Annotated in this window: 55 protein-coding genes (1 of these 55 cut by a window edge); 24 read left to right on the forward strand and 31 right to left on the reverse strand. The window is 72.6% G+C overall.

Features of this window, described 5'->3' with window-relative positions; genetic code table 11:
* Positions 1–66 precede the first annotated feature (66 nt).
* The 15 genes from ACFUUZ_RS09630 to ACFUUZ_RS09700 all read right to left on the reverse strand — a co-directional run bounded on the left by ACFUUZ_RS09630 (position 67) and on the right by ACFUUZ_RS09700 (position 15201).
* Entirely contained in the window at positions 67–1242 is a 1176-nt protein-coding gene (locus ACFUUZ_RS09630; protein WP_378694325.1) for an acyl-CoA dehydrogenase family protein, read from the reverse strand.
* Positions 1226–2224 (reverse strand): acyl-CoA dehydrogenase family protein, encoded by a 999-nt coding sequence (locus tag ACFUUZ_RS09635; protein ID WP_378694327.1) that lies wholly within the window; start codon positions 2222–2224, stop codon positions 1226–1228. The genes ACFUUZ_RS09630 and ACFUUZ_RS09635 overlap by 17 nt, the downstream gene beginning before the upstream one ends.
* 97 nt (positions 2225–2321) lie before the next feature.
* Positions 2322–2789, reverse strand: coding sequence for a MarR family transcriptional regulator (locus ACFUUZ_RS09640; protein ID WP_378694329.1), 468 nt, complete (start codon positions 2787–2789; stop codon positions 2322–2324).
* A 64-nt stretch (positions 2790–2853) separates the two neighbouring features.
* Positions 2854–3762, reverse strand: coding sequence for an LLM class flavin-dependent oxidoreductase (locus ACFUUZ_RS09645; protein WP_378694331.1), 909 nt, complete (start codon positions 3760–3762; stop codon positions 2854–2856).
* A gap of 4 nt (positions 3763–3766) precedes the next feature.
* Complete coding sequence (locus ACFUUZ_RS09650) at positions 3767–4600, reverse strand: mycofactocin-coupled SDR family oxidoreductase (RefSeq protein ID WP_378694333.1); 834 nt, start codon at positions 4598–4600, stop codon at positions 3767–3769.
* Between the two features lie 24 nt (positions 4601–4624).
* Positions 4625–5905, reverse strand: a complete 1281-nt coding sequence (locus tag ACFUUZ_RS09655) for a cytochrome P450 (RefSeq protein ID WP_378694335.1) — start codon at positions 5903–5905, stop codon at positions 4625–4627.
* Positions 5906–5994: 89 nt separating this feature from the next.
* Positions 5995–6651, reverse strand: a complete 657-nt coding sequence (locus tag ACFUUZ_RS09660; RefSeq protein WP_378694337.1) for a hypothetical protein — start codon at positions 6649–6651, stop codon at positions 5995–5997.
* 11 nt (positions 6652–6662) lie between these two features.
* Complete coding sequence (locus ACFUUZ_RS09665; RefSeq protein WP_378694339.1) at positions 6663–7937, reverse strand: MlaD family protein; 1275 nt, start codon at positions 7935–7937, stop codon at positions 6663–6665.
* Complete coding sequence (locus ACFUUZ_RS09670; protein ID WP_378694341.1) at positions 7934–9040, reverse strand: MlaD family protein; 1107 nt, start codon at positions 9038–9040, stop codon at positions 7934–7936. Before ACFUUZ_RS09670 ends, ACFUUZ_RS09665 begins: the two co-directional genes overlap by 4 nt.
* On the reverse strand, positions 9037–10140 hold the full coding sequence (locus ACFUUZ_RS09675; RefSeq protein WP_378694343.1) for an MCE family protein: 1104 nt from the start codon (positions 10138–10140) through the stop codon (positions 9037–9039). The genes ACFUUZ_RS09670 and ACFUUZ_RS09675 overlap by 4 nt, the downstream gene beginning before the upstream one ends.
* Complete coding sequence (locus tag ACFUUZ_RS09680) at positions 10137–11165, reverse strand: MCE family protein (protein ID WP_378694345.1); 1029 nt, start codon at positions 11163–11165, stop codon at positions 10137–10139. Before ACFUUZ_RS09680 ends, ACFUUZ_RS09675 begins: the two co-directional genes overlap by 4 nt.
* Positions 11162–12208 (reverse strand): MlaD family protein, encoded by a 1047-nt coding sequence (locus ACFUUZ_RS09685; protein ID WP_378694347.1) that lies wholly within the window; start codon positions 12206–12208, stop codon positions 11162–11164. The genes ACFUUZ_RS09680 and ACFUUZ_RS09685 overlap by 4 nt, the downstream gene beginning before the upstream one ends.
* The gene (locus ACFUUZ_RS09690; protein WP_378694349.1) at positions 12205–13470 is read right to left on the reverse strand and encodes an MlaD family protein; all 1266 of its coding nucleotides are present in this window, start codon (positions 13468–13470) and stop codon (positions 12205–12207) included. Before ACFUUZ_RS09690 ends, ACFUUZ_RS09685 begins: the two co-directional genes overlap by 4 nt.
* Before the next feature lie 4 nt (positions 13471–13474).
* Positions 13475–14329, reverse strand: a complete 855-nt coding sequence (locus ACFUUZ_RS09695; protein WP_378694351.1) for an ABC transporter permease — start codon at positions 14327–14329, stop codon at positions 13475–13477.
* Positions 14329–15201: an MlaE family ABC transporter permease gene (locus ACFUUZ_RS09700; RefSeq protein WP_378694353.1), complete on the reverse strand. Its 873-nt coding sequence runs from the start codon at positions 15199–15201 to the stop codon at positions 14329–14331. The genes ACFUUZ_RS09695 and ACFUUZ_RS09700 overlap by 1 nt, the downstream gene beginning before the upstream one ends.
* A 344-nt stretch (positions 15202–15545) precedes the next feature.
* Here ACFUUZ_RS09700 and ACFUUZ_RS09705 point away from each other — a divergent pair, with 344 nt between their 5' ends.
* The gene (locus tag ACFUUZ_RS09705) at positions 15546–16151 is read left to right on the forward strand and encodes a TetR/AcrR family transcriptional regulator (protein ID WP_378694355.1); all 606 of its coding nucleotides are present in this window, start codon (positions 15546–15548) and stop codon (positions 16149–16151) included.
* Between the two features lie 6 nt (positions 16152–16157).
* On the opposite strand, the gene ACFUUZ_RS09710 is transcribed toward ACFUUZ_RS09705, so the two are convergent.
* Complete coding sequence (locus ACFUUZ_RS09710) at positions 16158–16742, reverse strand: hypothetical protein (RefSeq protein ID WP_378694357.1); 585 nt, start codon at positions 16740–16742, stop codon at positions 16158–16160.
* A 195-nt stretch (positions 16743–16937) separates the two neighbouring features.
* Here ACFUUZ_RS09710 and ACFUUZ_RS09715 point away from each other — a divergent pair, with 195 nt between their 5' ends.
* The 4 genes from ACFUUZ_RS09715 (at position 16938) to ACFUUZ_RS09730 (ending at position 21745) form a co-directional block, all read left to right on the forward strand.
* Positions 16938–18491 (forward strand): AMP-binding protein, encoded by a 1554-nt coding sequence (locus ACFUUZ_RS09715; RefSeq protein ID WP_378694360.1) that lies wholly within the window; start codon positions 16938–16940, stop codon positions 18489–18491.
* Positions 18492–18529: 38 nt separating this feature from the next.
* Positions 18530–19726, forward strand: a complete 1197-nt coding sequence (locus ACFUUZ_RS09720) for an amidohydrolase family protein (protein WP_378694362.1) — start codon at positions 18530–18532, stop codon at positions 19724–19726.
* A gap of 8 nt (positions 19727–19734) precedes the next feature.
* Positions 19735–21156: a FadD3 family acyl-CoA ligase gene (locus tag ACFUUZ_RS09725; RefSeq protein ID WP_378694364.1), complete on the forward strand. Its 1422-nt coding sequence runs from the start codon at positions 19735–19737 to the stop codon at positions 21154–21156.
* 136 nt (positions 21157–21292) lie between these two features.
* Positions 21293–21745, forward strand: coding sequence for a MaoC family dehydratase (locus tag ACFUUZ_RS09730; protein WP_378694366.1), 453 nt, complete (start codon positions 21293–21295; stop codon positions 21743–21745).
* A gap of 95 nt (positions 21746–21840) precedes the next feature.
* Here the strand turns inward: ACFUUZ_RS09730 and ACFUUZ_RS09735 are convergent, their stop codons facing one another.
* Positions 21841–22998, reverse strand: a complete 1158-nt coding sequence (locus tag ACFUUZ_RS09735; protein WP_378694368.1) for an adenylate/guanylate cyclase domain-containing protein — start codon at positions 22996–22998, stop codon at positions 21841–21843.
* A gap of 17 nt (positions 22999–23015) precedes the next feature.
* Entirely contained in the window at positions 23016–23840 is an 825-nt protein-coding gene (locus tag ACFUUZ_RS09740) for a radical SAM protein (protein ID WP_378694371.1), read from the reverse strand.
* A 194-nt stretch (positions 23841–24034) separates the two neighbouring features.
* Here ACFUUZ_RS09740 and ACFUUZ_RS09745 point away from each other — a divergent pair, with 194 nt between their 5' ends.
* Positions 24035–25291, forward strand: a complete 1257-nt coding sequence (locus ACFUUZ_RS09745; protein WP_378694373.1) for an amidohydrolase family protein — start codon at positions 24035–24037, stop codon at positions 25289–25291.
* Positions 25292–25296: 5 nt separating this feature from the next.
* On the forward strand, positions 25297–25599 hold the full coding sequence (locus tag ACFUUZ_RS09750) for a hypothetical protein (protein WP_378694375.1): 303 nt from the start codon (positions 25297–25299) through the stop codon (positions 25597–25599).
* A gap of 81 nt (positions 25600–25680) precedes the next feature.
* Here the strand turns inward: ACFUUZ_RS09750 and ACFUUZ_RS09755 are convergent, their stop codons facing one another.
* The 5 genes from ACFUUZ_RS09755 to ACFUUZ_RS09775 form a co-directional block, all read right to left on the reverse strand.
* Positions 25681–27318, reverse strand: a complete 1638-nt coding sequence (locus ACFUUZ_RS09755; protein WP_378694377.1) for a hypothetical protein — start codon at positions 27316–27318, stop codon at positions 25681–25683.
* Positions 27319–27397: 79 nt separating this feature from the next.
* Complete coding sequence (locus ACFUUZ_RS09760) at positions 27398–28558, reverse strand: thiolase family protein (protein WP_378694378.1); 1161 nt, start codon at positions 28556–28558, stop codon at positions 27398–27400.
* Positions 28555–29730, reverse strand: coding sequence for an OB-fold domain-containing protein (locus ACFUUZ_RS09765; protein WP_378694380.1), 1176 nt, complete (start codon positions 29728–29730; stop codon positions 28555–28557). The genes ACFUUZ_RS09760 and ACFUUZ_RS09765 overlap by 4 nt, the downstream gene beginning before the upstream one ends.
* Before the next feature lie 19 nt (positions 29731–29749).
* Positions 29750–30958 carry a CaiB/BaiF CoA transferase family protein gene (locus ACFUUZ_RS09770; RefSeq protein WP_378694382.1) on the reverse strand — a complete coding sequence of 403 codons (1209 nt, stop codon included), beginning with the start codon at positions 30956–30958 and terminating at the stop codon, positions 29750–29752.
* Positions 30955–32421: an aldehyde dehydrogenase family protein gene (locus ACFUUZ_RS09775; RefSeq protein WP_378694384.1), complete on the reverse strand. Its 1467-nt coding sequence runs from the start codon at positions 32419–32421 to the stop codon at positions 30955–30957. The genes ACFUUZ_RS09770 and ACFUUZ_RS09775 overlap by 4 nt, the downstream gene beginning before the upstream one ends.
* A gap of 186 nt (positions 32422–32607) precedes the next feature.
* Here ACFUUZ_RS09775 and ACFUUZ_RS09780 point away from each other — a divergent pair, with 186 nt between their 5' ends.
* The 10 genes from ACFUUZ_RS09780 to ACFUUZ_RS09825 all read left to right on the forward strand — a co-directional run bounded on the left by ACFUUZ_RS09780 (position 32608) and on the right by ACFUUZ_RS09825 (position 41461).
* The gene (locus ACFUUZ_RS09780; protein WP_378694386.1) at positions 32608–33315 is read left to right on the forward strand and encodes an SDR family NAD(P)-dependent oxidoreductase; all 708 of its coding nucleotides are present in this window, start codon (positions 32608–32610) and stop codon (positions 33313–33315) included.
* 24 nt (positions 33316–33339) lie between these two features.
* Entirely contained in the window at positions 33340–34200 is an 861-nt protein-coding gene (locus ACFUUZ_RS09785; protein ID WP_378694390.1) for a mycofactocin-coupled SDR family oxidoreductase, read from the forward strand.
* Between the two features lie 11 nt (positions 34201–34211).
* Complete coding sequence (locus tag ACFUUZ_RS09790) at positions 34212–34406, forward strand: ferredoxin (RefSeq protein ID WP_378612085.1); 195 nt, start codon at positions 34212–34214, stop codon at positions 34404–34406.
* A 10-nt stretch (positions 34407–34416) separates the two neighbouring features.
* Positions 34417–35769 (forward strand): cytochrome P450, encoded by a 1353-nt coding sequence (locus ACFUUZ_RS09795; protein WP_378694392.1) that lies wholly within the window; start codon positions 34417–34419, stop codon positions 35767–35769.
* 255 nt (positions 35770–36024) lie between these two features.
* Positions 36025–37659: an OB-fold domain-containing protein gene (locus tag ACFUUZ_RS09800; RefSeq protein ID WP_378694394.1), complete on the forward strand. Its 1635-nt coding sequence runs from the start codon at positions 36025–36027 to the stop codon at positions 37657–37659.
* A complete protein-coding gene (locus ACFUUZ_RS09805; protein ID WP_378694396.1) occupies positions 37656–38588 on the forward strand; it encodes an alpha/beta fold hydrolase in 933 nt (310 codons plus the stop codon). The genes ACFUUZ_RS09800 and ACFUUZ_RS09805 overlap by 4 nt, the downstream gene beginning before the upstream one ends.
* A 5-nt stretch (positions 38589–38593) precedes the next feature.
* Positions 38594–39103 carry a DoxX family protein gene (locus ACFUUZ_RS09810; RefSeq protein WP_378694398.1) on the forward strand — a complete coding sequence of 170 codons (510 nt, stop codon included), beginning with the start codon at positions 38594–38596 and terminating at the stop codon, positions 39101–39103.
* Complete coding sequence (locus tag ACFUUZ_RS09815; RefSeq protein ID WP_378694400.1) at positions 39103–39921, forward strand: NAD(P)-dependent oxidoreductase; 819 nt, start codon at positions 39103–39105, stop codon at positions 39919–39921. Before ACFUUZ_RS09810 ends, ACFUUZ_RS09815 begins: the two co-directional genes overlap by 1 nt.
* A gap of 63 nt (positions 39922–39984) precedes the next feature.
* Positions 39985–40758, forward strand: coding sequence for an NAD(P)-dependent oxidoreductase (locus ACFUUZ_RS09820; protein WP_378694402.1), 774 nt, complete (start codon positions 39985–39987; stop codon positions 40756–40758).
* A gap of 94 nt (positions 40759–40852) precedes the next feature.
* Complete coding sequence (locus ACFUUZ_RS09825; RefSeq protein WP_378694404.1) at positions 40853–41461, forward strand: hypothetical protein; 609 nt, start codon at positions 40853–40855, stop codon at positions 41459–41461.
* A 108-nt stretch (positions 41462–41569) separates the two neighbouring features.
* Here the strand turns inward: ACFUUZ_RS09825 and ACFUUZ_RS09830 are convergent, their stop codons facing one another.
* On the reverse strand, positions 41570–41758 hold the full coding sequence (locus tag ACFUUZ_RS09830; RefSeq protein WP_378694405.1) for a ferredoxin: 189 nt from the start codon (positions 41756–41758) through the stop codon (positions 41570–41572).
* Positions 41755–43047 (reverse strand): cytochrome P450, encoded by a 1293-nt coding sequence (locus ACFUUZ_RS09835; RefSeq protein WP_378694407.1) that lies wholly within the window; start codon positions 43045–43047, stop codon positions 41755–41757. The genes ACFUUZ_RS09830 and ACFUUZ_RS09835 overlap by 4 nt, the downstream gene beginning before the upstream one ends.
* A gap of 143 nt (positions 43048–43190) precedes the next feature.
* Here ACFUUZ_RS09835 and ACFUUZ_RS09840 point away from each other — a divergent pair, with 143 nt between their 5' ends.
* Genes ACFUUZ_RS09840 through ACFUUZ_RS09855 form a run of 4 tightly spaced genes read left to right on the forward strand, consistent with a single transcriptional unit; the run spans position 43191 to position 47412 of the window.
* Entirely contained in the window at positions 43191–44420 is a 1230-nt protein-coding gene (locus ACFUUZ_RS09840; RefSeq protein WP_378694410.1) for an acyl-CoA dehydrogenase family protein, read from the forward strand.
* Between the two features lie 17 nt (positions 44421–44437).
* A complete protein-coding gene (locus ACFUUZ_RS09845) occupies positions 44438–45670 on the forward strand; it encodes an acyl-CoA dehydrogenase family protein (RefSeq protein WP_378694412.1) in 1233 nt (410 codons plus the stop codon).
* A 3-nt stretch (positions 45671–45673) separates the two neighbouring features.
* Positions 45674–46570, forward strand: coding sequence for an LLM class F420-dependent oxidoreductase (locus ACFUUZ_RS09850; protein WP_378694414.1), 897 nt, complete (start codon positions 45674–45676; stop codon positions 46568–46570).
* Positions 46567–47412, forward strand: a complete 846-nt coding sequence (locus tag ACFUUZ_RS09855) for an SDR family NAD(P)-dependent oxidoreductase (RefSeq protein WP_378694416.1) — start codon at positions 46567–46569, stop codon at positions 47410–47412. The genes ACFUUZ_RS09850 and ACFUUZ_RS09855 overlap by 4 nt, the downstream gene beginning before the upstream one ends.
* Here the strand turns inward: ACFUUZ_RS09855 and ACFUUZ_RS09860 are convergent.
* A complete protein-coding gene (locus ACFUUZ_RS09860; RefSeq protein WP_378694418.1) occupies positions 47391–48302 on the reverse strand; it encodes an esterase/lipase family protein in 912 nt (303 codons plus the stop codon). The two genes, ACFUUZ_RS09855 and ACFUUZ_RS09860, sit on opposite strands and share 22 nt — an antisense overlap.
* 102 nt (positions 48303–48404) lie before the next feature.
* On the opposite strand from ACFUUZ_RS09860, the gene ACFUUZ_RS09865 reads away from it, so the two are divergent.
* Complete coding sequence (locus ACFUUZ_RS09865; protein ID WP_378694420.1) at positions 48405–48953, forward strand: TetR/AcrR family transcriptional regulator; 549 nt, start codon at positions 48405–48407, stop codon at positions 48951–48953.
* A gap of 89 nt (positions 48954–49042) precedes the next feature.
* Here the strand turns inward: ACFUUZ_RS09865 and ACFUUZ_RS09870 are convergent, their stop codons facing one another.
* From ACFUUZ_RS09870 to ACFUUZ_RS09890, 5 genes are all read right to left on the reverse strand, one after another.
* Entirely contained in the window at positions 49043–49669 is a 627-nt protein-coding gene (locus tag ACFUUZ_RS09870; protein WP_378694422.1) for a TetR/AcrR family transcriptional regulator, read from the reverse strand.
* A gap of 64 nt (positions 49670–49733) precedes the next feature.
* On the reverse strand, positions 49734–50042 hold the full coding sequence (locus tag ACFUUZ_RS09875; RefSeq protein ID WP_378694425.1) for a 2Fe-2S iron-sulfur cluster-binding protein: 309 nt from the start codon (positions 50040–50042) through the stop codon (positions 49734–49736).
* A 92-nt stretch (positions 50043–50134) separates the two neighbouring features.
* Positions 50135–50902 carry an enoyl-CoA hydratase/isomerase family protein gene (locus ACFUUZ_RS09880; protein ID WP_378694427.1) on the reverse strand — a complete coding sequence of 256 codons (768 nt, stop codon included), beginning with the start codon at positions 50900–50902 and terminating at the stop codon, positions 50135–50137.
* On the reverse strand, positions 50902–52173 hold the full coding sequence (locus tag ACFUUZ_RS09885; RefSeq protein WP_378694429.1) for an acetyl-CoA hydrolase/transferase family protein: 1272 nt from the start codon (positions 52171–52173) through the stop codon (positions 50902–50904). The genes ACFUUZ_RS09880 and ACFUUZ_RS09885 overlap by 1 nt, the downstream gene beginning before the upstream one ends.
* Positions 52170–53348: a CaiB/BaiF CoA transferase family protein gene (locus tag ACFUUZ_RS09890; protein WP_378694431.1), complete on the reverse strand. Its 1179-nt coding sequence runs from the start codon at positions 53346–53348 to the stop codon at positions 52170–52172. Before ACFUUZ_RS09890 ends, ACFUUZ_RS09885 begins: the two co-directional genes overlap by 4 nt.
* 59 nt (positions 53349–53407) lie before the next feature.
* Here ACFUUZ_RS09890 and ACFUUZ_RS09895 point away from each other — a divergent pair, with 59 nt between their 5' ends.
* Together ACFUUZ_RS09895 and ACFUUZ_RS09900 are read left to right on the forward strand one after the other, a co-directional pair.
* A complete protein-coding gene (locus tag ACFUUZ_RS09895; RefSeq protein WP_378694433.1) occupies positions 53408–54925 on the forward strand; it encodes a class I adenylate-forming enzyme family protein in 1518 nt (505 codons plus the stop codon).
* Positions 54926–55080: 155 nt separating this feature from the next.
* Positions 55081–55672 carry the 5' portion of an SDR family NAD(P)-dependent oxidoreductase gene (locus ACFUUZ_RS09900; RefSeq protein ID WP_378694435.1) on the forward strand. 125 nt of this gene lie beyond the right edge of the window, so only the first 592 of its 717 coding nucleotides appear in the window; it begins with the start codon at positions 55081–55083; the stop codon falls past the right edge of the window.

Consider the following 55672-nt stretch of genomic DNA (forward strand, 5'->3'; position numbering starts at 1 on the left):
GCAACGCAGTACGCACCGGCCGATATCAGCTACTCACCAGCCGCACATGCCATGTTGCGCTGGTGCTCAGGCGCGCGGCAGGCCGAGCACCCGCTGCGCGATGATGTTGCGCTGGATCTCCGAGGTGCCGCCCGCGATGGTGCCCGCGAAGCTGCGCAGGTAGCGCTCGAACCAGCCGCACCAGAAGTTCTCCAGGTTCAGCGGGCTCGGCGGCGAGCTGATCGCCGGCGAGGCGAGGCCGCCGCTGCCGACCGCGGTCAGCGCGTGCTCGGTGGCGGTCTGCACCGCCTCCGAGCCGAGCACCTTGAGCACCGAGAGCGCGGGCACGTCCTGCTCGCCGCGGGCCTCCCTGGCGAGCGCGGCCGAGCCGAGCAGCCGCAGCGCGTAGCTGTCCATGACCAGCCCGGCGTAGGCGTCGCGGTCGAAGACGGTGTGCGGGCGGAAGTCGGCGAGCAGGTCCTGCATGCGGTCCGCGTAGCCGAGCCAGAGCAGGGTGCGCTCGTGGCCGAGCGAGCCGTTGGCGACGGTCCAGCCGCCGTTCTCCGGGCCGACCAGGTTGCCGACCGGCACCCGGACGCCCTCGAAGTAGACCTCGTTGAAGTCCAGGTCGTCCGGCTCGCAGGCGGAGGGGAACGGGCGGCGGGTGACGCCGGGGGTGTCGGTGGGGATCAGCAGCACGCTGATGCCCTTGTGCTTGGGCGCCGTCGGGTCGGTGCGGACGAAGGTGAGCAGCACGTCGGCGTCGTGCGCGCCGGAGGTCCAGACCTTCTGCCCGTCCACGACGTACACGTCGCCGTCGCGCACCGCGCGGGTGCGCAGCCCGGCCAGGTCCGAGCCCGCGCCGGGCTCGCTCATGCCGAGCGCGGCGGTAATCTCCGCGCGCAGGATGGGGACCGCCCACTCGCGCTTCTGCTCCTCGGTGCCGAAGGAGAGCAGCGAGGCGGCGATGATCCCGACGCCCTGCGGGTTGAACGAGTGGTAGATCCGCCGCTTGGAGAGCTCCTCGAGGTGCACGTACTGCTGGAGAACCGTGGCATTGCGCCCGCCGAACTCCGGGGGGTTGGCGGGCAGCAGCCAGCCGCTGTCGAAGAGCAGCCGCTGCCAGCGCCGCGCCCACTCCGGCACGTCCGCACTGGATTTCGAGCGCTCGACGGCCTCGTCCGCGCTCGGCTGGTTCTTGCTCAGGAACTCCACGAACTCGGCGCGGAACGCCTCGACCTCGGGATCAAACGAGAGTTGCACGGTACTCCTCGGTGACGAGCGCCCGGTGCTCGGCCGCGCCGCCGAGCAGCAGCTCGCCCGCCTTGGCCCGCTTGAGCGCGAATTGCAGGTCGTTCTCCCAGGTGAAGCCCATGGCGCCGAAGAGCTGGACGCCGTGCCGGAACACCACCGACTGGCACTCCCCCGCCGCCGCCTTGGCCATCGAGGCGGCCAGCCTGCGCCGCGGGTCGTCCTCGGCCAGGCAGAGCGCGGCGAAGAAGCCGAGCGCGCGGGCCCGCTCGATGGCGATGTGCATGTCGGCGGCCTTGTGCTGCACCGCCTGGAACGCACCGATCACGGTGTCGAACTGCTTGCGGCTGCGCACGTGCTCCAGCACCAGGTCCAGAATCCGGCGGCAGGCGCCGACGGTGGTGAGCGCCAGCCCGGTGAGCGCGTACTGCCTGGCCCGCTCCACGTCGACGGTGCTGCGGTCGGCGTCGGTGAGCCGGACCCCGTCGAAGGTGACCTCGGCCAGGTGCAGCACCGGGTCGAAGACCGAGGTGCGCCGCGCCGTCACCGCGCCGGCGGGGACCACGAAGACGCCCACGTCGGTGACCACGGCGAACCGCTCGGCCCGGTCGCCGTCGAGCACGTGGTGCGCGGTGCCGGTGAGCCGCCAGCCGGTGCCGTCCGGTGCGGCGGTGACCCCCTCGTAGACCGCGGCGCCGGGGCGATCCACCTTGCCGATGCCGGGCACCAGCGGCGCGAACTGCGACATGGTGGCGAGGAACGGGGTGGGGTCGGTGGCCCGGCCCAGCTCCTCGAAGAGGATGCCGAGCTCGACGGTCTCGCCCGGCTCGGTCAGCTCGGTCCAGCCGAGGCCGACGTAGGTCTGCCAGAGCGGGGCCGGGTCCGCACCCCGGTCGACGATGTCCCGGATGAGCGCGGGCGGGCACTCCTTCGCCGCGACGTCACGCACCGTCTCGCGCAACAGCCGCTGGTCGGAGTCGAACTCGAACAGCATCTCGGCCTGCCTCCTCGCCGTACCTCTCGATGAGAACTATATTCTCATATTCAAGAGTTACCATTTCACCGTGCGGAACGCCAGGCAGGTGCGGGATTCAGCCGCGGTCGGCGGCGGCGCGCTCGGTGCCGCGCTCCAGGGCGGCGTTCAGCGTCTCGACGAAGGCGAGCAGGGTGGCGAGGGTTTCCTCGTCGTCCGGGATGCTCTGGCCGATGGCGCCGAAGAGCGGGGCGACGGCGACGTCGGCGCGCACCGCGACCAGCTCGACGCGGACCCGGCGGCGGTCCTCGGAGTCGCGGCTGCGCCGCACGTACCCGGCCTTCTCCAGCCGGTCGACCACGGTCGTCACGGCGCCGCCCCTGGTGATGCCGAGCCGGTCCGCGAGCTGGCCGGGGGTGAGCGGCCCGGCCATGCTGAGCATGTTCAGCGCGCTCAGGTCGGTCACGGTGATGCCGAGCCTGGCGGCGACGGCGGAGTGGAACACCACCGTCCTGGTGGCCTGGGCGCGCAGCGCGTCGCGCAGCGCGCGGGCCGTGTCCGATCGGGTGTCCTTCGCCGCAGGCATGTCCGTGTCCTTCCGCCGATCTCTCCCGGAAAGAGAGACTCTCGATCCGAGAGTAGCGCGGAGTTCACCGGGGCGGGCCCGCCCCGATCCGGCGGCGGGCGCGCTCGAACTCGCCCGGACCGGGGCCGAAGCCCTCGAGCCACCAGGTGGCGCCCGCTTCTTCCACCGCCGCGGTGGTGTCGGCCGCGCGGCGCGGTTCCGCGCCGTCGGTGCTGCCGGTGACCACGAGGTCGAACGCGCGCTCGGGCGGCGGATCGCCCACCGCGGCGGGCGCGCCCACCGCCACCCCGGCCGCGGCGGGCGACAGGGTTCCCGCGGCGCGGAGGTCGGCGAGGTGCGCCTCGATGTCGCGGACCACCTCGGGGGTTGGGGTGAAGGAGCCGTCGGGGCCGATGATCATGGGGGCGAAGCCGTCCCAGCGGGCGGCGCGGCGCAGGGGCGGCAGGCTCGGCCAGTTGCCGCCGATCCAGATCGGCGGGCGGCGGGCCGGGGCGGGGAGGAAGGCGCCGACCTCGGCGTGCAAGTGCTTTCCACGGAACGAGACCGGCTCGCCCGACCACAGCCGGGCCAGCAGGTCGAGCCCCTCGTCGAGCCGCGCGGCGACCGCGCTCGGCTCGACAGGCTCACCCCAGCTGCCGTACTCGGCGTCCAGGGTGAAGCCGAGCCCGGCGCCGAACACCAGCCGCCCGTTCGCCAGCCGGTCGACGCTCGCGGTCTGTCTCGCCAATGTGCCCGGCCTGCGCCGGGCGACCGGGGTCACCAGCGGCCCGAGCCGAATGCGCGTGGTGGCCGCGGCCAGCAGGGTGAGCAGCACCCACGGATCGGCCACCTCGACCTCGCCGAACGGGAAGACGACGTGGTCCCAGACGAAGACCCCGTCCCACCCGCCCTCCTCGGCTTCGCGGCCGAGTTCGGCCACCCGCCGCGGCTCGGCGAACTCACCGAGGCACGGCAGGCACACTCCGAATTGCACCGCGCTACTTCAGCATCGAGCCCGCGTCCACCGGCAGCGGGACGCCGGTGATGAACCGGGCCTCGTCCGAGACCAGGTAGAGGATCGCGTTGCTGACGTCGATCGCGTCCACCCACGGGGTGGGCAGGGTGTGGAACATCTGGCAGATCGGCTTGAGGTCGTCCGGGCCCGGGTTCTCCAGGTCGGGGCGGAAGAGCTTGTAGGTGCCCTCGTTGAGCAGCATGTCGGTGCTGACGTGCGTCGGGTGCACCGAGTTGCAGCGGATGTTCTGGTAACCGAGCTCCACCGCGAAGGTGCGCATGAGCCCGACGATGCCGTGCTTGGCGGCGACGTAGTGCCCCACGTTCGGGTAGGCCTTGAGCCCGCCGACCGAGCTGGTCAGCACGATCGAGCCGCTGCCGTTCGCCTGCAGGTGCGGGATGGCGGCCTTGACGCTCTTCCAGACGCCGGTCAGGTTGACCCCGATCATGTCGTCCCAGAGGTCCTCCCGCATCTCTACCAGCGCGCCGCCCTCGTTGGCGAGCCCGGCGTTGGCGATGACGATGTCCAGCTTGCCGAGCTGCTCGACGGCGCCGTCCAGCCCCGCCTTGACCGCGTCGTAGTCGCGGACGTCGGCCTCGATGGTGACCACCCGCCCGCCCGCCGCCTTGACCAGGTCGGCGGTCTCCGCCAGGTCCTCGGCGGTGGGCATCGGGAAGGGCACGTTGTCGAGCTGCTTGCAGACGTCGAGCGCGATGATGTCGGCGCCCTCCTGGGCCAGCCGCACCGCGTGGCTGCGGCCCTGGCCGCGCGCCGCGCCGGTGATGAAGGCGACCTTGCCGTCGACCCGTCCGGTCATCGTGGACCTCTCTTCCGTTGTCGTTCAGGAGTGGGGGGTGAAGGTGATGTGCAGGTTGCTCAGGCCCCGCAGGATGAAGGTGGGCTCGTAGTCGTAGCGGCGCTCGCCCGCCGGGCCGTGCCGCTCCTCGTCGATCCGGATGTCGAGCATCCGGTCCAGGATCCGCTCGATCGAGACCCGGCCCTCGACCCGCGCGAGCGGCCCGCCGGGGCACGAGTGCACGCCGCGGCCGAAGGCCATGTGCTCGCGGAAGTTCTTGCGGTCCAACCGGAATTCGTGCGGGTTCTCGAAGCGGCGCGGGTCGCGGTTGGCGGCGCCGGGGCAGAACATGACCGTCGAGCCGACCGGGATGTCGACGTCGCCGATCGTGGTGGCGCGCTTGGCCAGCCGGAAGCCGGACTTGACCGGCGAGTCCATGCGCAGCGTCTCCTCGATGAAGTTCGGGATCAGGCTGCGGTCGTCGCGCAGCGCCTGCTGCACCTCGGGGTGGTCGCCGAGCACCCGCATGGCGGCGCTCAGCAGCTTGGCGGTGGTCTCCTGGCCCGCGGCGAAGAGGAAGGTGGCCGAGCGGACCACGTCGATCACCTCGGGGGTGGAGCCGTCCGGGTACTTGGCCTGGGCCAGCGAGGTGAGGACGTCGTCGCGCGGGTTCTCCCTGCGGTCGGTGATGTACTGGACGAACTTGTCGTCCAGCCACTCCAGCGGGTTCGAGGCGACGATCTCGCTCTTCAGCGAGCCCACCTGGGAGCCGGGGCGCTCGGCGCCGAGCACCACCCGGAACTGCTGGTGGTCCTCCTCCGGCACGCCGAGCATGTCGGCGACGACCAGCAGCGAGAACGGCTTGGCGTACTCGGCGAGGAACTCCGACTTCCCCTCGGCCAGGAACTCGTCCAGCTGCTGGTCGGCCAGGCGCCACATGAACGCCTCGTTCTCCTTGAGCCGGGCCGGGGTGAGCAGCCGGTTCAGCACGGAACGGGCGTAGGTGTGCTGCGGCGGGTCCATGGTGACCATGTGCTCGAACATCGGGAGCTGCGAGCGGTGCTGCTCGATCTGCTCGGTGATGTCGTCGCCCTCGGGCTGGAACGGCAGCGGCGGGAACGGGCCGCCGACGGCGATGGCCGAGGAGAACAGCTGCTCGGTGTCGCGCAGTACCTCGGTGGCCTCCTCGTAGCCGGTGACGGCGTAGACGCCGAAGGTCGGCTCCTGCTTGACCGGGCACTGGGCGCGCAGGTGGTCGAAGTAGGGGTGCGGGTCCGGCACCAGGCTCGGGTCGGTGAAGTAGTCGACGGTGTCGAAGTCGGTCATGGGTAGCTCCTCGGAAACAATGATATCTCAGGTGGAGAATTTCGTTCTCGTCTGGGTGCGAGAGATCTCCCGGATCGGACGGGGGTGTTTCAGGGCAGGTAGACGCGGCTGGCGAGCCAGCGGCCGTCGACCAGCTGCATGGTCATCTCGACTCGGCTGCGGTCGACCCTCGGGTCCGCCGATGCGGCGTTGGTGACGGTCTGGTCGATGAAGAGGAGGACCTCGACCTCGGTCTCCGTCGCCGACTTGACGGCGGCGTCGAGGACCGTTCCCTTTCCGGTTGCCTTGTTCTCCAGGAGGAGTTCGCGGAGTTGGCCGCTGGAGCGGGTGTACATGTCGCGGAACTCGCCGGTGGAGCCGTCGAGGACCGCGGTGAAGCCCGCGTCCAGGTTGTTGGAGTCGACGCTGGTCAGGGTGACGCCGTAGGTCTTCGCCGCTTCCAGGGCGGCGTCGGCGGCCGCGTCGATGTCCCGCTCGTTGCGCAGTTGGACGCCGAGGACGATCGCGGCCGTGATCGCGGCGATCGCGATCAGTGCCGTGACCGGCAGGGCGGCTTTGCGCGCGACGCGCAGGTAGCGCCTGCGGCGACTCTCGCCGCCACCTGCGGTGGCATTCTCGACCGGGGTGCCGGTCGGGGGATCGGCGGGCTTCGCCGCGGCGCCCGCCGGTTCCGCTGCGGCGGGCGTGCTTTCGCCGCCTGCGGCGGCGTCCGGCCGGGCGTCAACGGCGGTGTCGGTGTCACTCATGGTGGTTCCTCTCAGCGTTGCGGGGCCGGGGGCGGGGGTGGCAGCGGGGGGCCCGCGAAGGTGAGCGGGAGCGAGAGCGGGCCGATGGGGGTGGGGGTGGCCTGGCGGTCGGCGGCCTCGCCGGGGGGCGGGGCGCCGGGGATCTCGGTGCCGGGCGGGCGCGGCGCGTTGCGGGCGCCGCGGATCAGCACCGAGGGGTCGTTGTCCTGGCAGTAGGTGTAGAGGTAGGGCTCGGGGAAGTCGGGGAGCGAGGGCGGGCGGCGCGGCAGGTCGTAGTCGCAGGCGTAGCGGGGGTAGAGGTTGACCAGCCCCCAGACGCCGCCGTCGTGGAAGGCCACCGCGATGGCGTCGAGCGTGGAGCCAGCCCGCTCGGTGGGGAAGAAGAACTCCTGGAAGGCGGGGACCCGCGGCCCGGTGGTCTCGGCGACCACGCCGAGGTTGCCGAGCAGCTCGGCGGCGCTCGGCGAGTTCCGCGCCAGCATCGCGTCGAGCGCGCGCAGCGTGCCGGGAGCGGCGTTCAGCAGCTCGACGTACCCGCCGGACTTGGCCTCCGCCCCGGCCAGCGCCGCGTTCGCGTCCGCGGCGAAGTCGCCGAGCCCGGGCGCGAGGTCGCGGACCGTGCCGAGCACCTGCCTGCTGTCCCGGATGAGCGAGACCGTCTGCGGCAGCACCGAATCCAGCGTCGAGGCGAGGAAGATCCCGCTGTCGAGCAGGTCGGCGAGCTTCTCCGGCCCCTCCGGCCCGACCCCGAGCTCGTCCACCACCGCCGCCAGCTGCGCCGGATCCACCTGCGCCAGCGTGGAATCGAGCTGCGAGAGCGTCTTCCAGAGCGGGGTCGGGGTGCTGGTGCGCTGCACCGCGATCTCCGCGCCGTCGGCGAGGTAGGGCCCGCCGTCCCGGTCGGGCCGGAAGTCCAGGTACTGCTCCCCCGCCAGCGACAGGCTCGCCACCCGCACCTCGCCGTCGGCGGGGACCGCGGTGTGCGCGTCGATGACCGCGGTGGCGACCAGCCCGGCCCCGGTCAGCTCGACTGCCTCGACCGTGCCGATCGGCACCCCGCGCAGCGTGACGTTCTGCCCGGCGAGCAAGCCGCCGGAATCGGCCAGGTGCACCCTGACCCGCATGGTCTCCGCCGCCGGGTTCACCCCGAGCGAGCCGAAGACCAGGTACCCGACCCCGACGACCAGGGTCAGCGCCAGCGCCAGCGCGGAGACCGCGCTGCGCCGGGCCCGCACCGCGGCGACGGCCCCGACCAGCAGCCGAGCGGGCCGCTCCAGCGCGCTCACCGCGCGCCCCCGGTGATCCGGCCCTGCAGCTTCAGCAGGGTGTAGGTGAGCGTGCCGATGAAGTTCTGCCAGTCCCGCTGGTCCGGCAGCCTGCTCTCCGGATCGCCGGGGTGGTTGGGGTCGGGCAGCGCGCCGATGGCCAGGTCCTGCCAGTCCGCGTCGGTGCTGGCCGATGTGCTCACGGTGACCGCCATGACCGGTCCGAGCAGCGCGTTCATCGCGGCGACGCTGGCGTTCGGGTTCTGCGCCGCCGAATTGAGCTGGGCGGCGATGGTGTTGATGTCGGCGACCATGCCGGTGGTCCGCTCGCCGTCGACACCGGGGAAGCGGCCGATCTGCGCGGTGATCCGCTCCACCTCGTTGACCAGGGTGAGCGCCTGGCCCGCGTTGGCGCGCAGGGTGTCCAGCGCCGGGCCCGCCGCGGCGATGACGTCGTCGACGGTGCCCTGCTGCTCGTCGATCCGGCGGGCCAGCTGGTCCACCTCGGCGAGCGTGGAGCGGATGTCGTCGGAGCGGGCGGAGAGCGCCTGCACCACCCGGGTGGAGCGGTCGATGAGCTCGGCCATCCGGTCGCCGCGCTCGCCGACGGCGTTGCCGAGCCCGTTCACGATGGTGGTGAGGTTGCGGATGGCACCGCCGTTCACCAGCAGCGAGGCGGTGGTGAGCAGCTCCTCGATGGTGGTCGCGGCGGAGGTGTGGTCGAGCGCGATGCTGTCGCCGTCGGCCAGCGCCGGGGTGGCGGTGGTGGCCTCGGCGGGCGGGGTGAGCGAGACGAAGACGTCGCCGAGCGGGGTGGCGGTGCGCAGCTCCGCCCTGGTGCCGAGCGGCAGCCGGACGTCCCGCTGGATCGTCAGGGTGACCACGGCGGTGTAGTCGCGCACCGCCATGTCGGCCACCTCCCCGACATCCGCGCCGGAGAGCCGCACCTTGGCCTTGGCGGGCAGGTTCAGCGCGTTCGCGAAGCTCGCGCGCACGGTGTAGTTGTCGCCGCCGGAGCCCGGCGCGGGCAGCGGCAGGTCGCCGAGCCCGACCGCGCAGCCGGTGGTCGTGGCCAGCGCCGCGACGGCGAGCGCGGTGGCGCGGGTGAGCCGCCCGGCGCTCACCGCGGCATCCTGGACATGGCGTCGAGCATGTCGGTGATCCCGAAGTCGGGGCCGAAGTCCTGCAGGGTGCCGGTGGCGCAGCCCAGTTGGCGCAGCCCGAGGATGTTGCAGACCTCCTTGACCAGCTGCCCGTCGAAGAACACCTTGTCCAGCAGCGCGTGCACCCGCACGCCGCGGTACTGGAAGTCGACGGCGTTGTAGGCGTTGTTCAGCAGCAGCGGGGTGACGTCGATGAACTCGCCGAGCTCGGTGCGGTAGTCGGCCAGCGCCCTGGTGACCGTGGCGCCGTTGGTGAGGGTGGACTCCAGCACGCCCGCGTTCTCGGTGAGCAGCGCGTCGGTCTGGCGCATGATCTCGGTGATCTGCGCGCCGGTGCTGCCGGTGCCGATGTTCAGGTCGGCGACCACGTCGCCGAGTTGCCCGGTGGCGGTGCCGAACTGGCGGATGGTGTCCTCGTTGGCGGCCGCGGCGCGGAGCAGCTGGGCGAGCTGGTCGACCAGCTTCGTCAGGGTGTCGCGGGTCTGGTCGCCGCCGTCCGCGCCGAGCCGCAGCGCGGTGGCGAGCTGGTCCAGGGTCTGCCGCAGCTCGGGGCCGCTGTCGGTGGCGATGGCGGCGGAGGCCCCGAGCAGCCGGGCCACCGGGCCGTCGCCGGGCTGCTCGCCCTGCAGCTCGCCCGCCATCCGCTCGGCGGCGCCGAGCAGCCGGTCGAACTCCACCGGGGTGCGGGTGCGCTCCGGGCCGAGCCGGGCGCCGTCGGTGAGGGTCGGCCCCTCCCGGTAGGCGGGGGTGAACTCGACGTGCCGGTCGGTGAGGACCGAGGTGGAGAGCGTGACGGCGCGCGCGTCGGCCGGGATGTCGACGTCGGCGTCGAGCTCCATCCGCACCTCGACGTGCGTGCCGCGCGGCTCGACCGCGGTCACCTCCCCCACCGGCATGCCGAGCACCGCGACGGCGTTGCCCGGGTAGAGCCCGGCGCCGTTGTCGAACTGCGCGGTCACCGCGATGGTGTCGTCCGGGACGACGGCGCTGCCCGTGCAGCCTGCGAGCGCGCCGATCGCCAGCACGGCGCCCGCCCGGACCAGAACTCGCTTCGCTCTCACTGGCAGTCCTCGTGGTAGGGGGCGAGCCCGGCGCCCTCGGCGCGCCCGCCGAGCGCGCACATCCAGGAGTCGATGAGCGGCCCGGCAGGCGCGGTGAAGTCGACCTCGTTGGCGGTGCCGGAGGCATTGGCGAAGTTGCGGATCGGGACCGGCAGGATCTCCAGGGTGCTGCGCAGCAGCGCGTCGTTGCGGGCCAGGCTGCCGAGCAGGTCGTCGAGCCCGGCGATCAGGGTGTCGACGGCGGGGCGGTCCCGGACCACCAGGGTGCGGACCTGGTCGGCCAGCCTGCGGGTGGCGTCCATGAGCCGCAGCACGGCGTCCCGGCGGGCCACGATCTCGGTGAGCAGGTCGCGGCCCTGGGTCATGATGGCGGCCAGGTTCGCCTGCTGGTCGGTGACGACGCCGGTCAACTGCCGGCTCGCGGCGAGCAGCGCGCTGAGTTCGGTGCGCCGGTCGCCGATGATGGCGGCCAGCGCGCGGACGTTCGCGAGCATGGCGGGCAGCACCGTCGGCACGCCCTGGAGCTGGGCGGCGAGGCTGTTCAGCGAGGTGCCGATCTGGCCCGCGTCGATCCGGTCGAAGGTCACCGTGGCGTTGTCCAGCGCGGTCTGCAGGTCGTAGGGGACCTCGGTGCGCGCCAGTGGGATCCGCCGGTCGGGCAGCGTGCCCTCGCCCGCCGGGCGCAGCTCCACGTAGCGGGCGCCGAGCAGCGTGGTGAGCTTGATGGCGGCGCCGGTGTCGGTGCCGAGCGGCACCTCGGAGTCGACCGCGAGCGTCACCAGCACCCGGTCCCCGGCCAGCCGGGTGGCGTCGACGGTGCCGACCGGGACCCCGGCGAGCGTCACCTGGTCGCCGGTGCTGATCCCGGCCGCCTGCGCGAACTCCGCCTCGTAGCGGGTGGTTCCGATGCCGATCCGGCTCCAGCCGACGGCCGCGGCCAGCACCGCGAGCAGCACCGCGACGGCGATCAGCCCGAGCACGCCGCGGCGGTGCTCCTCGAGCGGGCGCTTCCAGGTTGTCGTCATTCGGTGGACCTACAGATCGGGGAGTACTTCGCCTGCCCGCCCGGTGTGGCGAGGTCGACCACGGTCGGGACCAGCGAAGAGAGCGCGGGCAGGATGGTGACGCCGAAGTTGCACAGGTAGGTGTTCAGGTAGGGCCCCTCCTGGCTCACCCTGGCCAGCCCCTTGAGCAACCCGGGCAGGTTGAAGCCGAGGTAGGCGAAGTTCTCCTTGTTCTCGGCGAAGTGCCTGGTGAAGCCGGGCTCGCGGTGCAGCATGGACTCCAGCTCGGGCTGGATGCCGTCCATGGTGTCGGCCAGCCCGCCGGTGGTGACCGCCGCCTGGTCGAGCGCGCCGAGGAGTTCGTCGCGGTGCGCGGCCAGCCCGTCCACGATGGCCCGCGACTGCCCGATCAGCGTGCCGACCTGGCCGGTCTGCAGCGCCAGGTTGCCGACCACCCGGTTCAGGTTGCCGATCACCGCGCCGAGCACCTGGTCCGGGCCCGCGAGCGACTCGGCCAGCGCGGAGACCTGCTCGACCAGCAGCACCAGCGAGGTCCGGTCGCCCTGCAGCGCCTTGATCAGCGCGCCGGTCACATTGTCGACCTGCGCCGGGTCCAGCCCGCCGAAGAGCGGCTCGAAGCCATTGAGCAGCCCGGAGATGTCGAAGGACGGCTCGGTGTGCGCGAGCGGGATCTCCGCGCCGGGTGCGAGCGCCGAGCCGTCGCCGAAGTCGGCCAGCGCGAGCCCGAGGTAGCGCTGCCCGATGACGTTCTGGTAGGTGATGGCGGCCTTGGTGTTGCCGTACAGCGTCTGGTCGGTCTCCACCCGGAACCGCACCCTGGCCCGCACGCCGTCCAGCTCGATGCCGTCCACCCGGCCCACCCTGACCCCGGCCATCCGCACGTCGTCGCCGACCCGCAACCCGCTGACGTCGCTGAAGACCGCCGAGTACTCCTCGGTGTCGCCGTTGATCCCGCGGTCGAGGGTGACGAAGGTGACCCAGATGAGCGCCACCGCGACGGCGACGAAGAGGCTGACCCCGATCAGCGGGCGGCGGTAGCTCACCGGGCACCCCCGCCCGGGAACGGGCCGTCGGCGACCAGCGGCGCCAGCAGCGACTCGGCGCCGGTCGGGTTGCCCTGCAGCGCCCGCTCGACCAGGTCCCTGATCTCCGGCGGCAGCTCGGGCGCGACGGGCTGGTTCGCCGGGTCGAGCGCGGCCGGGACCGGCTCGATCGGGATGTCCGCGGGCGCGGTGCTGCAACTGGGCGCGGCGAGCTCGCCGTAGCGCGGGCAGTCGGCCCTGGTGTAGGGGGTGTGCGGGGTGAAGCGGAACTGGAACTTGCCCCGCCCGCGCGGGTTCTCGGCATTCCAGAACTCGGAGAACCACAGCTCGGAGAGGCGCTTGATCCGCACCACGATCGGGCCGAAGGCCGGTGAGCCCGTCGCGAAGACGTCGAGCACCGGGCCCATCTGCCTGGTGACGTCCACGATCTGGTCGGTGCGCCGGTCCAGCGCGCCCGCGACCGTGCCGAGGGTGCCGCCGCCCTGGCCGAGCAACCCGGCCAGCTGGGCGTCCTGCTCGGCCAGGGTGCGCATGGGCAGCACCGCGTGGTGCAGCGCGTCCAGCAGGTCGGGGGCGGAGGCGTTCAGCCCGCGGACGGCGTCGGCCACCATGCCGAGGGTGGGCGGGCCGCCGTCCGGGGTGAGCAGCGCGTCGAACTCGGCGGTGATCCGGTCCAGCTGGGCGCCCGCGGCCACCAGGTCGGCGCCGCGCCGGTCGGTCGCGCGGGCCACCGCGGCCAGCACGCCGACGGTGTTGCCGGTGCCGATCCTGGCGGTGCTCGCGATGATCTCGCGCAGCTTGGTCAGAGCGGTCTGCAGCTGCACGGTGGAGAGGCTGGTGTCCTGTGGGATCTCGGTCGCGGCGGTGAGCGCGGGGCCGGGCCCGTTGTCGACCAGCTGCACCGAGGAGACCGCGAAGACGTTGCTCGGCACCACCCGCGCCGTCACGGTGCGCGGAATACCCTGCGCGGCAACGGGGTCGAGCTGGAGCAGCACCCGGTTCGCGGCGCCGCCGGTGGCCGGGGTGACCCCGGCGACGATGCCGACCAGCATGCCGCGGAACTTGACGTCCGAGCGGGCGGGCAGCCCGTCGCCGAGCTGCGCGAGCACCGCCGTCACCTCCAGCTTCTCGTCGAAGCGGCCGGTCGACTTCAGCAGCAGCAGCGTCACCACCAGCGCGGTCGCCAGCACCAGCACCAGCCCGCGCAGCAGCAGCGCGGTCCCCGACGGCCCGCGCCCGTCCTTCTCGAACAGCACCGACATGGGCTCAGCCTCCGAGCCGGGCGCTGGCGCCGATGCCCCACAGCGCGACCGTGAGTAGCAGGTTGACGATGATCATCAGCGAGATGGCGGCGCGCATGGCGCGGCCCGCCGCGATGCCGACGCCCTGCGGCCCGCCCGCGGCGTAGAAGCCGTAGTAGCACTGCACGGTGGTCGTGATGATCACGAAGACAATGGCTTTGAACAGCGAGTAGACGATGTCCGGGCCGTTCAGCACGAGCTGGAAGTAGTGCTGGTAGGTGCCGTGCGAGAGCCCCCCGGAGAGCCCGACGACCACCTCGACCGCGATGTAGTTGACCGCGAGGCAGACCACGTAGAGCGGGACCATCGCCACGATCGAGGCGAGCAGCCTGGTGCTCACCAGGTAGGGGATCGCGCGGATGCCCATGGACTCCATGGCCTCGATCTCCTCGGCGATCCCCATGGCGCCGAGCTGCGCGGTGAAGCGGCAGCCCGCCTGCGCGGCGAAGGCCAGCGAGGCCATGATCGGCGCCAGCTCCCTGGTGGAGGCGGTGGAGGCGATGAGCCCGATGGTCGGCTCCATGCCGAGCAGGTGCAGCGCGTTGTACCCCTCCAGCCCGACGATGGCGCCGCCTGCCGCGCCGAGCACGATGATCACCCCCGCGGTGCCGCCGCCGACCACGATCGAGCCGTTGCCCCAGGTGATGTCGGAGAGGATGCGCAGGAACTCGGCGCGGTAGTGCCGCAGCATCACCGGGATCGAGCCGAGCGCGCGGAGCAGGAAGGTGATCATGTGGCCGAGCCGCATGAGCGAGGTGCCGAACTGCCGCGAGGTGCGGACCAGGGTGCGGGTGCCCAGCGGGCGGTACGGCGCGGCCATCACAGCCCCGACCGCGGGAACAGGATCATGAACATCTGCGTGAACACGACGTTCACCACCATGAGCAGCAGGATCGAGGAGACCACGGTCGAGTTCACCGAGTTGGCGACGCCCGCGGGGCCGCCCTTGGTGTTCAGCCCCTTCTCGCAGGCCACCACGGCCACGATGGCGCCGTAGACCACCGCCTTGACCAGCGTGAGCCACAGGTCGCCGACGGTGGCGAAGGAGGCGAAGGTGGCGACGAAGCTGCCGGGCGCGCCGCCCTGCACGAAGACGTTGAACAGGTACCCGGCCAGGAACCCGACGAAGCAGACCACCCCGGTGAGCGAGACGCCGACCAGCACCGCCGCCGCCACCCGCGGCACCACCAGCCGCCGGACCACCGAGACGCCCATGACCTCCATGGCGTCCAGCTCGTCCCTGATCTTGCGGCTGCCGAGGTCGGCGCAGATGGCGGAGCCGACCGCCGAGGCCATGAGCAGCGCGGCCACCATGGGCGCGCCCTGCCTGATCACCGCGAGCCCGCTGGCCGCGCCCGCCAGCGAGGTGGCGCCGACCTGCCCGGCCAGCAGCCCGAACTGGATGGAGAGCGTCACCCCGATCGGCAGCGAGACGAAGATGGTGGGCAGCGCCGCCGCCGACGCCATGAAGGCCGACTGCCTGACGAACTCGGCGAAGGCGAAGCGCCCGGTGACGACGTCGGCGACCAGGTACTGGATGGCCCGGACACTGAGCACGAACTGGCCGCCGACGGTCTCCAGCGCGGCGAGCGGGTGCCGCCGCAGGTAGCCGCGGCCCCAGTCGGTGATCTCCCGGGTGGCGGGTTTCGCGGCGGGCAGATCACCGCCCACGGGGCCACGGCTGAGCGTCATCGATAGCGCCTTCCGGTCGGTCGGAGAATTTGTTCTTCGCATGGAGAGAACCAACTGCTCCCATTGTGAGCGTCATCTCTCAGCAGCGTCAAGAGCGGAATGCACGATTTAGAGAATTTGATTCTCCTCGCGCCGCGACGGTCACGGAGAATTGCGTCGGGAAATGCGAAAGAGGGGCGACGGGTAATTCCCGTCCACCCGAGGTGAATCGCAGAGCCGTCCCCGCGGAACAGATGCTGTGCACATGCATAGCATGGTTCTCGGAGAGGCGTCAACAGTGACAGCGGCCCGCCACTACGATACGAATTGATCCCACGACCAGGACTCCGGAAGGGAGCAGGCGGATGCCATCGCCCCGCCGTATCGGCGCCCCCGACGCCAAGAATCGCGGCGTCCTGCTGGAGGCCGCCCAGCAGCTGCTGCTCGACGAGGGCTGGGCGGCGGTGACGTCACGGCGCGTCGCCGAGCGCGCCGGGCTCAAACCCCAGCTCGTGCATTATTACTTCCGCTCGATGGACGACCTCCTGCTGGAAATCTTCACCCGGCGCGCGGAGGAGGGGCTGGTAATGCAGGCCGAGATGATGAAAACCTCCGCCCCGCTGCGCGCGCTCTGGGAATTCAGCATCGATCCCGCCGCGGTCCGTTTCACCATGGAGTTCGTCGGGCTGTCGAATCACCGCCCGGCCATCAGGGCGGCGGTCGCCGATTACGCCGAGCGCTTCCGCACGATCCAGACCACCGCGCTGACCCGCATCCTCGCCGAGTACGGGGTGGACACCGAGCGCTTCCCGCCCGCCGCCATGGCGGTGCTCATGACGAGCGTCTCCCGGGTGGTGGTGCTGGAGCGCGCGCTCGGCATGTCCGGCGGCCACAGCGAGGCCTTCGACCTGGTCGAGCGGGAGATCGCCGCGCTGGAGCGGGCGCGGGCGGGCGCCGAGCCCGCGGGCTGAGCCGCGTCAGGCGGGCAGCAGGTCCCGCATCTCGGCCCGGTACCGCGGCGGGAGCAGCTCGCCCGCGCCGAAGACCTCGGTCGGCATCGCGGATTCCCCCGCGCAGCCGACGGCGGCCAGCGCGCAGGACTTGAAGGCGCGCGCCGCCACGCTCACCCGGTGGTACGAGGGCGCGACCCGGCCCGCCAGCTCGTCCGGGAGATCCTCGCCCCAGACCGCCACCTCGATGAGGCCGCGGTCCAGACAGTCGAGCAGCTGGGCTTGCACCAGCGGCTCGGCCCGGTAGCTGGCGGCGGAGACGGCCACCGCCATCGGCCAGATCTCGTGGCTCGGCCCGGTGAGCGCCTGGCGCAGGTCGAGCACGGTGGCGCCGAGGATCTGCAGCGGGGCGACGTCGGCGGCGTCGGCGACCAGCACGGTCACCTCCCAGCCCGCCGCGGAGCGGTCGAAGAGCCAGCCGCCCGCGTGCCGGATCACGTCGGCGGCGTCGGGGGCGACCACGGCCAGCCGGTGCCGGAGCGGGTGCCTGCGGGCATGCGCCCGCCAGTGGGTGACGGAGTGGACGCCGGGGGCGGCGGATCGAGTAGCCATGGTTCCCATCCCGAGATCGCGAGAGTCGACACGGCGATCGCTCCGGGGTAACCGGCGGCGTCGGGACTGGGTGACGCGGGGCTGCCGCTTCCCGGAACGAACTACCGAACACACCCTAGGACACCACCTTGTTCTCCCGCTGGAAAATGTGATTCTCTGTTCAAGAGAACGCTATGCGGTCGAGAAGGGGCTCCCATGCGCACGATTCCTCCCGAGCTGGCCCGCCACTACCGGGAGCAGGGGTGGTGGACCGGCGAGACGCTCGGCGAGCTGCTGGCGACCGGGCTCGCCGCCGCGCCGGAGGCCGAGTTCCGGATCCACTCCGCGGAGCGGCCGTACGCGGGCACCTGCGCCGAGGTCGAGCGGGTCGCACGGCGGCTCGCCGCCGGGTTGCGCAGGCGCGGGGTCGGCCCCGGCGATGTGGTCGCCTTCCAGCTGCCGAACTGGATGGAGGCGGCCGCGACCTTCTGGGCCTCGGCCTTCCTCGGCGCCACCGTGGTGCCGGTGGTGCACTTCTACGGCCGCCGCGAGCTCGGCCACATCCTGGAGACGGTCCGGCCGAAGGTCTTCGTCACGCTGGAGCGCTTCGGCAGCCTGGAGTTCCCGGCGGAGCCCTACGCGGGCGTCCCGATCACCGGCGTGGTCGGCCGGGACTTCGACGACCTGCTCGACCCGGAGCCGATGCCCGGCGTGCTCGGCACCGACCCGGACGGCCCGGCGCTGATCGCCTTCACCTCCGGCACCACCAGGGCGCCCAAGGGCGTCGTGCACAGCCACAACACGCTGGTGCACGAGACCAGGCAGCTGGCCGCCTGGTACCCCGCCGACCGCGGCGACCAGCTCACCGCGGCCCCGGTGGGCCACTTCATCGGCATGGTCAACGCGCTGCTCATCCCGGTGTTGGACCGGAAACCGATCCACCTGATCGACACCTGGGACCCCGGCCGCATCCTGGCGCTGATGACCGAGCACGGGGTCACCGTCGGCGGCGGCGTCCCGTACTACGTCACCAGCCTGCTCGACCACCCGGAGCACACCCCCGCGCACCTGCCCGCCATGCGCTACGCCGGGCTCGGCGGCGCCGCGGTGCCCGCCGCGATCACCACCCGGCTGGCGGGCGCCGGGATCACCGTCTACCGCTCCTACGGCAGCACCGAGCACCCGTCGATCACCGGCTCGCTGCACAGCGCGCCCGAGGACAAGCGGCTCTACACCGACGGCGACCCGCTGCCCGGCGTCGAGCTCCGGCTGGCCGACGACGGCGAGATCATCAGCCGCGGCCCCGACCTCTGCCTCGGCTACGTCGACCCGGAGCTCACCGCGGCCGCCTTCGACGCCGACGGCTGGTACCACACCGGCGACATCGGCGTGCTGGACGCGGACGGCTACCTGACCATCACCGACCGCAAGTCCGACATCATCATCCGCGGCGGCGAGAACATCAGCGCGCTCGAGGTCGAGGAGCTGCTGCTGACGCTGCCCGGGGTGGCCGAGGCGGTCGCGGTGGCGGTGCCCGACCCCAGGCTCGGCGAGCGCGCGGCCGCGGTGCTGCGGCTGCTGCCCGGGCACGCCGCCCCCGACCTGGCGGCGCTGCGCGCGCACTTCGCGGCGGCCGGGCTGGCCAAGCAGAAGTGGCCGGAGCAGCTGCACGTCGTCGCGGATTTCCCGCGCACCCCCAGCGGCAAGATCCAGAAATACGTGGTCCGCCGGGAACTCGCCGCCACCCGGGGCGTTGCGGCTTCCACCTGAAGAGAATAACATTCTCACTAGACGACAAGGAGGATTCCATGACCAAGGTCGACCTGCCGTATCAGCTCTTCGACGCGGACAATCACCTGTACGAGACGAAGGAAGCGCTGACCCGGCATCTGCCGAAGCAGTACGAGGGCGCGATCCAGTACGTCGAGATCAACGGCCGCACCAAGATCGCGGTGCTCGGCCAGATCAGCGAGTACATCCCGAACCCGACCTTCGAGGTCGTCGCCCGCCCCGGCGCGATGGAGGAGTACTTCAAGCACGGGAACCCGGAGGGCAAGAGCCGCAGGGAGATCTTCGGCAAGTCCATGAAGGCGATCGACGCCTTCCGCAACCCCGAGGCCAGGCTGAAGGTCATGGACGACCTGCAGCTGCAGCGCGCGCTCATGTTCCCGACCCTGGCCAGCCTGGTCGAGGAGCGGATGCGGCACCACCCGGAGCTCATCCACGCGGTGATCGAGTCGCTGAACCGCTGGATGCTGGACGACTGGGGCCAGGACGGCAGCTTCGTGCACTCGGACCGGATCTTCACCGTCCCGGTGATCACCCTGCCGATCGTGGAGCGGGCCATCGCCGAGCTGAACTGGGCCGTGGTCGAGCACGGCGCCAAGGCCATCCTGGTGCGCCCGGCGCCGGTGCCCGGCTTCAAGGGCATGCGCTCGTTCGCCATGCCGGAGTTCGACCCGTTCTGGAAGCGCGTGGTCGAGCTGGACGTGCTGGTCACCATGCACTCCTCGGACAGCGGCTACTCGCGCTACGACGCCGAGTGGGAGGGCAACAGCCTGGAGATGCTGCCCTTCCAGACCAATACCTTCGCCATGACCAACCAGTGGCGGCCGGTCACCGACGCGGTGGCCTCCTGGGTCTGCCACGGCGCGCTGAACCGCTTCCCCGACCTCAAGATCGCGGTCATCGAGAACGGCTCGGCCTGGCTGGAGCCGCTGCTGCAGCAGCTCTCCGACGTGTACAAGAAGGCGCCGGAGGGCTTCGGCTTCCGGAACCCGATCGAGGCCATCAAGCAGAGCCTCTACGTCTCCCCCTTCTGGGAGGAGGACCTGGTCCGGCTCTCCGACGTGATGGGCGCCGACCACGTGCTCTTCGGCTCGGACTGGCCGCACCCGGAGGGGCTGGCCGAGCCGGCCCGCTACATCCACGAGATCAAGGACATGAAGCTCGAGCACCAGGCCGGCATCATGGGCGGCAACCTGGCCCGGCTGCTCAAGGTCTGAGCCCTGCCATGACGTGGGAATCCATCCCGCAGATGGTGCTCTCCGCCGCCGACCGCTTCGGCTCTGCCGAGGCGGTCGTCGACGGTGAGGTGCGGTGGAGCTTCATCGAACTCGCCGAGCGGGTGCGCCGGGCGGCGGGCGCCTTCGCCGCCTTCGGCATCGAGAAGGGCGACCGGGCCGCGGTCTGGGCGCCCAACTCGGCCGAGTGGATCGTCGCCGCCTTCGGGTTGCAGGCCGCGGGCGGCGTGCTGGTCCCGGTGAACACCAGGTTCAAGGCGGCGGAGGCGCAGGACGTCATCCGGCGCAGCGGGGCCAAGGCGGTGCTGGTGCAGCAGGGGTTCCAGGGCACCGAGTACACCGCCGACGTGCCGGTGCTCGACCTGAAATCCGACTTCCTCGGCAGCGGGGAGCCGTTCGAGCGCCCGGTGGCGGGGACCGATATCGCCGACATCATCTTCACCTCCGGCACCACCGGCCGCCCCAAGGGCGCGCTCATGAACCACGCGCAGACGCTGCGGCTCTACGCGGAGTGGTGCGACCTGGCGGACCTGCGGGAGGGCGACAGGTACCTGATCGTCAACCCGTTCTTCCACACCTTCGGGCTCAAGGCCGGGCTGGTGGCCTCGCTCATCCGGGGTGCCACGATCCTGCCGGTGCCGGTCTTCGACGTGGACACCGTGTTGGAGCTGGTGGAGCGCGAGCGGGTCACCATGCTGCCGGGGCCGCCGACGCTCTACCACGCGCTGCTCGCGGCGAAGGGCACCCGCGACCTCTCCTCGCTGCGGGCCGCGGTGACCGGCGCGGCCGACATCCCGGTGGAGCTCATCCGCCGGGTGCGCGAGGAGCTGCCGTTCCGGTCGATCATGACCGGGTACGGGCTCACCGAGGCGGGGACCGCGACCGCCTCGCGCCCCGGCGACACCTTCGAGCAGATCGCGACCACCGTCGGGCAGCCGTGCGCCGGGGTCGAGCTCCGGATCGCCGGGGACGGCGAGGTGCTGGTGCGCGGGTACAGCGTCATGCAGGGGTACCTGGACGATCCCGAGGCCACCGCCGCGGCGATCGACCCGGACGGCTGGCTGCACACCGGGGACCTCGGTGAGCTGGACCCGGAGGGGCGGCTGCGGATCGTCGGGCGGAAGAAGGACATGTTCATCGTCGGCGGCTTCAATGCCTACCCGGCCGAGATCGAGGGGTTCCTGCTGGAGCACCCCGCGGTGGCGCAGGCCGCCGTTGTCGGGGTGCCGGACGAGCGGCTCGGGCAGGTCGGGCGGGCGTATGTGGTCACGTCCGGGCCGCTCACCGAGGACGAGCTGATCGGCTGGAGCCGGGACCGGATGGCCGGGTACAAGGTGCCGCGCTCGGTGCGGTTCCTGGCGGCGCTGCCGCTCAATGCCACCGGCAAGGTGATGAAGGACCAGCTGCGCTGAGCTCCGCGCCGGGCGCGTTCCCCCGAACACCCCATCGCCCGGCGCGGGCCCGCTGCGGCTCGGGCGCGCACGGTGCCCGTACGTACGGCCACGCGCCGGGCACCGTGCTCGCGCCTCGACCTGGAAGGGTTTCCCCATGATCGAATTCCCGGATTTCGCCGCGCTGCGCGCCGCCGTCGGCACCGAGCTGGGCGGCAGCGACTGGATCGAGATCGACCAGGCGCGGATCGACCGGTTCGCCGAGGCGACCGGTGACCACCAGTGGATCCACGTGGACGCCGAGCGGGCGGCCGCCGGGCCCTACGGGCGCACCATCGCGCACGGGTTCCTCACGCTGGCGCTGCTCGCGCCGATCGCACAGCAGGTCATGGGGGTGCGGTCGGCGCGGATGGCGATCAACTACGGGCTGGACAAGGTGCGGTTCATCAGCCCGGTCACCGTCGGGAGCCGGGTGCGCGGGACGGTCGCGCTCACCGCCGTCACCGACGTGCGCGGCGGGGTGCAGGCGGCGCGGACCGTCACCATCACCGCCGAGGGGGCGGAGAAGCCGGCCTGTGTGGCCGAGCACCTGGTGCGCTACCTGAGCTGAGCGGTGCGGCGCCCGTGCGCCACTCGCGTGTTCGCGCGCCATCGGCCCGCGGCGCGCGGGTGGGGTGACGCCCCGCATCACGCGGGCATGGCCGCTCATGGGCCGGACGGGGCCCGCTCCAAGCGGACCGGCGTGAGCAGGCCGATGCCGCGGACGTCGGTGGGTCCGGTCGCGGTGAGCCGGAATTCCGCGCTGGCCGCGAGGGCCTCGGCCAGGGCGGGAGCGACGAGGACCGTGTCCGGCTCGGCGAGCGCGGTGAGCCGGCTGGCCAGGTTCACCGTGGTGCCGAAGACGTCGCCGAGCTGCCGGATGACCGGGCCCCACGCGGCGCCGACGCGCAGGCCGGGGATGTCCGGGTCGGCGGCGAAGGCGCGGACCAGGCCGGTGCCGATCTCGGCGAGCGCCGCGGGGGTGTCGGCGGTGAAGAGGATCTCGTCGCCGAGCAGCTTCACCACGCTGCCGCCCGCCGCGGCGACCACATCGATCGAGCGGTGCTCGAACCGCGCCACCACCCGCACCAGGTCACCGGCCCTGCGGTCCCGGCTGAGCTCGGTGAAGCCGACGACATCGGCGAAGCCCACCCCGCTGTCCCGCCCCGCGGGCGGCTCCGCGGCCGGGTCGAGCACGTGCAGCGCGTCCTCCAGGCGGCGCCGCCAGAGCTGGCCGAGCAGCCACTGCACCTCCGGCATCCGCTCGGCCAGTGCGGAGACGGTGTCCACCGATTCGGGGGCGCGCTGCATCTGGCCGGCCACGATCTCCACCTGCAACCGCGCCAGCTGCGCGATGGCCCTGGCCAGGACGCCGGTCAGGTGCAGCGCCTCGGGTTCGCCGACCATCCCCTCGTCGACGTAGCCGGTGAGCAGCCGCAGCAGGCGGATGTCCGACGGGGCGAAGTCGGGGGTGCCGTCGTCCACCGCCGGGTAGCCGAGGGCGCGCAGGAACCGGCGGGCCCTGGCGTCCGGGATGTTCGCCACCGCCGCCACCTGGGCCGCCGTGTACCGCCGGGGTTCACCGAAGGCCACCGGTCCCGCCGCCGCCCGCCCCGCCCCGCGCGCCACGGCCTCCGCGACCGCCTGCACCGCGTCGAACTCCGTTCCCGCCGAGTGCGGGGGCGTGGACTGCGGCGTGGCGCCGGGGCCGCTGCCCGGATCGGCGGGTACAGGTGCGGCGAGGTTCGGGTGCGCGGTAGCGGCGGGCGGATGGGCCGGCCCGGTGGGCTCGGTCGAGCGACCGGCGGCGGACGGGCCGCTCACTCCCCCACTCCCGTCCGTCAGGCGGGGCGGGCGACGGCGGGGGCCGCCGGGCAGACGGCGGGGGCGAGCCCGGGGACCAGCGCGGCGAAACCGCCTGCCGCGCGGACGTTCCCGTGCGGGCGGGCACCGCGCGCGACGGGGCAGGCGAAGACGTCGCCGACGGCGTCGACCAGGCAGATCTCCCGCCCGGCCCCGCAGTCCTCGGCGAGATCGCCGGTCGGGTGCACGCCGAACCGCACCCGCTCGCGGTGCTCCGCGGCCCAGGCCGCGACGACCCGCCGCTGCGCCGCGTCCGGCGCGGCCTCGCGCGGCCGGTCCCCGGTGAGCCGGAGCCGGGCACCGAAGAGCCCGGCGACGGCGAGCAGTGCGTCCAAACGATCGGCGCTGTGCCGGGTCAGCGGCACCGCGACCTCGAATTCGTAGGCCCCGGCCGAGGCGAGCACCTCCATGGCCCGCACGCTCGCCCGGTAGGCGCCCGGCCCGCGCACCGCGTCGTCCGCCGCCTCGGTGGGCGCGGCCAGCGCGACCCGCGCGGTGAGCCGGTGGTCACCGGCCAGCTGCCTGGCCAGCGCGGGCGTGACCCCGGTGCCGTCGGTGTGGAAGGCGAACCCGAGCCCGCGCGCGCTCGCGTACCCGGCGAGTTCGGCGAAGTCGGCGCGCCCGGTGGGCTCCCCACCCGCCACCTCGACGCCGACCACCCCGAGCCGGGCGAATTCGTCCAGCAGGGCGCGGCATTCGACGGTGTCGAGTGCGCGCGGCGCCCCCGGCGGCGGCAGCCGGAACGGCCCCGACCGGGGATGCCGCGGCGCGAGTTCCCAGACGACGGTCGCCGGTGCGGTCATGCCGACCTCCTCATGAGAATTACATTCTCCACATAGGGTAATCCTGCTTCCGTAGCAGAACAAGGCCCGCGGACACCCCTGGGCCATCGACCCGGCGTTTCCCCTGCGGTATCCTCGAACCAGGTGCGAGAGTGCCGTTCTCCTAGCGGAAGATCGACCGTCTCGGCACAGTCCACGACAGAGCGAGGAGTCCCGTGAAACCCGACGACCTGATCCTGGTGAGCATCGACGACCACGTGGTCGAGCCGCTCGACATGTTCGACCAGCACGTTCCGCGCAAGTGGGCGGAGTACGCGCCGAAGGTCGTCCCCAACGACAAGGGCATCGACCAGTGGATCTACCGCGACCGCCCGACCGGCGTCGCGGGGCTGAACGCCGTGGTCACCTGGCCCGCCGAGGAGTGGGGCCGGGACCCGGCCGGCTACGCCGAGATGCGCCCCGCCGTCTACGACGTGCACGCCAGGGTGCGCGACATGGACGTCAACGGCGTCCTCGCCTCCATGTGCTTCCCCACCTTCACCGGGTTCAGCGCGGGTCACCTGAGCCGCGGCGGCCAGGACGAGATCACCGTCGCCATGATCGAGGCCTACAACAACTGGCACATCGACGACTGGGCGGGCGCCTACCCGGGCCGCTTCATCCCGATCGGCATCCTGCCCATGTGGGACCCGAAGCTGGCGGTGGCCGAGATCGAGCGGCTGGCGAGCCGCGGCTGCCACTCGGTGACCATGCCCGAGCTGCCGCACATCGACGGCCTGCCCAGCTACCACGACATCGACTACTGGGCGCCGGTCTTCAGCGCGCTGCAGGACCACGACACCGTGATGAACCTGCACATCGGGCAGGGCTTCGGCGTGCTGCGGCTGGCGCCGGACGCGCCGATCGACAACCTCATGGTGCTGGCGCCGAGCATCTCGCTGATCGCCGCGCAGGACCTGCTCTGGGGCCCCGCCTTCCGGAAGTTCCCGAAGCTCAAGGTGGCGCTCTCCGAGGGCGGCGTCGGCTGGATCCCGTTCTTCCTGGACCGCTCCGACCGGCACTACACCAACCAGCGCTGGCTGCGCCGCGACTTCGGCGGCAAACTGCCCAGCGAGGTGTTCCGGGAGCACGTGCTCGCCTGCTACGTCACCGACCCGACCGCGCTGAAGTTCCGGCACGACATCGGGATCGACAATATCGCCTGGGAGTGCGATTACCCGCACTCCGACTCCATCTGGCCGAACGCCCCCGAGTTCGTGCTGAACGAGCTGGACGCGGCGGGCGCCTCGGACGCCGATATCCACAAGATCACCTGGGAGAACGCCTGCAGGCACTTCGACTGGGACCCGTTCCAGCACATTCCGCGCGAGCGGGCCACCGTCGGCGCGCTCCGCGCCACCGCCACCGACGTGGACATCTCCACCACCTCGCGCGCCGACTACGCGGCCGCCTACGCCGCGCAGGCCGGGTGACGCCGGTGCCCGCTCGGCTCATGGTCTTCGCGACGCCCAGGGAGGGGCGGGACGAGGAGTACAACCGCTGGTACACCGAGGTGCACATCCCGGAGATGCTCGCCATCCCCGGGGTGGTCGCGGCGGAACGCCACAAGCTCCTGCGCGGCGGCCCCGACGAAGCCCGCTACCTGTCGGTCTTCACCCTCGACGGTGATCCGGCCGCCGTGGTGGCGGAGCTCGGGGCGCGCGCCAAGGACGGGCGCATGGCGGTGACCGATGCCGGGGATCCCGCCCGGACCCGGATCACGGTGTGGGAGGAACTCTGATCGACGGTGCGGGCCCGGCGCCGGGAGCGGTGCCGGGCATTTCGCGCTCCAGCGCTGCCCGAGTGGCCCGGTGCCGGCGCGTCACCGCCCGGCCGGCCGCGATCCGATGATCCGGCCGTGCACCCAATCGGCGACGTAGACGGTGTCGGCGGCATCGACGGCCACGCCTTTGGCGAAGTCCAGGTGGTCCAGGGCCCGCGGGCTGCCCGCTCCGGCGTCGAGCGCGACCACCCCGTTCAGGTCGCCGACATACACGGTCCCCGCCGAGTCGACGGCGATGCCTTCCGGCAGGTCGAGGCCGGTGAACCCGATGACCTCTCGGCTGCCGGACCGAACCTCGACCTTCAGCACCCGATTTCCGGTGGTGTCGGTGACGTACACGTCGCCCACCGCGTCGACCGCAACGGCCGTGACGTTCTCGACCCCCTCGAATGCCAGGACCCGCTGCCCGTCCCAGCGCCGCCCCTCGGTTCCGACCGGCAGTACCACCACCTGTGGCCCGTCCGGCACGTAGACGCTCCCCGCTGAATCGACGGCAGGCTGCCCGCCGCAGGCCCGCCGCCGCAGCGGCAGCAATTCCTGCACACCGGACGCGATATTCAGTGCCTGCACCCCCGGCCCGCTGTCGGTGACGTAGACAGTGCCTGCCGCGTCGACCGCAACGCCCTCCGGCTCGTCGAGGCCGACGAACGGCAGCACGGTCCGCTGCCCGGACGCGGTGGCGACCATCACGATCCGGCCTTCGCCCCGGTCGGCCACGTACACGTGGGACGCATCGACCGCAACGCCGCACGGCTCGTCGAACCCGTCGAACGACGGCGGTGCCGGATCGTCGATATCGCGCGGCGGCTCCGGTATCTCCGCGTCCAGCCCCAGCCGCCGCAGCTCGGTGTCGACGCCGTACCCCAGCGTCCTGGCCCGATCGAACCACCGCCGAGCCGCGACCGGGTCGACCGGCAGCCCGCCGTCGCCGAGCAAGCACATCACCCCGGCGGTGTAGGCGGCCTTCGCATGGCCTGCCGCGGCAGCCCGCGCGTACCAGTCCAGCGCGGCCCGCGGATCCGCGGCGACGCCGCGGCCGACGGCGAACATGCCGCCCAGGTTCGACATCGCCCGAGCACTGCCCAGCTCGGCGGCCCGCCACGTCCACCGGTCCGACGCGGCCTGGTCCGCGGGCACGCCCCAGCCCCTGGTGTAATGCACCGTCAGTTCGAAAGCGGCGTCGGCATCTCCGCGCTCGGCCGCTGCCAGGAAATGCCGCGCGGCCAGATCCGGATCGGCCGGGCAGCCGTAGCCCTGTTGCGCGAAGTATCCGGCCAGCAGCAGCACCTTCGGATCGTCTGGCCTGCTTCGGTGCAGCAGGCGCAGCCGCTCTCCGGCCTGCGGCGCATGATCGAGGCTGCGGGCGTGGTAGGCCGCCGCGATCCAGCCGATCGCGCCGTCCGGCGATCCCGCCCGATCGGCGAGCCGAAAGGCCTCGATCGAGGCGGCGTGCCCGGCATGGCGGGCCAGCACCCGCGCGAGCAGCAGCCAGGCGTCAGCGCTGCCTGCCGTTCCGGCGCGGGTCAGCCCGTCGTAGACCAGCTGCGCCGCATCGTCCGGCAGTGCGACCCGGTCGAACTCGTCGGCGACCGCGGCCGCCGTGCGGTACAGCGCGGCGGCATCCGCGCCCGCATCGGCCAGCAGCCGGGTGAGTTCGACGTAATTCGAGGTGATCACGGGTTCATCGTCGCATGGGCGATCCACCGCGAGTCGCGCCGAATTCGCCGCAGCGCCGGGTGTCTGCTGCGGGACCCGCCTACCGCCCCGGCCCCTCGAGGATCGTGACCGCGGATACCGCGGTGGGCCCACCGAGGTTGTGCGCCAACCCGATCCGCGCACCGTCGACCTGGTTCACGGCGGTTCCGCGCAGCTGCTCGAACAGCTCGACGCACTGCGCGACGCCGGTGGCGCCCGGCGGGTGGCCCTTGCACTTCAGACCACCGCTGGGATTCACCGGAAGCGCGCCGCCGATCGCGGTCACCCCGGCCTCGACCAGCTTGTGCGCCTCGAAGCGCCCGGCGAAGCCGAGGTCCTCGTAGCTCATGAGCTCGATGCCGGTGAAGTAGTCGTGCACCTCGGCGACGTCGATGTCGGACGGGGTGAGCCCGGCCATGCCGAAGGCGCGGCGGGCGGCGCGGACCGTGGCCTGGAAGGTGGTGAGGTCGGCGCGGTGCTGGTGCATGACGGTGTCCAGCCCGAGCCCGACCCCGCGCACCCAGACGGGGGCGTCGGTGTAGCGGTCCACCACGTCCTCGGCGGCGAGGACGAGAGCGGCGGCGCCGTCGCTCTGCGGCACGCAGTCGTAGACGCCGAACGGCTCGGCGACGATCGGCGCCGCCAGCGCCTGCTCCACGCTGATCTCGAAGCGCAGCCGCGCCCTGGGGTTCGTGGCACCGTGCCGGTGGTTCTTCACCGCGACCATGGCCAGGTGCTCGCGGGTGGCGGGCGACTCGTACAGGTACCGGTTGACGTGCAGCGCGAACCCGGCGGGGGCGAAGAGCCCGAGCTGGTAGTCCCAGGAGCGGTTCCGCGACATGGACTCCCACTCGCGCAGCATGTCCTTCTCGGCGGTCTCGCGCAGCTTGTCCGCGCCGATCACCAGCGCCACGTCGACGGCGCCGGAGGCGATGGCGTAGAGCGCGTTGCGCACCGCGTCGTTGCCGGTGGCACAGGAGTTCTCGATGTGCGTGACCGGCAGGTCGGGGGCGCCGAGCGCGTCGGCGAGCAGCCCGGCGGGGAAGCCGTCGGTGGTGCGCAGCGCACCGAACCAGGCGGCCTCGATATCGGCGAGCCGGAGCCCCTTGTCCACCGAGGCCGCGCACTCGGCGAAGGCCATCGGCAGCAGGTCCTGGATGCCGAGCGCGAAATGTTCGGCGAACGGCGTCATTCCGGCGCCGACGACCGCGACCCTTCTCATGAGTTCTCCGTTTCGGGTTCGAAGGCGTACCCGTAGTCCGGCACCCCGGAGCGCTCGGCGACCCGGCGCAGCACCATCCGCCCGCGCACCCCGATGGCGGCGGTGCCCGCGTCGGCGCCGGTGACCTTGGCGAGTGCGCGCACCCCGACGTCGTCGAGCTCGACGAGGACCAGCGAGTACGGGCTCTTCAGCCCCGGCACCGGCATGCGGACGGTGGTCTCGGCGTAGACGGTGCCGGTGCGCGGCAGCGGGACCAGGGTGTAGTCGGTGGCGAGCGCGCCGTCGGCGCCGAGCCGGTAGCGCGGCGGGAAGTCGAGCTCGTCGCTGCCCGGGTGGCGCCCGGCCTCCCAGCGCACCTTGGCCTCGAAGGCGCGGTCGTAGGCGGCGAGCGAGAGCGGCAGGTCGGCGGCGGGCTCGACGACCCCGTCGGCGGGCGGGCGGGCAGGTGGCTCCACCCGGTGCAGGGCGACCGGCCCCGGTACCACGGTCACCCCGGAGAGCACCGCCTGCTCCACCCCGACCAGCAGCCCGGCGGCATCCCACTCGACCATGGTGGCGAGCGCGAAGAGCGCGGCGGAGGCACCGGTGGTCGGCACCTGTGGGGGCGGGCTCTGGCAGAGCGCGGTGGCCTGCTTGTGGTCGAGCCCGGCCACCGCGACCGGGGTGTCCAGCCAGGCGGCGGAGAGCGAGGCGGCCCAGCCGCGCTCGCGGAGCAGCCGGGGGTCGCCGTAGTCGTGCACGCCGGTGTCGTTGCGGGTGCGCACCGGGAGGCTGCGGGAGACCCGCGCGGTGGTCCGCACCTGCGCGCCGTCCCGGTCGGAGAGCCAGGCCGCCGCCGCGCCCGCGGGTTCCAGGTCGACCCCGATCACCAGGGTGCGCGGGCGGGCCGAGCTGAGCGCGTCCAGCGTGGCCGGGGCGCCGCCGAGCCGCTCGATCACCTCGAGCTCCGGGTCCAGCCCGAGCCCGGCCAGCAGGACCGCGGCATTGCTGCTGCCGACCAGCGGGAGGTCCCGGCTGACCAGCACCACCCGCTCGACCGGCTCCCCGCCCGCGAGCGCGGCGCGCCCGGCCTCGACGGCCAGGGTCACGGCGTCCTCGTCCTCCCCCGCGACCCGGTTGTGTCGATCCCCCCAGCACGGCAGGTACGTCCCCATCGACGCGACGTGCGGCACGGTCAGCTCCTCTCCGGCGTCAGGAGACCGCGCCCGCGGTCTTCAGCGCGATGATGCGGTCCCAGTCGAAGCCGAGCTCGAGCAGGACCTCCTCGGTCTGGGCCGCGAACTCCGGGCCTGGCCGCAGCTCCGGCGCGGCCACGTCGAACTGCACCGGGCTGGAGACCAACTGCAGCTCGCCCGCGGGCAGCACGTACTCGTTGGCCCGGATCTGCCCGTCGGAGAGCAGCTGCTGCGAGTCCTGCACCGGCGCCCACGGCCCGGCGAGGGTGGCGAAGCGCTCGGTCCACTCGGCCAGCGTGCGCGCGCCGATCGCCTCGCGCAGGATGGCGACGCCGTCCGCGGTGTTCTCGGCGATCGACGCGGCGTCGGCGAAGCGCGGGTCGTCGGCGAGCTCGGGCCGGTCGATGTGCCGGACCACGTCGGCCCAGAACTTCGCGGGCTGCAACATGACGAAGGAGAGGAACCGGCCGTCCGAGGTGGCGTACAGCCCGGAGAGCGGATTCGTCGGCGCGCCGTGGGTTCCCGGCTTCGGCGCGACCATGGGCTGCTTGCCGTGCGCGGAGAGCGCGATGGTGTGCCCGAGCGCCCAGAGCCCGCTGCCGAGCAGCGAGACGTCGACCACCGAGGTCTCGCCGGTGCGCTCCCGCTTGAGCAGCGCCGCGGCGATGCCGCCCGCCAGGTTGGTGCCGGAGATGGTGTCGCCGAAGGCAGGGCCGGGCGGCTGGATCATGCCGTCGGTGTCCGGCGGGGTGATGGTGGCGGCGACGCCGCCGCGGCACCAGAAGGCGGTCATGTCGTACCCGCCGCGCACCGATTCGGTGCCGCGCGGGCCGAGCGCGCTGCCCCTGGCGTAGACGATGCTCGGGTTCACCGCGCGGATGTCGTCCACGTCGATGCCGAACTTGCTGCGCGCCGAGGGCAGGAAGCTGGTCAGGAAGACGTCGGCGCCCTTGGCCAGCTCCAGGATCACCTCGCGCCCCTCGGCCACCGACATGTCGATCCCGACGCTGCGCTTGCCCCGATTGGCGTGCTCCACATTGGGGTTCGGGTCGCCCTCGACGGTGAAGGCGCCGACGCGGCGCAGCCCGCGCTGCGGGTCGCCCGCCACCGCGTGCTCCACCTTCACCACGTCGGCTCCCCAGTCGGAGAGCACCGCCCCCGCCGAGGGAACGAAGCCGTACATGGCGACCTCGAGCACCTTGATCCCCGCCAGCGGCCCGCTCACGAGACGACCTCGGCGAGGGTCTTGCGCTCCAGGAACTCCTCCAGCCCGACCCGGCCCATCTCCCGGCCGATCCCGGACTGCTTGTACCCGCCGAACGGCGCGTCGGGGTGGAAGTAGTTGCCGCCGTTGATGCTGAAGGTGCCGGTGCGGATGCGCCGCGCGATCGCCTTCGCCCGCTCGGAGTCGGCGCTGAAGACGCCGCCGGAGAGGCCGTAGATGGAGTTGTTGGCGATCCGCACCGCGTCGTCATCGTCGTCGTACGGGATGAGCGCGAGGACCGGGCCGAACACCTCCTCCTGCGCGATCTCGCTGTCCGGGTCGACATTCGCCAGCAGCGTCGGCGCGTAGAAGAAGCCGGGGTCCAGCTTCTTGCCGCCGGTCACCAGGGTGGCGCCCGCCTCGACCGCGCGCTGCACGAGGCCGTCCACCTTGTCCCGCTGCTTCGCGCTGATCAGCGGGCCCATGTAGGTCGAGGGGTCGTTCGGGTCGCCGTGCTTGACGTGCGCGAAGTTCGCCGCCACCAGCTGGGCGACCTGGTCGTGGTCCTTGCGCGGCACCAGCAGCCTGGTGGTGAGCGCGCAGCCCTGGCCCGCGTGCGTGACGATGCTGAAGGCCGCGAACATGGCCGCCTTGGTGTAGTCGGCGTCGTCCAGCACGATCGCCGCCGACTTGCCGCCCAGCTCCAGGAAGACCTTCTTCAGCGTGCCGCTGGCGGCGGCCATGATCTGCCGCCCGACCGGGGTGGAGCCGGTGAAGGTGACCACGTCCACGTCCGGGTGCGTGGTCATCCGCTTGCCGACCTCGATGTCGGAGGAGGCGAGGACGTTCACCACGCCCGCCGGGATGTCGGTGTGGTTCGCGATGATCTCGCCGAGCGCCAGGGTGGCCAGCGGGGTGTCGGGGGCGCCCTTGAGCACCACCGTGCAGCCCGCCGCCAGCGCGGGCGCGAGCTTGGCCAGCGCCAGCTGGTGCGGGTAGTTGTAGGCGGCGATGGCGGCGACCACGCCCGCCGCCTCCTTCTCCACCCAGCGGTGGTGCTGCGCGCCGCGGATCTCGACATTGCCGAGGTCCTCGGTCCAGTCGTAGCCGCGCAGCAGCTCCGCGTAGAAGCGGACGATCTCGAAGGGCGTCTCCAGCTGGTTGCCGTGCGTGAGCGTCCTGGTGGCGCCCACCTCGGCGATGGTCAGCGCGCGCAGCTCCTCGACGTTCTCCCGCAGCGCCGCGTACAGCTGGTCCAGGCAGCGCGCCCGGAACTCCGGGTCGGTGGCCCAGTCGGTGCCGTCGAAGGCGCGCCTGGCCGCGGCGATCGCCGCGTCCGCCTCGGCCATCCCGGCCTCGGGCGCGTACCCGTAGAGCTCACCGGTGGCCGGGTCGAGCGAGGCGAGTGTCCGCCCGGTCTCGACCAGCTGCCCATCGATCAGCAGCCGGCGCGCCACCGCGACCGCCTGTTCCTGCGTTGACATCCCGTCTCCTCGCTACTGGAAATCACATTCTCTCTTCTCGAGAATGATACATTCAGCACAGCGGGCCGTGGCAACTATCGCCGATCGGAATATTCGCCGGCCTTGCGGAAACGGACACCGCGAGAGTACCGTTCTCACATTCGAAAAGGAGATTCTTGTGTCGCACACTACACCCGGGGGTCGCGCGTGAGAACCGCTGTGGTCACCGGAGGCGCGTCGGGCATCGGCCTCGGCATCGCGGAGCGGTTGCGCGCCGACGGCTACCGGGTCGCCACCCTCGATCTCGCCCCCGCCGCGGACGACAAGCTCGGCTTCCGGGCCGATGTCACGAAGCCGGACGAGGTCGCCGCGGCGCTGGCCGAGATCCGCGCCGAGCTGGGCCCGGTTACCGTGCTGGTGAACTCGGCCGGGCTGGAGGGGTTCGAGAAGTTCAAGAACCTCACCTTCGAGGCGTGGCAGCGCGTCGTGGACGTGAACCTGCACGGCGTCTTCCACTGCGTGCAGGCGGTGCTGCCGGACATGCTGGCCGAGCGCTGGGGCCGGATCGTCAATATCTCCTCCTCCAGCACGCACTCCGGCCAGCCGTTCATGACGCACTACGTGGCGGCCAAGTCGGCGGTGAACGGGCTCACCAAGGCGCTCGCACTGGAGCTGGGGCCGAACGGGATCACCGTGAACGCGGTGCCGCCCGGCTTCATCGACACCCCGATGCTGCGCAAGAACGAGGACGGCGGCCGGCTCGGCGGCACCGTCGACGACCACATCAAGCGAACCCCGGTGCGCCGCATCGGGACCCCGGCGGACATCGCCGCGGCCTGCGCCTTCCTGGTCTCCGAGGAGGCCGGCTACATCACCGGCCAGATCCTCGGGGTCAACGGCGGCCGGAACACCTGAGCAGTATCGAGCGAGAGGAATTCCGTGGGACGTGTAGAGGGCAAGGTCGCCTTCGTCACCGGTGCGGCCCGCGGCCAGGGCCGCAGCCACGCCGTCCGGCTGGCGGAGGAGGGCGCCGACATCGTCGCCGTCGACATCTGCCACGACATCGACACCATCGGCTACGCCATGGCCACGCGCGAGGATCTGGACGAGACCGCGCGGCTGGTGGAGAAGACCGGGCGCCGGATCATCGCCGAGCAAGCCGACGTGCGCGACGCGCCGCGGCTGCGCGAGGTGCTGGCCACCGGCATCGCCGAGTTCGGCAGGCTGGACATCGTGGTGGCCCAGGCGGGCATCGCCGGGATGAAGGGGCAGCCGCAGTGGCAGGCCTGGTCGGACGTGATCGACACCAACCTGGTCGGCGTCATCAACACCATCCAGGCCGCGCTGCCGCACCTGAAGGAGGGCGCCTCGATCATCGCGACCGGCTCGGTGGCGGCGCTGATGGACATCGGCAAGGTGGACCAGCCGGGCAAGGACCCCGGCGGCATCGCCTACGTGGTGGCCAAGCGCGGGCTCTCGCAGTACGTGCACCACCTGGCGACGCACATCGCGCCGCAGAAGATCCGCGCGAACGTCATCCACCCGACCAACTGCAACACCCCCATGCTGCAGAGCGAGCCCATGTACCGCTCGTTCCGCCCCGATCTGGAGCACCCGACCCGCGCCGACGCCGAGCCCGCCTTCGGCGTCCAGCAGGCCATGCCGATCCCCTACGTGGAACCGGGGGACATCAGCGACGCCGTGCTCTTCCTCGCCTCCGAGGAGGCCAGGTTCATCACCGGTACGCAGCTGCGCGTGGACGCGGGCGGCTACCTGAAGTGGTACGACTACCACATCTGAGAGGGAAAACCATGAAGGTCCAGGTCGATCAGGATCGCTGCCAGGGGCACACGCTGTGCGCCATGATCGCCCCGCAGTCGTTCGAGCTCAGTGATATCGACGGCCACTCCACCCCGGTGGCCGAGCAGGTGCCGGGGGATCAGGCGGAGCAGGTGCGCGAGGCCGTGCACTCCTGCCCCGAGCGCGCGATCTCCGTCGCGGAATAGGAGGCGGCCCATGACCACCGGCGAGAACACCAGCCACCGGACGCCCCGCTTCCACTTCGACCGGTACGCACCGGAGTACCGGGAGAAGTTCCAGGAGATCACCGAGGAGATGCAGGGCGAGTGCCCGCTCGCCTGGACCGACACCTACGACGGCCACTGGGTGGCGGCGGGCAACCGCGAGGTCTTCGAGCTCGCGCGCTGCCCACACGTGTCGAACGACCACGACCCGCACGGCGTGCGCAAGGGGTACCGCGGCATCTCCATCCCGCCCGCCCCGCGCGCCCGCGGCATCCGCGGCGGCATCCTGGAGATGGACGAGCCGGAGCACCGCGAGCTGCGCTCGGCGCTCAACCCGTACCTCTCCCCCGCCGCGGTGAAGCGCTGGATCCCGTTCGTGGACGAGGTGGTGCGCGCCGCCATCGACGAGCACATCGAGAGCGGCCGCATCGATTTCGTCGACGACCTGGCCAATGTGGTGCCCGCGGTGCTGACCCTCGGCATGCTCGGCGTCCCGCTGGCGAAGTGGACCATCTACAACGAGCCGGTGCACGCCGCCGTCTACACCCCGCCGGACTCCCCGGACTACCCGCGGATCGCGGAGATGCACCGCACCATGGGCATCGACCTGCTCACCAACCTGGCCGAGATCAGGCAGAGCCCGCGGCCCGGGCTGATCCACGCCGTCGCCGCGGCGCAGGTGAACGGCGAGCCGCTGCCGGACATGGAGATCCTCGGCATGCTCAGCCTCCTCATCGGCGGCGGCTTCGACACCACCACCGCGCTCACCGCGCACGCGCTGGAGTGGCTCTCGGAGAACCCCGAGCAGCGCGCCGAGCTGAGCCGGGAGCGCGACGTGCTGCTGGACTCCGCCACCGAGGAGTTCCTGCGCTACTACACCCCGGCCCCCGGCGACGGCCGCACCGTCGCCGCGGACTGCGAGGTGGCGGGGGCCTCCTTCAAGGAGGGCGAGCGGCTCTGGCTCTCCTGGGCCATGGCCAACCGCGACCCGGCCGTCTTCGAGGACCCGGAGAAGGTGGTGCTGGACCGGAAGGGCAACCGGCACTACAGCTTCGGGCTCGGCATCCACCGCTGCATCGGCTCCAACGTGGCGCGCACGGTCTTCAAGCGGATGCTGGTCGCTGTCCTCGATCGGATGCCGGACTACCGGGCCATCCCGGAGGAGACGGTGCACTACGACACCATCGCGGTGATCCAGGGGATGCGGCACCTGCCCGCCACCTTCACCCCGGGGAAGCGGCTCGGCCCCGGGCTGGACGAGACGCTGGCGACGTTGCAGAAGGTCGTCGACGAGCAGCGGCTGGCCGAGCCGGTGACCGTGCATCGCGACGCCGCGGAGATCTGAATTCCGAACCGATCGCGGGCCGTGCACGGATGTCGTGCGCGGCCCGCGCTTCGGCAGTTGACGAGTCGAGGAGGCGCCGTGGCGGACAGTAGCCCGGAACCCGGGCAGGAATCCGGCGCTGCCGTGCCGGCCGGTACAGCAGCCGCGGGCGCACGCGGCGCGGCTCCGCGTAGCGGCACGCCGCCGCCGGACACAGCGGCGGAGAGCGGTGCCACGGCGCCGGGCGCTGAACCCGCCGCCGCGTCCGGGCGGCCTTTGCCGCTGCTCGGGCTGGATACCGAGTTCTTCTGGAAGTCCGGCGCGGACGGCGTGCTGCGCATCCAGGAGTGCCGCTCCTGCGCCGCGCTGCTGCACCCGCCGCAGCCGATCTGCCGGTACTGCCGGGGGCACGACCTCGGGGTCCGCGAGACCTCGGGGCAGGCCGTGCTGGCGAGCTGGACGGTGAACCAGCGCTTCGCGGTGCCGGGGCTGACCCCGCCGTACGTGGTCGCGACGGTCGCGCTCGCCGACGACCCTCGGGTCCGGCTGACCACCAATATCGTCGACGCCGAGCCCGACGACCTGGTCCTCGGCATGCGGCTCGAGGTCACCTTCCAGCCGGACGCCGATGTCTGGCTCCCGCTCTTCCGTCCGGCCGCCGCGCAGGGCGAGCCCGCTGCGCTGCCGGTGGACGAGATCCCGCCGGAGCGCTTCGGCGAGCACGTGCGCCCCATGCTCGGCACCGACAAGTTCGAGGACCGGGTCGCGCTGACCGGCATCGGCATGTCCCGGATCGGCCGCAGGCTCATGGTGCCCGCGCTGGAGCTGACCGTCGAGGCGTGCGAGCGCGCGGTCGCCGACGCGGGGCTCACCCTCGACGACATCGACGGCCTCGCCACCTACCCCGGCGGCGGTAACCTCGGCGGCTTCGGCGAGGGCGGCGTCACCGCGTTGGAGGCCGCGCTCGGCATCCGCCCGACCTGGCACAACGGCGGCATCGAGACCTTCGGCCCCGGCGGCTCGGTGATCGCGGCCATGACCGCGGTGGCGACCGGCATGGCCAGGCACGTGCTCTGCTTCCGCACGGTCTGGGAGGCCACCTTCGCCGAGCTGATGAAGGCGGGCCGGATCACCCCGTCCGGCGGCCGCACCACCAGCTGGCACCTGCCCTTCGGCGCCACCTCCGCCGCGCACACCCTCGCGCAGAAGGCGCAGCGGCACTTCCACGACTACGGCACCTCGAAGGAGACGCTGGGCTGGATCGCGCTGAACCAGCGCGCCAATGCCGAGTTGAATCCGAGCGCGGTCTACCGCGAGCCGATGACCATGGACGACTACCTGAGCGCCCGCCCGGTCACCACCCCGTTCGGGCTCTACGACTGCGACGTCCCGTGCGACGGCGCGGTGGCGGTGATCGTCTCCGCGGTGGAGGCCGCCCGCGACCTGCCGGTCACCCCGGTGCTGGTCGAGGCGGTCGGCACGCAGATCGTCGAGCGCATCGAGTGGGACCAGAGCACGCTCACCCACGAACCCCAGGTGCTCGGCCCCGCCGCGCACCTGTGGACCCGCACCGACCTGCGCCCCGCCGACGTGGACGTGGCCGAGCTCTACGACGGCTTCACCTTCAACTGCCTCTCCTGGATCGAGGCGCTCGGCTTCTGCGGCATCGGCGAGGCAGGCGACTTCCTGCAGGGCGGCAAGAACATCGCCCGCGACGGCCTGCTCCCGCTGAACACGCACGGCGGGCAGCTCTCGCACGGCCGCACGCACGGCATGGGGCTGCTGCACGAGGCGGTCACCCAGCTGCGCGGCGCGGGCGGCGACCGGCAGGTGCCGGAGGCGAAGGTCGCGGTGGTCTCCAGCGGCGGGCTCACCCCCGGCGGCGCCATCCTGCTGCGGACCGCGTCGTGACCCTCGCCGATCTGCACGCGGGCCCCGAACCGGTGCTCGCCGAGGTGAACGGCATCCCGGTCTCCGGGCTGCGCGCGGTGGCCGATGCCCCGCGCGCGGTGCTGGTGGCGATGCACGGCGGCGCCACCACCGGCCGGTACTTCGACTGCCCCGGCCACCCCGAACTCTCGCTCTTCCGGATCGCGCACCGGCTCGGCTACACCGTGGTCGCGCCGGACCGCCCCGGCTACGGTGCCTCCGCTCCCTTCGCCGACGACCTGATCGAGCCGGAGCGCAGGCTCGACCTCATGTTCGGCGCGGTCGACGCCTTCCTCGGCGACCGGCCGCGCGGCGCGGGCACCTTCCTGCTCGCGCACTCCGCGGGCTCCGAGCAGGCGGTGCGGATGGCGGTCGACCCGCGCGCGAGCGACCTGCTCGGCCTGGAGCTCTCCGGCACCGGCCACCGCCCGCACCCGGACTTCCAGCGCGCCTTCGAGGCCAGGCAGCGCGACGACCGCACGCCCGGCGTCGGCGCGCTGATCTGGACGCCCGAACGGCTCTACCCGCCGGACGTCAGGGGCGGCGCCACCATCGGCGCCGCCGGGCCGCGCATGGAGGCGACGGCGCTGAAGAGCTGGTCGAACCGGGATTTCCCCGCGCTGGCCGACCGGGTTCGGGTGCCGGTGCGGTTCACCGCCGCCGAGTACGAGCGGGTCTGGCGCGGCGACCCGGAGGCGCTGGCCGAGGTGGGCGCGCTGTTCGGCGCGGCCCCGCGCGTGGTACTCAACCGGCAGCCCAACAGCGGGCACAACATCAGCGTGGGCCACACGGCCGCCGCCTACCACCTCGGGGTGCTCGCCTTCCTGGAGGAGTGCGTGGTGGCGGCCGTGACCGGTGAATTCACCGGCCCCACCCCGCAATTCGACGGCACCGCGCCGTCGGGAAGGTGAAGGCAATGGTCGAGACCGATATCGCGCTGCTGCTGCTGCGCGTGGTCGTTGGCGGCACCATGATCGCGCACGGCGTGAACCACTGGATCGGCGGCGGGAAGATCGCCGGGACCGGGCGCTGGTTCGAGAGCCTGGGGCTGCGCAACGGGGTGCTGCAGGCGTGGTTCAGCGTGATCACCGAGATCGGGGCGGGGGTACTGCTGATCCTCGGGTTGCTGACCCCGTTCGCCGCGGCCGCGATCGTCGGCGTGACGCTGGTGGCCGGGCTGCTCGCGCACCGGCCGAACGGGTTCTTCGTCTTCAAGGAGGGGTACGAGTACGTGCTCGTGCTCGCCGTCACCGTGGTCGCGCTCGGGCTGCTCGGGCCGGGGCGGATCTCGCTCGATCACGCGCTGGATATCGAGATCACCGGGTGGGCCGGGGGCGGGATCGCGCTCGGGCTCGGGGTCGTCGCCACGCTCGGGCTGCTCGCGGTGTTCTACCGTCCCACCACGTCGCCGGAGGAGGCGCACTGATGCGCGTCGGATTCATCGGACTGGGCAGCCAGGGCGGGCCGATGGCCCGCCGGATCGTCGAGGGCGGCTTCCCGACCACCCTGTGGGCCAGGCGCGCCGCGTCCCTGGAGCCGTACGCGGACACCGCCGCCCGCACCGCCGGGTCCCCCGCCGCCCTGGCCGAGGCCAGCGACCTGGTCTGCCTCTGCGTCGTCGGCGATGCCGACGTGCGCGAGGTGGCCGCCGGACAGCACGGGGTACTGGCCGGGATGGCCCCCGGCTCGATCCTCGCCATCCACGCCACCGTGCACCCCGACACCTGCCGGGAACTCGCCGAACTGGCCGCGCCGAAGGACATCACGGTCATCGACGCCCCGGTCTCCGGCGGCGCGCCCGCGGTGCAGGCGGGCAGGCTGCTGGTCATGGTCGGCGGGCCGGAGGAGGCGGTGCAGCGGGCGCGGCCGGTCTTCGAGACCTACGCGAACCCCATCGTGCACCTGGGCGACCTCGGGTCGGGGCAGTCCGCCAAGCTGCTCAACAACCTGCTCTTCACCGCCAACCTCGCCACCGCACACGGCGCGCTGCGGCTCGGCGCCGAGCTGGGCATCGACCCCGCTCGGCTCGGTGAGGTGATCACGCACGGGACCGCGAACAGCTTCGCCCTCGGGCGGGTCGTCGCCGCGGGCGGTTCGCTGGACCAATTGGCCGCGCACGCGGGTGACCTGCTGCGCAAGGATGTCGGGTTGGTCGCCGACCTGGCCGCGAAGGCGGGGGTCACCGCCGGGATCGAACTCGGGGCCGCCGACGCGACCCTGGGGCTCATGGATCGGCGGCGCTGAGTTCCGCCCTCGGGCATTCACGCACGCCGCGAGCCGACGGCGCCGCAGAGCAAGGAGGACACCGTGCGGGTGGGATTCATCGGGGCCGGGCGGATGGGCGCGCCCATGGTCGCCCGGCTCGTCGGTGCGGGGCACGACGTACGCGCCCTCGGCCGCAGTGCCGAAGCCCGCGCCGCGGTGGCGGAGACCGGCGCGGCGCCGGTCGCCACCGCCGCGGAGGCGATCGGCGGTGCCGACGCCGTCGTGCTCTGCGTCTTCACCGACGATCAGGTGCGCGAGATCTGTTCCACCGAAACCTTCGGCGACGCAACGGTGATCGTGCACACCACCGGCAGCCCGGAGACCGTCGGCGCCGTCGCCGACCGCGGCATCCGGGTGGTGGACGCGCCCGTGAGCGGCGGACCGCACGATATCGCCCGCGGCACCCTGACGGTCTTCCTCGGCGGCGCCGACTCCGATGTGACCGTCGCTCGAGAAGTTCTGCGGGCATATGCCGATCCGATCCTGCACGTCGGCGGGCTCGGCTCCGGCCAGCGGGTGAAGCTGGTGAACAACGCCCTGTTCGCGGCGCAGATCGGGCTCGTCGCCGACGCGGTGCGATTCGGCGCCGAACTCGGCCTGCCCGAGGACGCGCTCCTCGCCGCGCTCCCACACGCCAGCGGCAACTCCCGCGCGCTCGCAGGCATCGCCGCCAAAGGGTCGGTAGCGGAATTCCGCTCCTCGGTCGGCGAGTTTCTCCGCAAGGACGTCACCGTGGCCCGCTCCCTCGCCGATGCCCTCGGCGCCGATCTCGGAATCCTCACCGCCCCCATCGAAACCGGCGTCGCCCGCCCCTGACCGGCGCGCCCGCCGTTCGGCACCACCGCCGCGGTACCCGGTGCCACCACAATTGCGGGCAGGCGCGCTCGGGCGACACGGGTACGCTTCGTGCATGCGCCCGATACCGATGAGCGTCAACGGGATTCGGCGCAGGTTGCTGTGGCTGCGGATCGGCTGCGCGGTCGGCGCGATCGCGATTCTCCCGGTCCCGGCCTGCGGCGGACCCACCGATCCGAGTTCTTCTCCACCGGCTCGGGAATCCACCCTTCCATCCCCGACCACCCAGCGCGCGCCCGCACCGCCCCGGCCCCGGTGGGCCGCCGTCGGCCAACCGATCGAGTTCCCGGAACTCTCCGAGCCACGGGGCAGCGGCACGGTCGTCCTGCCACGCACCACCATGACGGTCACCTCGACACGAATAGTGGACGGGATTCCCGATATTCCCGCCGACTTCCGGCAGGCGAACGAGCGGTACCTGATCCTGACCGTCGAGAACAATTCTCCGGGAACCGCCTTCGTTCCCGCCGCGGACCACTTCACGGTGGTAACGCCGCATGGTGCGACGTTCGCCTCGGACGCGAACTACGCCTACCTGCCGGACCGTTACGAGAACGGGAACGGCGCCCTGCTGTTCAGCATTCCCGCGTCCGGAATTCCTCCCGGTACGACGGTGCAGTTGGAGCTGTACGGCGGCCAACCGTTCGGCTGGCTGCTGTCGTGACCACACCCCTGCGCGGCAGCGGATCCCCGGCTGTTCAGCCCGACCTCGTGGTAGGCGGCATCCGCACCCGTGGGCATCGGCACCCGGTTCTCCGGGGCTACCGCGGAGCTATTCGAGCGTGATCGCCCGCTCCGGGCAGGCCGACACCGCCTCCTCGACGGCGGACTCGAACTCCGCAGGCACCGCCCCGGCGATCGCCTCCGCGTACCCGTCGTCGGTCAGCGTGAAGACCTCGGGGCACAGCCCGAGGCACGCACCGTGTCCCCGACAGCGGTCCTCGTCGACGGTGACCTTCACTTATCGCCCTCCGCCACATCGAGTTCCAGGTGCAGCGCGGTGAGCCCGCGCAGGATGAAGGTGGGCAGGTAGTGGTATTTGCGGGCGTCGGCGGGGCCGTGCACCGACTCGTCGATGCGGATGTCGGTGGTGCGGGCCAGCAGCCGCTCGATGGCGACGCGCGCCTCGGCGCGGGCCAGCGGGGCGCCGGGGCAGGTGTGCACGCCGCGGCCGAAGGCGAGGTGCTGGCGGGCGTTCGAGCGGGCCGGGTCGAAGGTGGTCGGGTCGTCGAAGCGGCGCGGGTCGCGGTTGGCGGCGCCGTTGACGACCATGAGGACGGTGCCCGCGGGCACCTCGGTCTCACCGACGGTCCCGGTCTCCTTGGCGAGCCGGAAGTCGCCCTTGACCGGGCTCTCCATCCGCAGCGATTCCTCGATGAAGTTCTGGATCCGGCTGGGATCCTCGCGCAGGTACCGCTGGATGTCCGGCCGCTCGGCGATGAGCTTCAGCGCCGAGCTCAGCAGCCGCACGGTGGTCTCCTGACCGGCCGAGAAGAGGTTCGCCGCCACCCGGACCACGTCGAGCACCTCGGGCTGCGAGCCGTCCGGGAAGGTCGCGGTGGCCATGCTGGTGAGCACGTCGTTGCGCGGGTTCTGCCTGCGGTCCTCGACGTAGGCGGAGAATCTGCCGTACAGGAACTCGATCGGGTTGTGCGACATGTCGTCGCCGCCGGTGCTGCCCACCGACTCCTTGCGGTGCGGGTCGCGCTGCAGCGTGTGCAGGAACTCCTCCTGGTCGTCCCTCGGGACGCCGAGCAGGTCCGCGATCACGTACAGGGTGAAGGGGCCCGCGAACTCGCGCATGCAGTCGCCGCCGGTGGCGAGGTAGTTGTCCAGCATGCGGTCGGCGATGGTCCACATCGCCTCCTCGTTCTCCTTGAGCCGCTTCGGCGTGATCAGCCGCATGAGCAGCGCGCGGTGATCGGTGTGCGTCGGCGGGTCCAGGGTGGGCAGCTGGTCGCTCATGGGGAGGCTGTCGCGGTGCTCGGCGATCAGCGCGGCGACGTCGTCGCCCTCCTCGATCTTGACCGGGAAGCCGGGAAAGGGGCCGGTCACGGCGATGCAGGAGGAGAACCGGTCGACGTCGTTGTAGACCTCGAGGGCTTCGTCGTACCCGGTCACCATCATGACGTCGTGGTGCTTCTCGCGGGTCACCGGACACTTGGCCCGCAGCTCGTCGAAGTACGGATACGGATCGTCGACCAGCTCCTGGCCGAGGAAGAAGTCCAGATCCTCAAAGTTGTTCACCACGCGACGGTCCCTTCGACACTCCGGCGGACACCGCTGCGCGGCTGACTTTGCCGGTCTACTTCCGTGATTGAGAATAAGCCTCTCACATGTGAGTATGAGATTTCCACAACGGCAGCTGCGCGTCAACCGAAGGAACCGGATCCATGACCGATGATTCCACCGCGGACCGGCGGTTTTTCCAGGCGACCACTCGCGACTTCCTGGCCGGGACGGTGCCGATCGGCACGGTCCGCGCGCTGGCGGAGTCCGGCACCGGCTTCGACCGGGAGTGGTGGCGTCGCGGCGCCGAGCTCGGCTGGACCGCCATGCTGGTGCCGGAGGAGCTGGGGGGTGGCTCGGTCTCCGGGCAGCCCATGACCGAGCTCGCCACGGTCGCCGAGGAGTTGGGCCGCGCGGCCGCGCCCGGGCCGTTCGTCACGACCAGCGCGGTGCTGGCGGGGTTGGCGACCGCCGAGGACGCGGCCGAGACGGTGGCCGCGATCCTCTCCGGCGAGACCATCGCCACCTGGGCGGTGTACGAGCCGGGGCGCGGCTTCGACGCGCTCGGCGGGCGGGCATGGGACATCGCCGCGGCCGGGCGTGCCCTGGACCCTGTCGCGGCCCAGTCAGGCGTCGGGCAGGCATCGGACACTGCCGCGACCGAGGCGGGCGACGGCCGGGCGACGGGCACCACCGCGACCCGGTCGGGGGACGGGTACCGGGTCACCGGAACCAAGGACCGGGTGGAGGCGGCCGACCAGGCCGACGTCTTCCTGGTGACCGCGGCGGGCGCGGACGGCCCGGTGCAGCTGCTGGTGCGCGCCGACGACCCTGGCGTCACGGTCAGCCCGGCCTGGACCATCGACCTCACCCGCCGCACCGCCACCGTCACCTTCTCCGACGCCGCCGGAACCGCCGTGCACTCCGGCGATGCCGCGGTCGATGCGCTGCGCGCCCAGGCGAACACCGCCGCGCTGCTCACCGCCGCCGAGTCGGTCGGCGCCGCCGACCAGGCGCTCACCGCGACCCTGAGCTGGCTCTTCGACCGCTACACCTTCGGCCGCCCGCTCGCTTCCTACCAGGCGCTCAAGCACCGCATGGCGGACAACAAGACCTGGCTGGAGGCGTGCCGCGCCACCGCCTTCGCCGCCGCCGCGTCCTGGGACGCGAACTCCCCCGCCACCACCGAGCAGGTGAGCATCGCGAAATCGTATGTGGCCGAACGCACCCCGGTGATCGCGCAGGACTGCGTGCAGCTGCACGGCGGCATCGGCGTCACCTGGGAGCACGACCTGCACCTCTACCTGCGCCGGATCACCCTGGGGCGCGCGCTCTACGGCACGCCGGAGGAGCACCGCAGGCACATCACCGACCTGCTCGAATCCGCCGCCTGACCGAAAGGCCCGCACGCATGAGCACCGACACCGAGCCCGTCGAGGACTTCCGCGCCCGCGCGCGCGCATGGCTGCGGGAGAACCTGCCGCCCTCCTCCGGCACCGAGATGAAGTCCGACTCCGAGGAGGCGTGGGACCGCGCCAGGCAGCTGCAGCGCATGCTGCACGACGGCGGCTTCGCAGGCATCTGCTTCCCCGCGGAGTACGGCGGCCGCGGCCTGACCCCGGCGCACCAGCGCGCCTTCGACGAGGAGTCGCTGCCCTACGAGATGCCGCTGCTGCTCAATGTGCCGACGCTGGCGATCTGCGCGGCCAGCCTGCTCGACCTCGGCACCGAGGAGCAGAAGCGCGCGCACCTGCCCGCGGTGCTGCGCGGGGACGAGCTGCTGGTCCAGTTCCTCTCCGAGCCGCAGGGCGGCTCCGACCTGGCCGGGCTCACCACCCGCGCCGAGCGGGACGGCGAGAACTGGATCCTGAACGGCTCCAAGATCTGGAGCTCCGGCGCCTACGCCGCGGACTACGGGCTCTGCCTGGCCCGCACCAACTGGGAGGTGCCCAAGCACCGCGGCCTCACCATGTTCCTGGTCCCCGTCCACGCCGACGGCGTCACCGTGCAGCGGATCAAGCAGGTCACCGGCTCCACCGAGTTCTGCCAGGAGTTCTTCGACGACGTCGAGCTGCCGCCGGACGCGGTGCTCGGCGAGGTGGACGCGGGCTGGGCGGCGGCCTCCCGGCTGCTCTTCCACGAGCGGGCCGCGCTCGGCGGCACCTCGCCCTTCACCAGCGGGGCCAAGCCGCACCTCGGCGGCGAGGCGGACACCCTGCTGCGGCTCGCACGGGCGACCGGGCAGCTCGGCGATAGCAGGGTCCGCGAGGACATCGGCGCCGCCCGCGCCATGACCGTGGTGCGCGACCAGCTCATCGACCACATCACCCGGGCCATCACCAGCGGCGCGCTGCCGCCCGCGGCGGGCTCGATCACCCGGCTCTTCTCCGCCGAGAACGCCTGGCTGCAAACGGATACCGCGCTGCGAATCGCCGGGCCGGACGGGGCGACGCACGCCCCTGGCGCCGCGGCCGACACCGAGACCGTCGGGCTGGACTTCCTGTTCCGCGCGGCCTGGAGCCTGGCCGGGGGCAGCACCGAGATGGCGCGCACGGTGATCAGCGAGCGGGTGCTCGGCATGCCGCGCGAGTACGCCGCGGATCGGGACGTGCCGTTCAACCAGGTCAAGCACGGGCGGCGGTGACCGGTGCGCTTCCTGTTCCACTACCCCGAACTCGCTGGCGACCGGGGCGACCTCCTGGACGCCGGGCCGTTCGCCGAGGTGGCCGCGGCGGCCGAGCGGCACGGCTTCGACGGCTTCTCGGTCAGCGAACACCCCGCGCCGGGCGCGCGCTGGCTGGCCTCCGGCGGGCACCAGACCCTCGACCCGTTCGTCGCGCTCTCCTTCGCGGCGGCCGCGACCACCCGGCTGCGGCTGCTCACCTACCTCTCGGTGGCGCCGTACCGGAACCCGATGCTGCTCGCCAAGGCCGCCGCCACCCTGGACCTGCTCTCCGGCGGCAGGCTCACCCTCGGGCTCGGCACCGGCTACCTCAAGGGCGAATTCCACGCGCTCGGTGTCGACTTCGCGGAGCGGAACACGCTCTTCGACGAGGCGCTCGACGTGCTTCCGCTGCACTGGAGCGGCGAGCCGTTCAGCTACACCGGCGCGCACTTCGACGCCAGGGAGGTGGTCGCCCGCCCGCGCCCGGTGCAGCGGCCCATCCCGATCTGGGTGGGCGGCAACTCCGCGCTCAGCCGCAGGCGGGTCGCGGCCAAGGCCCAGGGCTGGATTCCCATGACCGGCGGCGCGGAGCTCAGCACCACGGCTCGGACCGCGGAGCTCGGCACCATCCAGGAGCTGGCCCGCAAGATCGGCGAGATCCGGGAGCAGGCCGCCGCGGCCGGGCGCACCGAGCACATCGAGCTGGTGTACTCCTACCACGCCGCCGCCGACCCGACGATCGAGCCGGAGCGGCACCGCGAAGCCTTCGCCGAGCTGACGGCGGCGGGGGTGGACTGGCTGGTCATCTCCAACCGGACCCCCACCGCCGCGGCCACCTTCGACTTCCTGGCGGCCTTCGGCGGGACCTACCTGACATGAGCTGGTTCGAGGAGCGGGCCGGGCTGGCAGGGACCGTCGCGATCGTCACCGGCGGGGCGGGCGGGCTCGGGCGAGCCATCGTGGCGGACCTGGTGGCGAACGGGGTCGAGGTCGCCGTGCTCGACCGCGACCCCGAGGCCGCCGCCGCGCTGCCGGACGGCGTCCTGGTCCGGGTCGGCGACGTGCGCGACCCGGCCGAGCTCACCGCGCTCTGCACCGCGGTGGACGAGCGCTGGGGCAGGCTGGACACCCTGGTGAACGTGGTCGGCGGCACCTTCCGCGCCGCCTTCACCGACACCACCCCCGGCGGCTGGGACGCGCTGCTGCGCACCAACCTCACGCACGTCCTGCACGCCTGCGCGCTCGCCGTTCCCCGCATGCGGGCCGGGGGGCGCGGTGGCAGCATCATCACCATCTCGACGATCGAGGCGCACCGCGCCGCACCGGGTTTCGCGGTGTACGCGGCGGCCAAGGCTGCGGTCGAGCACTTCGCCCGCACGCTGGCGGTGGAGGTGGCGCCGGACGGGATCCGGGTGAACACCGTGGCCCCCGACTACATCCCCACCCCGAACCTGCGCCGGATCGGCGGCGGGGACGGCGCGCTGGACGACCCCGCCGGGGTCAGGGTGGCGATCCCCATGGGCCGGGCCGGGGTGCCCGAGGACGTCTCGCACTGCGTGGTGTTCCTCGCCTCCCGGCTCTCCGCCTACCTCACCGGCACCACCCTGCATCCCGACGGGGGCACGCACGCCTCCGCTGGGTGGTTCAACTGGCCCGGCGAGGGGTGGGCGAATCACGTGCCGCCGCAGTACCTCCGGGGTCAGCCGACCGGGCCGATGTAGGGCAGTACCACGGTGCAGTCCGCGGGGGCGGCGTGCGCGGGATCGAGGGTGTTCAGGATCTCGCGCACGGCCACCGGGTCCGCGGTGAGCTCGAAGTGCTCGGTGTAGTCGGTCGCGCACAGATCCTGGAGCACCACGTTGCGGACGTTCGGGCCGGTCAGCTGGCCGGTGGTCCAGGGGGTGGCGATCTGGTCGTAGCGGGTGACGATGGTGGTGAAGCTGATGTCGGGGGCGATGGCGGGGTCCGGGTCCAGCTCGGCGAGGAAAGCCGTGCCGGGTGAGAACTGGCACGGGCCGCAGGATTCCTCCGCCTGATCGCGCAGGCCGAACTGCTCCAGCACGGCGGCGAACGGCGCGGCGGTGCCGCTCAGCGTGGCGCCGTGCAGCGGCGCGGCCAGCGCGATGTAGTCGTCGACGGCCGGGATCCCGCCGAGGTTGCGGAGGTAGTAGAACGGGATGGCGCCGCCCATCGAGTGCCCGACCAGGTCCACCTTCGCGGCGCCGGTCTCGGCGCGCACCCGGTCGATGAAGGCGGCGATCTGCCGCGCGCTCTCCGGCGCCGGGCCGACCGAGCCGATCGGGCCGAGCGCACCGGTGCCGAAGGTCAGCGAGAACACGCAGAAGCCCGCCCCGGCCAGCACCGGCGCGAGGGTGTTCCAGCTGACGGTGTCGGTGCTCAGGCCGTGCAGCAGCACCACCGGCTCGGGGTGTTCCGGGCTCGGCCTGCACCCGGTGTTCGCGCCGGGCGGTGCGGTGCCGGGGGCGGTGAGCTGCGCGGCCAGCCCGGACAGGTAGCTGTAGGTGGGCAGTTCGTCCGCGGTGGCGGGGGCTCCGGTGCCCAGCGTGGCGAGCGCGGCGAGCAGTACCGCCCAGCGGCGGGGAAGGCGCATGTCTCTCTCCTGGTAGCCGCCGATCGATCGTTATGACCGACCGGTCGGTCATAAGATAGCGTGCCGGTAGGATCGGCGAAAGGGGTCAGAGGAAGGAACCACATGCCACGTCCGGCCGAGCCGGGTCGCACCGCGCTGCTCACCGCGGGCGCGGAGGTCGCCGCGGATCGCGGGTTGCGCGGGCTCTCGATCAATGCCGTCGTCGAGCGGGCCGGGATGGCGAAAGGGTCGTTCTACCATCACTTTCCGGATCGCCGGAGTTACGTGGTCGCGCTGCACCGGCGGTACCACGACGAGCTCGGCGCGACGGTCGCGAACATCACCTCCGGGCTGGAGCCAGGGGCGGAGCGGCTCGGCGCGGGGGTCGCCGGGTATCTGGATGCCTGCCTGGCCACGCACGGGACCAAGGCGTTCCTCGCGCAGTCGCGGACCGATACCGACCTGCTGGACGAGGTGCACGCGCGCAACGGGTCCGTCGCGGCGGCCATCGAACCGGATCTGAGCGCGATCGGCTGGCCGAACCCGGGTGCCGTGGCGCACCTGCTCGTGGCGATGGTGGCGGAGATCGCGCTCACCGAGCTCTACGCCCGCGAACCCCGTCCCGAGCTGCGCGCCGCCGCGCTCACACTGGTGGCGCGCCCGGCCGGGTGAGGGCGGGGCGCGGTTCGGGTGCTGGTCCGCCGTACCCGACCGGCGTCCGGGCGGGCGCGGCGCGCACCGGAGCGGAACCGCCCGGACGCTCAGGCGGGCGGAGTCAGGGCCCGCAGGGCGAAGGCGGTGACGCGGTCGGCGAGCGCGGCGTCGGGGAGTTCGCGGCGGCGGAGCAGGTCGGTGAGGGTGCCGATGGTGGCATGCGCGATGAGGGCGGCGTCGAGTTCGGGAGTGGCGCTGCCCAATTCGGCCAGATCGGCGTGCAGCAGGGCGGCCAGCGCCTCGCCGACCACGCCGGGGCCGGGTTCGAGCGCGATGCCGGGACCCGCCGCATTCCAGAGCACGGCCAGGGTGGCGGCGGCCGACTCCGCCTCGGCCTGCGCGAGCACCGCCGCCACCCACCGCCGGACCCGGGCGCGCGGCTCCCGCTCCCCCGCCATGCGGTGCGCGGTGTACCCCGCGAGCCGCTCCGCCCCGTCCTCGAGCAGCGCCGCCACCAGCGCGTCCTTGGACGGGAAGTGCCGATAGAAGGCATCGTTGGAGAGCCCGGCGGCGGCGACGATGTCCGACACCCGCGGCTTCGCGGTGGTGCCCGCCGCGGCCATGACGGCGAGGGCGGCGTCCAGCAGCCGCCGCACCTCGTCGGCGTAGCCTGCCCCGCGCCTGGCCAGCGCCCGCTGCGCGATCCGGCGCGCCACCGCACCCGGTTCGTCCACCTCGCCACCGCCTCTCAGAATTGCATTCTGAGACACGAGAGGATTATTCTCAAGCGCGTTCCGGCTACTCGTACTCGATCGTGATCGCGGGGGTGCGCGGCTCGGACTGACAGGTGAGGACATACCCCTCGGCGAGGTCCTCATCGGTCAGCGCGTCGTTGATCCGCATCTCCACGCGGCCGTCCACCAGCACCGCCATGCAGGTGCCGCAGTTCCCCGCCTCGCAGGCGAAGGGCGGGTTCAACCCGGCGCGGCGGGCCGCCTCGAGCACCGTCTCGTCGGTGGCGAGCCGCACCGTCTCGGTGCGCCCGTCGAGCAGGATCGTCGCCTCCACGGCGGTGGCGGTGGCTGGCTCGTTGGCGTTTCCGGCCATGGCGCTACTCCCCTGCTCTGGTCGAGCGATCACTCAGCACAAATGCTGAGCACATGCTTAGCACGGCCTCGCGGAGCCGGTCAACCACGGGCTCAGCGCCCGGTCCACTCCGGCCTGCGCTTCTCGGCGAAGGCGCGCGGCCCCTCCTGCGCGTCGGCGCTCTCGTAGCACCGGGCGGAGGCGTGCCTGGCGGCCTGCAGCGCCGCCGAGCGCCCCATCTCGGTGGCGAGCATGACCGTCTCCCTGGCGGCCCGGACCGAGAGCGGCGCCCCCGCCAGGATGTCGCGGGCCAGGTCGAGCGCGGTGTCCAGCAGGTTCTCCGGTTCGACGACCCTGTTCACCAGGCCGATCTCGTAGGCGCGGCGCGCGTCGATAGGCTTCCCGGTCAGCAGGATCTCCATCATGACGCGCTGCGGGATCATGTGGATGAGCGGCGACGCCCACGGCGAGCTGCGCCCCACCTTCACCTCGGTGACGGCGAAGGTGGCGGTGCTCGCCGCGACGCACAGGTCGCAGGACTGCGCGATCATCCAGCCGCCCGCGAAGGCGGGGCCGTTCACGGCGGCGATGGTCGGCTTGCTCAGCTCGATGGTGTCGTAGGGGATCGGGAACATGTCGCGGGGCGGCACGCCCATGCCGGTCGCGACCATCTCCTTGAGATCGCCGCCCGCGCAGAAGGTCCGGCCCGCGCCGGTGAGGATCGCGACGCGCAGCGCGGGGTCGCGCTCGAAGCGCTCCCAGGCGGCGAAGAGGCCGTCGCGGACCTCCCGCGCCAGGCAGTTGCGGGTGTCCGGGCGGTTCAGGGTGAGGACGGCGATGCCGTCCTGCCGGGCGTCGAACAGGACGGCGTCGTCGCTCATCAGAATCCTCTCCGCTGGATCTCGCGGGCGGCGCGGTCCAGCTCCTCGCGGAAGTCGGGGTGTGCGATGGCGGTGAGCGCGCGGGAACGCTCGGCCAGGGTGCGGCCCGCCAGCTCGGCGGCGCCGAACTCGGTGACGATCACGTCCACGTCGCTGCGCGCGGTGGTGACCGGGCCGGAGAGCGCGGCGGTGATCCGGCTGACCGCGCCTGCCCTGGCGGTGGCGGGCAGCGCGATGATCGCCCGGCCGCCGGGCGAGCGGGCGCCCGCGCGCACGAAGTCGACCTGGCCGCCGGTGCCGCCCAGGTAGGCGGCGCCGCTCTGCTCGGCATTGACCTGGCCGGTCAGGTCGACCTCGACCGCGGAGTTGATCGTGACCAGGCGGTCGAGCCGGGCCAGCACCGCCGGGTCGTGGGTGTAGGCGGTGGTGCGGAGGCCGATGCGGTCGTTGCGGTCGGCGAAGCGGTACAGGCGGTCGGTGCCGATCAGGGCGCCGGTGATCGAGACGCCGGTGTCGATCCGCTTGCGGGCGTTGGTGATCACGCCCGCCTCGACCAGGTCGACCAGGCCGTCGCCGAGCATGCCGGAGTGCACGCCGAGGTCGCGGCGGTCGCCGAGCAGGCGCAGCACGGCGTCCGGGACCGCGCCGACGCCGACCTGCAGCACCGAGCCGTCGCCGATGAACTCGGCGACGTTCCCGGCGATGGCCTGGTCCAGCTCGGTGATGGGGGCGGGCGGCACCTGCACCGGGTCCCGCGAGACCGGGACGGCGTAGTCGATCGCCGCGGCGGCGATGCGCTCGCCCGCGGTGCGCGGGACGCGGTCGTTGACCTCGGCCACCACGGTTCGGGCGGCGCGGACGGCGGACAGGACGTGGTCGCTGATCAGCCCGAGGCTGTGGGTGCCGTCCCGGTCCGCCGGGGCGACCTGGATGAAGGCGACGTCGCAGGGGATGGCGCCCACCTCGATCATCGGGCCGACGCGGCTCACGTGGCACGGGATCACGTCCAGCACATGGGTCTTCGCGAGGGCGCGGAGGGCGCCGATGGCACCCATGCTCACCGGGCGGAACGCCTTCGCCGCGGCCGGGGTGAGGAGGCCGGAGAAGCTGGTGGCGATGAAGAGCGAGAGGTCGGGGAGCTGCGGGCCCTGCTCGATCAGGGCCTCGATCAGCGAGGTGGGTTCGCCGCAGGCCTGGCCCGCGACGATGCGGTCGCCGGGGCGGAGAATGGCGCGCAGGTCGAGATCGGCGAGTGCCACGGTCGCCGTCACCGCGCCACCCGCCCGTCCGCGGCGGACTGCGCGCCGCCGGCGTCGAGGTCGGCGAGGACCGCCTCGGTGTCGGCGCCGAGCCTGGGCGCGGGGCCCGCCACCCGGCCGGGGGTGCGGGAGAACCACGCGGGCGGGCCGGGGAAGCGGAGCGGGCCGTGCGGGGATTCCACCGTCTGGAAGAAGCCCGCCGCGTTCAGGTGCTCGTTCTCGAAGAGGTCGTCCAGCGAGTTCACCGCCGCGGCGGGGATTTCCAGGTCGCGCAGCAGCACCAGCCACTCGGCGGTGGTCCGCTCGGCGAACACCGCGGCGAGCAGCGAGTACACCTCGTCGATGCGCTCCGCCCGCTGCGTCAGCGTGGCGAACTCCGGCCCGGCCCAGGCCGGTCGCACGGCGCCGACGAACGCGGCCCAGTGCTTGTCGTTGTAGACCAGCGCCGCCAGGTACCCGTCCGCCGTCCGGTACGGCCGCCGATTCGGCGCCACCGCCCGCGGGTACCCCGCCGCGCCGAGCGGCGGGTCGAAGAGCCTCCCGTTGGCATGCTCCACCAGCATGAACGCCGCCATGGTCTCGAACATGGCGATCTCCACCTCCTGCCCCTCCCCGGTCCGCTCGCGGTGGAACAGCGCCATGGTGGTCGCGTACACCGCCGTCATCCCGGCCACCTTGTCCGCGACGATGCTGCCCAGGTACCCGGGCGCGCCGGTGAGCAGCTCCTGCGCCGCGGGGATGCCGCACTCGGCCTGCACGGTGTCGTCGTAGGCCGGGCGGTCGGCGTCCGGGCCGCCGCGGCCGTAGCCGTAGCAGTTGGTGTAGACGATGGCCGGGTTCAGCGCCGCCACCTCGGCGTAGCCGAAGCCGAGCCGCTCGATGGCGGCGGCGCGCATGGAGTGCACGAAGACGTCGGCGCTCGCGACCAGTCCGCGCAGCGCCGCCGCCCCCTCCTGCGTGCGCAGGTCGAGCACCACGCTGCGTTTGCCCCGGTTGACGTTGACGAAGACCCCGCTCATCCCCGGCTCGGGGCCGACCGAGATGTAGCGGGTGTCGTCGCCGCGCGGCGGCTCGACCTTGATCACCTCGGCGCCCATGTCGGCCATGATCTGCGTGCAGTAGGGGCCCATCACCATCGCCGTGAGGTCGATGACCCGGACCCCGGAGAGCGGACCTGTGTGCTCCATCGCGTCCTCTTCCGCCGCTATCTGATGAATCCTTGCAAGGATAGTGGTATCAAAGAGCGGTGGACAGTTTCTCCGGTGAACTCCGCACCCCGCGGCCGGTCGCGGCCGTGCTCGACGCCGCGCTCGCCGCCCGCCCGGCGGCCCCCGCCGTCATCGGCGCCGCCGGGACCTGGAGCTATGCCGAACTCGACGAGCAGGCGGCGCGGGCGGCGGGCGCGCTCTGGGCGCTCGGCCTCCGCCCCGGTGACCGGGTCGCCGCCTGCCTGCCCAATGACCTGGCGATCGTCGCCGCCTTCCACGGCGCGCAGCGGATCGGCGCGATCTGGGCCGGGATCGGCGAGGCGCTGGCCCCGGCCGAGCAGCAGTACCTGCACGATCTCCTGGAGCCGAGCGCGGTGCTGGCCGGGCCGCGCTGGAGCGGAGAATCCCGTTCTGTCATCGACGGGGACCGGTGGAGCGAGCTCGTGGCCGCGGCCGAGCCGGCGCCCGCGGTCCCGCAGGACATCGACGCCCCGGCCGGGATCGGCTTCACCAGCGGCACGTCGGGCCGCCCCAAGGCGGTGGTGCACAGCCAGCGCAACCTGCTGCTGCCCGGCGCGGTCACCGTCGCCACCCGCGGCTGGGGGCCGGAGCTGCGCCGCGGCGACAGCTTCCCGCTCACCATCCTGAACATGCTGGTGCTCTCCACCCTGACCACCGCGCAGGCGCAGGGCTGCGCGGTCGTCATGGACCGCCGCGACGTCGCCGGGGTGGCCGAGTGGATCGAGCGGCACGCGGTGACGGTCTGGAACGGCGCCCCCGCGCAGCTGCACGACCTGGCCCGGCGGCCGGAGGCGGAGCTCGGCTCGCTGCGCGAGGTCTGGAGCGGCGGCAGCGACACCCCGGACGCCCTGCGCGCGGCCTTCGCGGCGGCGCACGGCATCGTCCCGCGCGCCACCTACGGCCTCAGCGAGGCACCGACCGTGGTCGCCATCGACCCGCCCGACGGGTCCTGGACGCCGGGCGGCAGCGGTGTCGTGACCCCGCAGCTCGACGTCGCCGCCTACGACGACGCGGGCACCCGGCTCCCGCCCGGCGCGCTCGGCGAACTCCGGCTCGCCGCCGCGGCCGCAGGGCCGTGGGCCGGGCTCTGGCGTCCCACCCTCGGGTACTGGGCGAACGGCAGGGTCGAGCCGCCCGCACCCGGCCCCTTCGCCACCGGCGACATCGGCACCGTCGACGCCGCGGGCAACCTCGCGGTGCTCGACCGCAAGAAGATGGTCATCATCCGCGGCGGGGCGAACATCTACCCGCTGGAGGTGGAGCGGGTGCTCGCCACCCATCCGGACGTCGGCAAGGTCGCGGTCTGCCCGGTGCCGGACGAGCGGCTCGGCCAGAGGGTCGCCGCCGTCGTCGAGAGCGCGCACCCGCTCGACTTCGCGGTGCTGGCGGCGCACTGCCGCCGCGAGCTGGCCGGGTACAAGGTGCCCGAGGTGTGGGCGCGGGTGGCGGCGCTGCCGGTGAACGCCATGGGCAAAGTCGAACGCACCGGGCTCACCGCGCTCGTCACCGCGGCGGACGCGGAGCCGGTCCGATGAGCCCGGAGCACGGGCCGGTAGACCCGGGGTCGGGATCGGTAGGTTCGGAGGCGGCAGGCCCGGGACCGGGGGCGGTCGACCCGGGGCCGGGGGCGACGCCTTCGCAGCTCGGCCCGGTCCTGCGGCTGTTCGGCCTGACGGGGCGAGTGGCGATCGTGACCGGCGCCTCATCGGGGCTCGGCGCGGCGGTGGCGGAGACCATGGCCGAGCTGGGCGCGCGGGTCGCGGTGGTCGCCAGGCGCGCGGACCGGCTCGCCGAGCTGGCCGCGCGGATCGACGGGCTGCCGATCGCCCGCGACCTCGGCGACCCCACCCAGGTCGCCACCGTCGTGCCCGCGGTCGTCGAGCACCTCGGCCCGCCGACGATCCTGGTGAACGCCGCGGGGAACCGCTTCACCACCGCGCGCGCCGAGGACGAGCCGCTCGACGCCGTGCACGACACCATCGGGCTGAACCTGGTGACGCCGTTCCTGCTGGCGCAGGCGGTCTTCCCGCACATGCGCGGTGCGGGCGGCGGCGCCGTCGTGAACGTCTCCTCGATCAGCGGGCGGGTCGGCGTGCCCGGCATCCCGCAGGCCTCCTACGCGGCGAGCAAGGCGGGGCTCTCCGGGCTCACCGCGGAGCTGGCGGTGCAGTGGGCGCGGCACTCGATCCGGGTGAACACGGTGGCGCCCGGCTTCTTCCGCTCGGAGATCACCGACAGCCTCTACGCCGACGAGCGCGGCGCCGCCTACCTGCGCCGCAACA

Source organism: Nocardia sp. NPDC057353, assembly GCF_042667085.1.
In the GTDB taxonomy this organism is placed as follows: domain Bacteria; phylum Actinomycetota; class Actinomycetes; order Mycobacteriales; family Mycobacteriaceae; genus Nocardia.

What these genes read in the sequence shown, in the direction of transcription:
- ACFUUZ_RS09635 (WP_378694327.1), bottom strand. Translation starts at nt 2,224, where the DNA reads ATGCTGTTCGAGTTCGACTCCGACCAGCGGCTGTTGCGCGAGACGGTG.
- ACFUUZ_RS09640 (WP_378694329.1), bottom strand. Translation starts at nt 2,789, where the DNA reads ATGCCTGCGGCGAAGGACACCCGATCGGACACGGCCCGCGCGCTGCGC.
- ACFUUZ_RS09650 (WP_378694333.1), bottom strand. Translation starts at nt 4,600, where the DNA reads ATGACCGGACGGGTCGACGGCAAGGTCGCCTTCATCACCGGCGCGGCG.
- ACFUUZ_RS09655 (WP_378694335.1), bottom strand. Translation starts at nt 5,905, where the DNA reads ATGACCGACTTCGACACCGTCGACTACTTCACCGACCCGAGCCTGGTG.
- ACFUUZ_RS09660 (WP_378694337.1), bottom strand. Translation starts at nt 6,651, where the DNA reads ATGAGTGACACCGACACCGCCGTTGACGCCCGGCCGGACGCCGCCGCA.
- ACFUUZ_RS09680 (WP_378694345.1), bottom strand. Translation starts at nt 11,165, where the DNA reads ATGACGACAACCTGGAAGCGCCCGCTCGAGGAGCACCGCCGCGGCGTG.
- ACFUUZ_RS09690 (WP_378694349.1), bottom strand. Translation starts at nt 13,470, where the DNA reads ATGTCGGTGCTGTTCGAGAAGGACGGGCGCGGGCCGTCGGGGACCGCG.
- ACFUUZ_RS09695 (WP_378694351.1), bottom strand. Translation starts at nt 14,329, where the DNA reads ATGGCCGCGCCGTACCGCCCGCTGGGCACCCGCACCCTGGTCCGCACC.
- ACFUUZ_RS09700 (WP_378694353.1), bottom strand. Translation starts at nt 15,201, where the DNA reads ATGACGCTCAGCCGTGGCCCCGTGGGCGGTGATCTGCCCGCCGCGAAA.
- ACFUUZ_RS09705 (WP_378694355.1), top strand. Translation starts at nt 15,546, where the DNA reads ATGCCATCGCCCCGCCGTATCGGCGCCCCCGACGCCAAGAATCGCGGC.
- ACFUUZ_RS09710 (WP_378694357.1), bottom strand. Translation starts at nt 16,742, where the DNA reads ATGGCTACTCGATCCGCCGCCCCCGGCGTCCACTCCGTCACCCACTGG.
- ACFUUZ_RS09715 (WP_378694360.1), top strand. Translation starts at nt 16,938, where the DNA reads ATGCGCACGATTCCTCCCGAGCTGGCCCGCCACTACCGGGAGCAGGGG.
- ACFUUZ_RS09720 (WP_378694362.1), top strand. Translation starts at nt 18,530, where the DNA reads ATGACCAAGGTCGACCTGCCGTATCAGCTCTTCGACGCGGACAATCAC.
- ACFUUZ_RS09725 (WP_378694364.1), top strand. Translation starts at nt 19,735, where the DNA reads ATGACGTGGGAATCCATCCCGCAGATGGTGCTCTCCGCCGCCGACCGC.
- ACFUUZ_RS09730 (WP_378694366.1), top strand. Translation starts at nt 21,293, where the DNA reads ATGATCGAATTCCCGGATTTCGCCGCGCTGCGCGCCGCCGTCGGCACC.
- ACFUUZ_RS09740 (WP_378694371.1), bottom strand. Translation starts at nt 23,840, where the DNA reads ATGACCGCACCGGCGACCGTCGTCTGGGAACTCGCGCCGCGGCATCCC.
- ACFUUZ_RS09760 (WP_378694378.1), bottom strand. Translation starts at nt 28,558, where the DNA reads ATGAGAAGGGTCGCGGTCGTCGGCGCCGGAATGACGCCGTTCGCCGAA.
- ACFUUZ_RS09775 (WP_378694384.1), bottom strand. Translation starts at nt 32,421, where the DNA reads ATGTCAACGCAGGAACAGGCGGTCGCGGTGGCGCGCCGGCTGCTGATC.
- ACFUUZ_RS09790 (WP_378612085.1), top strand. Translation starts at nt 34,212, where the DNA reads ATGAAGGTCCAGGTCGATCAGGATCGCTGCCAGGGGCACACGCTGTGC.
- ACFUUZ_RS09795 (WP_378694392.1), top strand. Translation starts at nt 34,417, where the DNA reads ATGACCACCGGCGAGAACACCAGCCACCGGACGCCCCGCTTCCACTTC.
- ACFUUZ_RS09810 (WP_378694398.1), top strand. Translation starts at nt 38,594, where the DNA reads ATGGTCGAGACCGATATCGCGCTGCTGCTGCTGCGCGTGGTCGTTGGC.
- ACFUUZ_RS09815 (WP_378694400.1), top strand. Translation starts at nt 39,103, where the DNA reads ATGCGCGTCGGATTCATCGGACTGGGCAGCCAGGGCGGGCCGATGGCC.
- ACFUUZ_RS09825 (WP_378694404.1), top strand. Translation starts at nt 40,853, where the DNA reads ATGCGCCCGATACCGATGAGCGTCAACGGGATTCGGCGCAGGTTGCTG.
- ACFUUZ_RS09840 (WP_378694410.1), top strand. Translation starts at nt 43,191, where the DNA reads ATGACCGATGATTCCACCGCGGACCGGCGGTTTTTCCAGGCGACCACT.
- ACFUUZ_RS09845 (WP_378694412.1), top strand. Translation starts at nt 44,438, where the DNA reads ATGAGCACCGACACCGAGCCCGTCGAGGACTTCCGCGCCCGCGCGCGC.
- ACFUUZ_RS09855 (WP_378694416.1), top strand. Translation starts at nt 46,567, where the DNA reads ATGAGCTGGTTCGAGGAGCGGGCCGGGCTGGCAGGGACCGTCGCGATC.
- ACFUUZ_RS09860 (WP_378694418.1), bottom strand. Translation starts at nt 48,302, where the DNA reads ATGCGCCTTCCCCGCCGCTGGGCGGTACTGCTCGCCGCGCTCGCCACG.
- ACFUUZ_RS09865 (WP_378694420.1), top strand. Translation starts at nt 48,405, where the DNA reads ATGCCACGTCCGGCCGAGCCGGGTCGCACCGCGCTGCTCACCGCGGGC.
- ACFUUZ_RS09875 (WP_378694425.1), bottom strand. Translation starts at nt 50,042, where the DNA reads ATGGCCGGAAACGCCAACGAGCCAGCCACCGCCACCGCCGTGGAGGCG.
- ACFUUZ_RS09880 (WP_378694427.1), bottom strand. Translation starts at nt 50,902, where the DNA reads ATGAGCGACGACGCCGTCCTGTTCGACGCCCGGCAGGACGGCATCGCC.
- ACFUUZ_RS09890 (WP_378694431.1), bottom strand. Translation starts at nt 53,348, where the DNA reads ATGGAGCACACAGGTCCGCTCTCCGGGGTCCGGGTCATCGACCTCACG.